Origin of the sequence: Methylobacterium aerolatum, assembly GCF_022179085.1 — a bacterium.
Classification (GTDB): domain Bacteria; phylum Pseudomonadota; class Alphaproteobacteria; order Rhizobiales; family Beijerinckiaceae; genus Methylobacterium; species Methylobacterium aerolatum.
In genome coordinates, this window is sequence record NZ_BPQE01000017.1 from 170,078 (window position 1) to 226,091 (window position 56,014).

General features: G+C 70.8%; 53 protein-coding genes (1 of these 53 only partly in view). 29 read left to right on the top strand and 24 right to left on the bottom strand.

What is annotated here, in order from left to right:
* Positions 1-380 precede the first annotated feature (380 nt).
* Positions 381-1,509, top strand: a protein-coding gene (gene prfB / locus MFF06_RS12695) for a peptide chain release factor 2 (protein ID WP_238204316.1) whose coding sequence is annotated in 2 segments (ribosomal slippage) — positions 381-449 and positions 451-1,509 — 1,128 coding nt in all. Because the reading frame shifts where the segments join, the coding sequence is not laid out codon by codon here.
* Positions 1,510-1,620: 111 nt separating this feature from the next.
* Here the strand turns inward: prfB and MFF06_RS12700 are convergent.
* The 3 genes from MFF06_RS12700 to MFF06_RS12710 all read right to left on the bottom strand — a co-directional run bounded on the left by MFF06_RS12700 (position 1,621) and on the right by MFF06_RS12710 (position 7,169).
* A complete protein-coding gene (locus MFF06_RS12700; protein WP_238204318.1) occupies positions 1,621-3,063 on the bottom strand; it encodes a lipopolysaccharide biosynthesis protein in 1,443 nt (480 codons plus the stop codon).
* A 93-nt stretch (positions 3,064-3,156) separates the two neighbouring features.
* Complete coding sequence (locus MFF06_RS12705; protein ID WP_238204320.1) at positions 3,157-6,750, bottom strand: AsmA family protein; 3,594 nt, start codon at positions 6,748-6,750, stop codon at positions 3,157-3,159.
* A gap of 152 nt (positions 6,751-6,902) precedes the next feature.
* A complete protein-coding gene (locus MFF06_RS12710) occupies positions 6,903-7,169 on the bottom strand; it encodes a hypothetical protein (protein WP_238204322.1) in 267 nt (88 codons plus the stop codon).
* A 141-nt stretch (positions 7,170-7,310) separates the two neighbouring features.
* Here MFF06_RS12710 and MFF06_RS12715 point away from each other — a divergent pair, with 141 nt between their 5' ends.
* The 7 genes from MFF06_RS12715 to MFF06_RS12750 all read left to right on the top strand — a co-directional run bounded on the left by MFF06_RS12715 (position 7,311) and on the right by MFF06_RS12750 (position 14,523).
* Positions 7,311-9,662, top strand: coding sequence for an ATP-dependent helicase (locus MFF06_RS12715; RefSeq protein WP_238204324.1), 2,352 nt, complete (start codon positions 7,311-7,313; stop codon positions 9,660-9,662).
* 563 nt (positions 9,663-10,225) lie between these two features.
* Positions 10,226-10,942 (top strand): PhoH family protein, encoded by a 717-nt coding sequence (locus MFF06_RS12720; RefSeq protein WP_238204326.1) that lies wholly within the window; start codon positions 10,226-10,228, stop codon positions 10,940-10,942.
* A gap of 133 nt (positions 10,943-11,075) precedes the next feature.
* Positions 11,076-11,345: a hypothetical protein gene (locus MFF06_RS12725; protein ID WP_238204328.1), complete on the top strand. Its 270-nt coding sequence runs from the start codon at positions 11,076-11,078 to the stop codon at positions 11,343-11,345.
* Between the two features lie 204 nt (positions 11,346-11,549).
* Positions 11,550-11,840, top strand: a complete 291-nt coding sequence (locus MFF06_RS12735; protein ID WP_238204329.1) for an accessory factor UbiK family protein — start codon at positions 11,550-11,552, stop codon at positions 11,838-11,840.
* Between the two features lie 283 nt (positions 11,841-12,123).
* Positions 12,124-12,633 carry a type III secretion system chaperone family protein gene (locus MFF06_RS12740; protein ID WP_238204330.1) on the top strand — a complete coding sequence of 170 codons (510 nt, stop codon included), beginning with the start codon at positions 12,124-12,126 and terminating at the stop codon, positions 12,631-12,633.
* A gap of 8 nt (positions 12,634-12,641) precedes the next feature.
* On the top strand, positions 12,642-13,445 hold the full coding sequence (proC, locus tag MFF06_RS12745) for a pyrroline-5-carboxylate reductase (RefSeq protein WP_238204477.1): 804 nt from the start codon (positions 12,642-12,644) through the stop codon (positions 13,443-13,445).
* 352 nt (positions 13,446-13,797) lie between these two features.
* The gene (locus MFF06_RS12750; RefSeq protein WP_238204331.1) at positions 13,798-14,523 is read left to right on the top strand and encodes a TetR/AcrR family transcriptional regulator; all 726 of its coding nucleotides are present in this window, start codon (positions 13,798-13,800) and stop codon (positions 14,521-14,523) included.
* A 180-nt stretch (positions 14,524-14,703) separates the two neighbouring features.
* Here the strand turns inward: MFF06_RS12750 and MFF06_RS12755 are convergent, their stop codons facing one another.
* Positions 14,704-15,132, bottom strand: coding sequence for a response regulator (locus MFF06_RS12755; RefSeq protein ID WP_238204332.1), 429 nt, complete (start codon positions 15,130-15,132; stop codon positions 14,704-14,706).
* 247 nt (positions 15,133-15,379) lie between these two features.
* Here MFF06_RS12755 and argJ point away from each other — a divergent pair, with 247 nt between their 5' ends.
* From argJ to MFF06_RS12770, 3 genes are read left to right on the top strand one after another with little or no spacing between them, the layout of a single operon-like run.
* A complete protein-coding gene (gene argJ / locus MFF06_RS12760) occupies positions 15,380-16,627 on the top strand; it encodes a bifunctional glutamate N-acetyltransferase/amino-acid acetyltransferase ArgJ (protein WP_238204335.1) in 1,248 nt (415 codons plus the stop codon).
* The gene (locus tag MFF06_RS12765; protein ID WP_238204337.1) at positions 16,624-17,340 is read left to right on the top strand and encodes an SIMPL domain-containing protein; all 717 of its coding nucleotides are present in this window, start codon (positions 16,624-16,626) and stop codon (positions 17,338-17,340) included. Before argJ ends, MFF06_RS12765 begins: the two co-directional genes overlap by 4 nt.
* Positions 17,341-17,345: 5 nt before the next feature.
* Positions 17,346-17,747 (top strand): (deoxy)nucleoside triphosphate pyrophosphohydrolase, encoded by a 402-nt coding sequence (locus MFF06_RS12770; RefSeq protein ID WP_238204339.1) that lies wholly within the window; start codon positions 17,346-17,348, stop codon positions 17,745-17,747.
* Between the two features lie 103 nt (positions 17,748-17,850).
* On the opposite strand, the gene MFF06_RS12775 is transcribed toward MFF06_RS12770, so the two are convergent.
* The gene (locus MFF06_RS12775) at positions 17,851-18,384 is read right to left on the bottom strand and encodes a gamma carbonic anhydrase family protein (protein ID WP_238204341.1); all 534 of its coding nucleotides are present in this window, start codon (positions 18,382-18,384) and stop codon (positions 17,851-17,853) included.
* Positions 18,385-18,415: 31 nt separating this feature from the next.
* On the bottom strand, positions 18,416-19,195 hold the full coding sequence (locus MFF06_RS12780) for an ABC transporter ATP-binding protein (protein WP_238204344.1): 780 nt from the start codon (positions 19,193-19,195) through the stop codon (positions 18,416-18,418).
* Between the two features lie 197 nt (positions 19,196-19,392).
* Between MFF06_RS12780 and MFF06_RS12785 the strand changes: the two genes are divergently transcribed.
* Positions 19,393-19,671, top strand: a complete 279-nt coding sequence (locus tag MFF06_RS12785; protein WP_238204346.1) for a hypothetical protein — start codon at positions 19,393-19,395, stop codon at positions 19,669-19,671.
* Positions 19,672-19,846: 175 nt separating this feature from the next.
* Positions 19,847-20,032, top strand: coding sequence for a hypothetical protein (locus tag MFF06_RS12790; RefSeq protein ID WP_238204348.1), 186 nt, complete (start codon positions 19,847-19,849; stop codon positions 20,030-20,032).
* Positions 20,033-20,055: 23 nt separating this feature from the next.
* Here the strand turns inward: MFF06_RS12790 and MFF06_RS12795 are convergent, their stop codons facing one another.
* The 3 genes from MFF06_RS12795 to MFF06_RS12805 form a co-directional block, all read right to left on the bottom strand.
* Entirely contained in the window at positions 20,056-20,868 is an 813-nt protein-coding gene (locus MFF06_RS12795) for an ABC transporter permease (protein WP_370876531.1), read from the bottom strand.
* A gap of 70 nt (positions 20,869-20,938) precedes the next feature.
* Positions 20,939-21,082, bottom strand: coding sequence for a hypothetical protein (locus tag MFF06_RS12800; RefSeq protein ID WP_238204351.1), 144 nt, complete (start codon positions 21,080-21,082; stop codon positions 20,939-20,941).
* 163 nt (positions 21,083-21,245) lie between these two features.
* On the bottom strand, positions 21,246-21,764 hold the full coding sequence (locus tag MFF06_RS12805; RefSeq protein WP_238204352.1) for an META domain-containing protein: 519 nt from the start codon (positions 21,762-21,764) through the stop codon (positions 21,246-21,248).
* A 253-nt stretch (positions 21,765-22,017) separates the two neighbouring features.
* Between MFF06_RS12805 and MFF06_RS12810 the strand changes: the two genes are divergently transcribed.
* The 3 genes from MFF06_RS12810 (at position 22,018) to MFF06_RS12820 (ending at position 23,955) form a co-directional block, all read left to right on the top strand.
* Complete coding sequence (locus tag MFF06_RS12810; RefSeq protein ID WP_306421662.1) at positions 22,018-22,293, top strand: helix-turn-helix domain-containing protein; 276 nt, start codon at positions 22,018-22,020, stop codon at positions 22,291-22,293.
* A gap of 76 nt (positions 22,294-22,369) precedes the next feature.
* Positions 22,370-23,107 (top strand): PIG-L deacetylase family protein, encoded by a 738-nt coding sequence (locus MFF06_RS12815; RefSeq protein WP_238204354.1) that lies wholly within the window; start codon positions 22,370-22,372, stop codon positions 23,105-23,107.
* A complete protein-coding gene (locus tag MFF06_RS12820; protein WP_238204355.1) occupies positions 23,104-23,955 on the top strand; it encodes a glycosyltransferase family 2 protein in 852 nt (283 codons plus the stop codon). Before MFF06_RS12815 ends, MFF06_RS12820 begins: the two co-directional genes overlap by 4 nt.
* 601 nt (positions 23,956-24,556) lie before the next feature.
* On the opposite strand, the gene MFF06_RS12825 is transcribed toward MFF06_RS12820, so the two are convergent.
* The 8 genes from MFF06_RS12825 to MFF06_RS12860 all read right to left on the bottom strand — a co-directional run bounded on the left by MFF06_RS12825 (position 24,557) and on the right by MFF06_RS12860 (position 35,212).
* A complete protein-coding gene (locus MFF06_RS12825; RefSeq protein ID WP_238204356.1) occupies positions 24,557-25,525 on the bottom strand; it encodes an HpcH/HpaI aldolase/citrate lyase family protein in 969 nt (322 codons plus the stop codon).
* Positions 25,526-25,734: 209 nt separating this feature from the next.
* Positions 25,735-28,488 (bottom strand): phosphoenolpyruvate carboxylase, encoded by a 2,754-nt coding sequence (locus MFF06_RS12830; RefSeq protein WP_238204357.1) that lies wholly within the window; start codon positions 28,486-28,488, stop codon positions 25,735-25,737.
* Between the two features lie 256 nt (positions 28,489-28,744).
* Complete coding sequence (gene sucD / locus MFF06_RS12835) at positions 28,745-29,635, bottom strand: succinate--CoA ligase subunit alpha (RefSeq protein WP_238204358.1); 891 nt, start codon at positions 29,633-29,635, stop codon at positions 28,745-28,747.
* A gap of 20 nt (positions 29,636-29,655) precedes the next feature.
* Positions 29,656-30,834: a malate--CoA ligase subunit beta gene (locus tag MFF06_RS12840; protein WP_238204359.1), complete on the bottom strand. Its 1,179-nt coding sequence runs from the start codon at positions 30,832-30,834 to the stop codon at positions 29,656-29,658.
* 433 nt (positions 30,835-31,267) lie between these two features.
* Positions 31,268-31,909: a methenyltetrahydrofolate cyclohydrolase gene (gene fchA, locus MFF06_RS12845; RefSeq protein WP_238204360.1), complete on the bottom strand. Its 642-nt coding sequence runs from the start codon at positions 31,907-31,909 to the stop codon at positions 31,268-31,270.
* Positions 31,909-32,769, bottom strand: a complete 861-nt coding sequence (locus MFF06_RS12850; RefSeq protein WP_238204361.1) for an NADP-dependent methylenetetrahydromethanopterin/methylenetetrahydrofolate dehydrogenase — start codon at positions 32,767-32,769, stop codon at positions 31,909-31,911. The genes fchA and MFF06_RS12850 overlap by 1 nt, the downstream gene beginning before the upstream one ends.
* A 180-nt stretch (positions 32,770-32,949) precedes the next feature.
* On the bottom strand, positions 32,950-33,894 hold the full coding sequence (locus tag MFF06_RS12855; RefSeq protein ID WP_238204362.1) for a D-2-hydroxyacid dehydrogenase: 945 nt from the start codon (positions 33,892-33,894) through the stop codon (positions 32,950-32,952).
* Positions 33,895-34,000: 106 nt separating this feature from the next.
* Complete coding sequence (locus MFF06_RS12860) at positions 34,001-35,212, bottom strand: aminotransferase class V-fold PLP-dependent enzyme (RefSeq protein WP_238204363.1); 1,212 nt, start codon at positions 35,210-35,212, stop codon at positions 34,001-34,003.
* A gap of 492 nt (positions 35,213-35,704) precedes the next feature.
* Between MFF06_RS12860 and MFF06_RS12865 the strand changes: the two genes are divergently transcribed.
* The 3 genes from MFF06_RS12865 to rnhB all read left to right on the top strand — a co-directional run bounded on the left by MFF06_RS12865 (position 35,705) and on the right by rnhB (position 38,249).
* Complete coding sequence (locus MFF06_RS12865) at positions 35,705-36,556, top strand: UDP-2,3-diacylglucosamine diphosphatase (RefSeq protein ID WP_238204373.1); 852 nt, start codon at positions 35,705-35,707, stop codon at positions 36,554-36,556.
* Positions 36,553-37,593: a glycosyltransferase family 4 protein gene (locus tag MFF06_RS12870; RefSeq protein ID WP_238204375.1), complete on the top strand. Its 1,041-nt coding sequence runs from the start codon at positions 36,553-36,555 to the stop codon at positions 37,591-37,593. Before MFF06_RS12865 ends, MFF06_RS12870 begins: the two co-directional genes overlap by 4 nt.
* A 65-nt stretch (positions 37,594-37,658) precedes the next feature.
* Complete coding sequence (gene rnhB, locus MFF06_RS12875; protein ID WP_238204377.1) at positions 37,659-38,249, top strand: ribonuclease HII; 591 nt, start codon at positions 37,659-37,661, stop codon at positions 38,247-38,249.
* A gap of 147 nt (positions 38,250-38,396) precedes the next feature.
* Here rnhB and MFF06_RS12880 read toward each other — a convergent pair whose 3' ends face one another.
* Positions 38,397-39,512: a PA0069 family radical SAM protein gene (locus MFF06_RS12880; protein ID WP_238204379.1), complete on the bottom strand. Its 1,116-nt coding sequence runs from the start codon at positions 39,510-39,512 to the stop codon at positions 38,397-38,399.
* Positions 39,513-39,637: 125 nt separating this feature from the next.
* On the opposite strand from MFF06_RS12880, the gene MFF06_RS12885 reads away from it, so the two are divergent.
* Together MFF06_RS12885 and MFF06_RS12890 are read left to right on the top strand one after the other, a co-directional pair.
* The gene (locus MFF06_RS12885; RefSeq protein WP_238204381.1) at positions 39,638-40,165 is read left to right on the top strand and encodes a hypothetical protein; all 528 of its coding nucleotides are present in this window, start codon (positions 39,638-39,640) and stop codon (positions 40,163-40,165) included.
* 300 nt (positions 40,166-40,465) lie between these two features.
* Positions 40,466-41,917: an amino acid permease gene (locus tag MFF06_RS12890; protein ID WP_238204384.1), complete on the top strand. Its 1,452-nt coding sequence runs from the start codon at positions 40,466-40,468 to the stop codon at positions 41,915-41,917.
* 225 nt (positions 41,918-42,142) lie between these two features.
* Here the strand turns inward: MFF06_RS12890 and moaB are convergent, their stop codons facing one another.
* The 3 genes from moaB to MFF06_RS12905 form a co-directional block, all read right to left on the bottom strand.
* Complete coding sequence (moaB, locus tag MFF06_RS12895) at positions 42,143-42,691, bottom strand: molybdenum cofactor biosynthesis protein B (RefSeq protein ID WP_238204388.1); 549 nt, start codon at positions 42,689-42,691, stop codon at positions 42,143-42,145.
* 180 nt (positions 42,692-42,871) lie between these two features.
* Complete coding sequence (locus MFF06_RS12900; RefSeq protein WP_238204392.1) at positions 42,872-43,420, bottom strand: GNAT family N-acetyltransferase; 549 nt, start codon at positions 43,418-43,420, stop codon at positions 42,872-42,874.
* A 128-nt stretch (positions 43,421-43,548) separates the two neighbouring features.
* Positions 43,549-44,715 carry a type III PLP-dependent enzyme gene (locus MFF06_RS12905; RefSeq protein WP_238204396.1) on the bottom strand — a complete coding sequence of 389 codons (1,167 nt, stop codon included), beginning with the start codon at positions 44,713-44,715 and terminating at the stop codon, positions 43,549-43,551.
* A gap of 714 nt (positions 44,716-45,429) precedes the next feature.
* Here MFF06_RS12905 and MFF06_RS12910 point away from each other — a divergent pair.
* On the top strand, positions 45,430-45,918 hold the full coding sequence (locus MFF06_RS12910; protein WP_238204398.1) for a GNAT family N-acetyltransferase: 489 nt from the start codon (positions 45,430-45,432) through the stop codon (positions 45,916-45,918).
* A 123-nt stretch (positions 45,919-46,041) separates the two neighbouring features.
* Here MFF06_RS12910 and MFF06_RS12915 read toward each other — a convergent pair whose 3' ends face one another.
* Positions 46,042-48,153, bottom strand: a complete 2,112-nt coding sequence (locus MFF06_RS12915) for a S9 family peptidase (protein WP_238204400.1) — start codon at positions 48,151-48,153, stop codon at positions 46,042-46,044.
* Positions 48,154-48,299: 146 nt separating this feature from the next.
* On the opposite strand from MFF06_RS12915, the gene MFF06_RS12920 reads away from it, so the two are divergent.
* The 4 genes from MFF06_RS12920 to MFF06_RS12935 all read left to right on the top strand — a co-directional run bounded on the left by MFF06_RS12920 (position 48,300) and on the right by MFF06_RS12935 (position 50,640).
* Entirely contained in the window at positions 48,300-48,464 is a 165-nt protein-coding gene (locus tag MFF06_RS12920; RefSeq protein WP_238204402.1) for a hypothetical protein, read from the top strand.
* 57 nt (positions 48,465-48,521) lie between these two features.
* Positions 48,522-48,953, top strand: coding sequence for a Ros/MucR family transcriptional regulator (locus tag MFF06_RS12925; protein ID WP_238204404.1), 432 nt, complete (start codon positions 48,522-48,524; stop codon positions 48,951-48,953).
* Positions 48,954-49,110: 157 nt separating this feature from the next.
* Positions 49,111-49,314 (top strand): hypothetical protein, encoded by a 204-nt coding sequence (locus MFF06_RS12930; RefSeq protein WP_238204406.1) that lies wholly within the window; start codon positions 49,111-49,113, stop codon positions 49,312-49,314.
* A 477-nt stretch (positions 49,315-49,791) separates the two neighbouring features.
* Positions 49,792-50,640 (top strand): DUF6456 domain-containing protein, encoded by an 849-nt coding sequence (locus MFF06_RS12935; protein ID WP_238204408.1) that lies wholly within the window; start codon positions 49,792-49,794, stop codon positions 50,638-50,640.
* Between the two features lie 16 nt (positions 50,641-50,656).
* Here MFF06_RS12935 and MFF06_RS12940 read toward each other — a convergent pair whose 3' ends face one another.
* Positions 50,657-51,079 carry a SufE family protein gene (locus tag MFF06_RS12940; protein ID WP_238204411.1) on the bottom strand — a complete coding sequence of 141 codons (423 nt, stop codon included), beginning with the start codon at positions 51,077-51,079 and terminating at the stop codon, positions 50,657-50,659.
* Positions 51,080-51,169: 90 nt separating this feature from the next.
* Positions 51,170-52,234 (bottom strand): sensor histidine kinase, encoded by a 1,065-nt coding sequence (locus MFF06_RS12945; RefSeq protein ID WP_238204412.1) that lies wholly within the window; start codon positions 52,232-52,234, stop codon positions 51,170-51,172.
* Between the two features lie 213 nt (positions 52,235-52,447).
* Here MFF06_RS12945 and MFF06_RS12950 point away from each other — a divergent pair, with 213 nt between their 5' ends.
* From MFF06_RS12950 to MFF06_RS12960, 3 genes are all read left to right on the top strand, one after another.
* On the top strand, positions 52,448-53,122 hold the full coding sequence (locus tag MFF06_RS12950) for a hypothetical protein (RefSeq protein WP_238204415.1): 675 nt from the start codon (positions 52,448-52,450) through the stop codon (positions 53,120-53,122).
* Positions 53,097-54,389 (top strand): DNA-packaging protein, encoded by a 1,293-nt coding sequence (locus MFF06_RS12955; protein ID WP_238204480.1) that lies wholly within the window; start codon positions 53,097-53,099, stop codon positions 54,387-54,389. Before MFF06_RS12950 ends, MFF06_RS12955 begins: the two co-directional genes overlap by 26 nt.
* Positions 54,390-54,897: 508 nt before the next feature.
* Positions 54,898-56,014: the 5' portion of a phage portal protein gene (locus MFF06_RS12960; RefSeq protein ID WP_238204482.1), read on the top strand. 71 nt of this gene lie beyond the right edge of the window; 1,117 of the gene's 1,188 nt are visible here — the first part of the coding sequence; its start codon is at positions 54,898-54,900; its stop codon lies off the right edge, out of view.

Genomic DNA, 56,014 nt, shown 5'->3' on the forward strand with positions numbered 1-56,014 from the left:
CCTGCCGACCGCGTGCGAAGATTTTCCTGTGATCGTGCGGAAACGCCAGGGTGGTCCAGCCCCATGCCCGGTGAGCCGCCGGGTGCCTGCGGGCGACGGCATCGCTCGATCACTGAAGGAGCACGACGATGATGTGGTTCGTACCACGCATCCGCGTGTGTGTGATGGTCCGCCGAGTGCGGAAGACCAGCTGGAACCTGATCCTCCGCGTCGAGCTCGGCTAGCTTCACACGGGCAGGGCGGCCGAGAGGCCGCCCTGCCGCTCCCTCAAGATCGCGCTCCCGCGCCGGCCCGTCAAGATCGCCGAGTCACGCCCATTTACACCGCCGGGCACCGCCGGTATCACCCCGGCCCTGACGTTCCTCTCTTCGAAACACCAGATGCGCGCCGAGATCGAGCAAGCCTCGGATGCCGCCAAGCAGTCGATAGGACTGCTGAGGAGGCATCTTTGACTGGGATACAGTCGATAAACGCCTCGCGGAGCTGAACGCCCGCTCCGAGGACCCCGACCTCTGGAACGATGCCGAGGCCGCGCAGAAGGTGATGCGCGAGCGCCAGCAGCTCGATGAATCCGTCGCGGCCATCCGCAAGCTCGAGCGCGACCTCGAGGACGGGGCGACCCTGATCGAACTCGGCGAACTGGAGGGCGACACCGCCTCCATCACCGAGGGCGAGCAGCAGATCCTCGCCGTCGAGAAGGAGGCCGCGAGCCGCCAAGTCGAGACGCTGCTCTCCGGCGAGGCCGACGGGTTCGACACCTATGTCGAAGTCCATGCCGGCGCGGGCGGCACCGAAAGCCAGGATTGGGCCAACATGCTCCAGCGCATGTATGGCCGCTGGGCGGAGCGGCGGAAGTTCAAGGTCGACATCGTCGAGTGGACCGACGGCGAAGAGGCCGGGATCAAGGGCGCTACGCTTCTGATCAAGGGCCACAACGCCTATGGCTGGCTCAAGACCGAGTCCGGCGTGCATCGCCTCGTGCGCATCTCGCCCTACGATTCCAACGCCCGCCGGCACACCAGCTTCGCCAGCGTCTGGGTCTATCCGGTGATCGACGACCGGATCGAGATCGAGATCAAGGAATCCGATTGCCGGATCGACACCTACCGGTCGTCCGGCGCGGGCGGCCAGCACGTCAACACCACCGATTCGGCGGTGCGCATCACGCACAACCCGACGGGAATCGTGGTGGCGTGCCAGCAGGAGCGGTCGCAGCACAAGAACCGGGCGACCGCCTGGAACATGCTCCGCGCCCGCCTCTACGAGGCCGAGCTGAAGAAGCGCGAGGAGAAGGCGAACGCGGAAGCCGCGGCCAAGACCGATATCGGCTGGGGCCACCAGATCCGCTCCTACGTCCTCCAGCCGTACCAGCTCGTGAAGGACCTGCGCACCGGCACCCAGTCCACCGACCCGGACGAGGTGCTCGACGGCGACCTCGACCCGTTCATGGAGGCATCCCTCGCCCAGCGGGTCTACGGCGGCGGCGAGGCGGTCGAGGACATCGATTAGGTTTCGGCCCGCCGTGATCGCGCGGGGAGATGAAGCCATCCAGGGCGGCGGGCCGTCTTCAGGACACCCGCCTCTCCGGATGGCTTGGCAGGCGCTCGCGAGGACGGAACGCTACTCCGCCGCCACCGCCCGCGAGGGCCGCAGCCGGGTCATGACCTGCCCGCGCAGACCGGCGATGTCGAAGATCCAGACCAGCGCGCCGTAGAGCCCCATCCCCGCCGGCACCAGCACCGCCAGGGCCGTGCCGGGGGGCAGGGCGCGGAAGGGGGCGAGGGCGAGGCCCATGGCGGCGCAGGCCAGCGCCGCCGCGCCGATCTGCCCCCAGGGGAAGACCAGCCGCTCGGACCCCGTGAGCACCCGCCAGCCGAGCCACAGGCAGCCGCCGGCCAGGCCGAGCGTCTGGGCGAGCGCCACGCCGATCCCCCCGAAGGCCCGGGGCAGGACGAGGAGGCCGAGGCCGTTGAGCACCAGCGCCACCAGCGCGGCGACGATCACCGGGCCGGTCCGGCGGCGGATCTGGAACCCGGGGCTCACAGCGTAGACCATCATCGCGAAGGCGAAGAGGCCCGGCATCAGCGCGAGGCTGTAGGTCTCGAAGGGGCCGCGATAGGCCTCCGGCACCACGACGGCCTGGAGGGCCGGGAGCACCGCCCAGAACCCCACGGCGCAGGGCGCCAGCAGGGCGAAAACCGTGGCCGCGTTGCCCGCCACCTGCGCCTCCGCCGCCGCCCGGCCCCGGTGCTCCTCGGCATGGACGGCGATCTGGAACAGGAGGAGGTCGAGGGCCATGCCCAGCGTCGTCAGCACCCGCGAGGTTACGTCGGCGGCCAGCGCGAAGTAGCCGGCCTCCTCGAAGCCGGCATGGCTCGCCACCGCCCCCCGGTTCACGAAGGACAGGAACTGGTAGGCGGCATTGGCCGCGATCAGCGGCAGGCCGTAGCGGGCGAAGGTGCCCCAGGTCGTGGACATCCGCGCCCGCTCGACGGCGGCGGCGGGGTCGCGCAGGGGAGACCAGAGCACGACCACGGCGAGGAACTGGCTCAGCCCCGCCGCCGCCAGCACCCATGCGGGCTGCGGCAGGAACCACGCCGCCCCGGCCATGAGCACGAGGGCGAGGGCGTTCTTCACCGCCACGAGGCCGAGGTACAGCCGCCCGTCGAAGCGGGCGCGGGCGAGGGCGGCGTGATAGTCGAACACGCCGATGCCGAGCGCCGCGAGGCCGGTGCCGCACAGGACCGCCTCGCGCCCGTCCGCCCCCTCGCCGAGGCCCAGGCCCCCGCAGACGGCGGCGGCGGCGGCGAGCAGCAGGCCGAGGCGGAGATAGGCGCGGTCGAGCCCGTGGCGGATCCAGGGTTCGTCGGTCCGCACCCGGCCGGAATAGAAGCGCGTCGCCGAAAGGCGCAGCCACTCGAACAGCAGGGTGTTGAGGACGATGGCCCCCGTCGTCGCCAGGGCGAAGCGGCCGAAATCGGCCGGGCCGAGCAGCTTGGCGATCAGCAGGCCGAGGACGAAGTTCAGGCCCGCGTTGAGGACGAAGGCGGCGATCACGGCCATGGCGGAACGCTCGTGCGGGGCGACGCCCCCGCCTGCGGGACGGGAGGGCGTCGCGATCGACAAAGGCCGTAGCGGCCGGCCGGTAAGAATCCCTTAATCGGGCGTCTTCGGGGCAGGATCCCCCGCGGCGGGGTTCGGGGCGGTGGGATCGACCATGACCGGTGCTCCCGGAACCGGGTTCGCCGGGGCCGGATCCCTCGATGGGGATTCCCTCTGGGCAGGCTCCTTCGGCGCAGGATCCTTCGGTGCCGCCTCCTTGGCGGCTTCCCGCGCCGCCGCCCTCGCCGCCTCTTTCGCGGCCTCCTTCGCAGCCTCCTCGGCGGCGGCCTTCGCGACGATGCGGGCCTTGTCCATCTCGATGCGGGCGCGGCGGCGCTGGCGCTCCAAGTCGTCGGCTTGGAGGAGGCCGATCTGGTCGAGTTCCCGCTGCAGCACGAAGGCGGCGAGCCCGTTGGTGAGCGGGCCGACATCGACGCTGCGTTCGAGGGCGCCGGGCGGTCCGCTCAGGGTGAGTTGCACGCTCGGCGGTCCCGCCTGCCATCCCGGCGGCACGGTCTCGTCGGTGAGGAGGCCCCGGGCCTCCAGGCGCCCGTCGCGGAGGGTCTTGGTCACGGTGCCCACCCAGCGGGCGGCGCCGAAATCGACGGTGAGCGGCCCGGCGCGCAACACGCCGCCGACGATGGTGGCCGGGGCGGAGGCCGGCCCCTTCGCCGTGGCCCGCCCCTTGTCCGACCCCTTATCAGATCCCTTGGCCAACTCCTCCGTCAGCAGGGATGCGAGGCGTCCCTCGCGCAGCGGGTCGTCGCCCTCCACGGTACGGGTGAGGGCCCGGCCCAGGGCCGCGGGGTCGAGGTCCGCGAGGGTGAGGCCGGTCAGCGTCAGGCGACCGCCTCCGGCGAGGTCGGCCACGAGGCCGTCTTGCGTGTCCGCGCTGGTGGCGGCCCGCCACTCGGCGGAGAACCGCCCGCCGAGGCGCGCCGTGCCCGCGAGGCCGGAGAGCGCCGCATCCTCGATCCGTCCCTCGCCGGTGATCGACAGGGTCTCGCCCCTCCGGGTGAGGGTGGCCGCGCCCGCGAGGCGTCCCCCGGCCAGGGTGCCGCTCAGGCCGCCGAGCGTCAGGCTGTCCGCGTCGAGGCCGAGGCCGAAGCGCGCCTTCGCGGCCGTGAACCCGCGTCCGAGGTCGAGAGTCGCGACGGTGACGTCGAGGCTGGCGGCGTAGCGCTCCGGGAGCGCCCCGAAGCGGGGTCCGGCCTGCGGCATCACCAGGGCGGCGGCGACCTGTGGCAGGGACAGTCGGTCGAGGCCTACCCGGCCGCGCAGCACCCCGTCCGCCCCGCGCGAGAGGCGGGCGTCGATGGCAGACCCGGCGACCTGCCCGGCGATGCCCGCGACGGGCGCGCCCGCATCCGTGCCGAAGCTCACCGTCGCCTCCGCCGGCCAGGGGCCGGGATCGAGTTGCGCGGCGCCCGCGAGGGTCAGGAAGGGGGTGAGATCGGTGGAGCGAACGAGGACGTCGCCGTCCGAGGGCCAGCTCCCGCCCGTCGGCCAGTGCAGCGGCTTACGCGTGGCGAGGGTCGTGCCCGCGACCTGCCCCGCGAGGGTGACGGCCAGGCCGGCGGACGAGGGGTCGGCGGTCAGGCGGATCTCCGCCGGCCGGTCGAGGGCGGGGATGTCGCTCCGGCCGAACCACGGGGCGGCGCTCGCGCCGGCGAGGGTGGCTTGTCCCGCCACGAGCCGCCCGTCGCGGCTGGTGGCCGACAGGTCGATGCTGCCGCCGCCCGCCCGGCCCTTGGCCTGGAGCCGCAGGCCCGACGCCTCCGCGGCTGCCCTGTCGAGGGTCACGGAGAGGTCGAGGGGCGCGTCGCGCAGGAACGCGGGCAGGCGCCGCAGGTCGCCGGTCCAGACCCGTTCGAGTAGCCCGACCAGCGGCGCCGCCACCGGCGCCGTGATCCGTCCGCCGATCCGCCCGGATCCGTCGGCGGCGAGCGTGCCGGAGAGCTTGGCGCTCGCCCCGGCGAGGTCGGCGATGTCGAGGCTCTCGACCACGAGTCCCGACCCGTTGGACTGGATCTTGGCGGCGATGGTGCCCGAGGGGGTTCCCTTGGCCGGTCCGGCCGATCCGTAGCGCACATCCTCCGCCTGGAGGGTCAGGGCGAAGTCGAAGTTGCGCAGGGCGTCGAGGGCGGTGCCGAGGGGCGGCAGGGCGGCGATGTCGAGGCCCGCCGCCCGCAGCTGCGCGTCGAACCGCCCGCGTCCGGTGCCGGACGGGGCGACGAGGCGGGCGTTGCCGGTGAGGCGGGCGGTGCCGAAGGTGGCCCGCAGGCTGCGCAAGGAGAGGTTGTCCGCGCTGGCGGACACGTCGGCGGCGAGGTCGAGGGGCCGGCCGTCGAACAGGTCGAGGAGGGGATCGTCGAAGCCGAGCCGGCGCAGGAGGCGGCCGAGTTCGTCCGAATGCGGCGCCGTCAGCGAGACGGGGCCGTTGAGTTGCAGGGGCGTGCCCTCCACCTCGCCGCTCGCCGTCAGGCTGGCGTCCCCCGGCGCCGTGACGGCGAAACGGCGCAGAAGCACCCCTCCGCCCCGCTCCAGGGTGGCGGCGAGGGACAGGTTCGACCACTCGGCGCCGCCGAAGGCCGCGCTGTCGATCGCGGTGTCGAGGTCCAGCATCACCGGCAGGCCCCAGCCGCCGCGGGGAACGCCCCGGGCGAGGAGGGCGGAGCCTTCCGGCGAGGTCAGGAAGGCGTCGAGATCGAGGCGCCGGGCCTTCAGGCTGAGCCCTGCCCGCCATCGGTGCAGGTCGAGCCGCCCCGTGCCTTCGAGGCGCAGGGGCTTGCCGCCGGGATCGACCTCCAGGCTCACCGGATCGAAGCGCACGTCGAGGCCGTTGGCGGTGAAGCTGCCGGCGAGGGTGAAGGGCAGGTAGGCCCCCGCCGCCTGGGTCGGCGGGCCGACGACGAGGCGAGCCTTGCCCTCGGCGGTGATGACGGTCGCCGCCGGGTCGGAGGGGCCGGGCGCGAGGCCGATTCTCGCATCCACCTCGAAGGCGGGGGCCGTGTCGCCCCCGCCGGAGATCTTCACCGGCAGGGCGCCCCCGGCGTCGGGCGTGCCGCTCGCCGCCCGGAACGGCACGCCGCCGCTGGTGCCTTCGATCCGCCAGGGACCGAGCAGGGACGGCGTCCCGATGCGCAGGTCGGCGGCGGAGAACCGTTCGGAGGCCGACGGGGAGGCCGACAGGCCGGAGGAGGTGGTGACGATCGCGAACTGCCCGACATGCAGGTCGTCGATAGCCAGCTTCCGGTCACGCAGTTCGGTGAACAGCCGGGGCGGCAGGCGCAGGGCGTCGTCCCCCGCGGTGGGGAGGCGCAGCTCCGCCCGGCCGATCCGCGTGTCGAAGAATCGCATCTCGCTCTGCAGCAGGGGCGGCAGGGCGATTTCGGCATCGACGGCCCGGGCCTCCAGGGACGGGCCGCCCGCCTCGCCGACGATCAGGCGCTCGAACCGCACATGCGGGGAGGGCAGCAGCCTGACCGCGATCGAGCCCTCGCTGCGCACCGGCAGGCCGAGGGAGGCGGAAACCGCGTGATCGATGTAGGAGCGCTGGGCCGACCAATCGATGAAGGGCGGAACGGCGAGGGCCGCGATCAGGACGAGGACGATCGCGCCAGCGAGCGCGGTCAGCAGATCACGCACCGTTCCCGTTCCAGACCATTCCGCGCGACGACCCGGACATCGCGCGACCCATCGCGGCCCCCCAGGGCCCGTCGCCGACCGCTATAGCATGAAGAGTCCAGCCCCGCGCGTGGCCGGCTCGCCCTGCCTGGGGATCGCGGCGCGGGGCGCCCTCAGCGCCCGACGCCGCCGCGCGGCGCGATGGCCGGCGGGGCGGGGGTCGGCGGGGCGTTCTGGCTGCGCTGCATGTCCATCCGCAGGGTGTTCATCTGGCTGGTCTGATCCTGCTGGATCGCGCGGTTGGTGCTCATGGTCGACATCGACTGGTTCGCTGCGTTGGGATTGCCCGGCTGGACCTGGGCCGAGGCCGGGGCGGCGAGGGGCAGGAGGGCGGCGAGGCCGATGGCCGTGGCGGCGAGGGTCGTGCGGGTGGGGGTCATGAGACGTGTCTCCCTGGTTCGTGTCGAGGGGGTCAGAAGGTCAAGCGCAGGCCCCCCCGTGGGTTCCGGGCGCGCCCACGGGTCGCGCTCCGGGGACGCACCGGCCTCGACGCCGTTCGCGATTTGGTCCAGGGATGGGACATGCAGAACAGCCCCAACGCCCTGCCCGCCGCGGAGGGCCCCTCCGCTTCGATCACGGCCCGCGCGATGGGCGCCCTGCGCCGGGACGCGAGCCCCTACCTCGACGGGCTCAATCCCGAGCAGCGCCTTGCCGTGGAGACCACAGAGGGGCCGATCCTCGTGCTGGCCGGGGCGGGCACCGGCAAGACGCGGGTGCTGACGACGCGCATCGCCCACCTCATCTCCACGGGCCGCGCCCGGCCCTTCGACATCCTGGCCGTGACCTTCACCAACAAGGCCGCCCGGGAGATGAAGCACCGGATCGGCGCGCTGATCGGCCCGGCCGGGGAGGGGATGCCCTGGCTCGGCACCTTCCACGCCATCGGCACCAAGATCCTGCGCCGCCACGCCGAATTGGTCGGGCTGAAGTCCGACTTCACCATCCTCGGCACGGACGACCAGTTGCGCCTGATGAAGCAGGTCCTGGCCGACCAGAACATCGACGAGAAGCGCTGGCCCGCCCGCGCCCTCAGCCACACCATCGACGGCTGGAAGAACCGCGGCCTCTCCCCCGAGCAAGTGCCGCCTGGCGAGGCCTCGGCCTTCGCCTTCGGCAAGGGCGGCACGCTCTACACCGCCTACCAGGCCCGACTCGCCACCCTCAACGCGGTGGATTTCGGCGACCTGCTGCTGCTCTGCCTCAAGCTGTGGCGGGAGAATCCGGACGTTCTCGAAAACTATCAGGATCGCTTCCGGTATATCTTGGTCGACGAGTACCAGGACACCAACGTCGCCCAGTACCTCTGGCTGAGGTTGCTGGCGCAGAAGCGGAAGAACGTCGCCTGCGTCGGCGACGACGACCAGTCGATCTACGGCTGGCGCGGGGCGGAGGTCGACAACATCCTACGCTTCGAGCACGATTTTCCCGGCGCCACCGTCGTGCGGCTGGAGCGCAACTACCGCTCCACCGGCCATATCCTCGCCGCGGCCTCCGGCCTCATCGCCAGGAACGAGAGCCGGCTCGGCAAGACGCTGCGCACCGAGGACGAGCCCGGCGAGCAGGTCACCGTCACGGGCGCCTGGGATTCGGAGGAGGAGGCGCGGCTGCTCGCCGAGTCGATCGAATCCCTGCAGGCGAAGCAGCATCCCCTGTCCGAGATCGCGGTGCTGGTTCGGATCTCGGCGCAGATGCGCGAAATCGAGGACCGCTTCGTCCAGCTCGGCCTGCCCTACCGGGTGATCGGCGGCCCGCGCTTCTACGAGCGGGCCGAGATCCGCGATGCGCTGGCCTACCTGCGCATCACCATGAACGGCAGCGACGACCTCGCCTTCGAGCGGATCATCAACACGCCCAAGCGCGGCTTGGGCGACGCCACGTTGCAGCAGCTCCACGGCTACGCCCGCGCCGAGCGGGTGCCCCTGCTCACCGCCGCACGGCGCCTGTGCGAGACCGACGAGCTGAAGCCCAAGGTCCGCTCGACCCTGCGGGCGCTCACCGAAAGCTTCTCCCGCTGGGCGCGCCTCGTGGAGAGCCAGCCCCATTCCGAGGTCGCCCAGACGATCCTGGAGGAGTCGGGCTACACGGCGATGTGGCAGAAGGAGCGCTCCGCCGATGCCGCCGGGCGCCTGGAGAACCTCAAGGAGTTCGTGCGCTCCATGGAGGAGTTCCCGGACATGGCGGCCTTCCTCGAACACGTCTCCCTCGTCATGGAGGCGAGCGAGGCCGAGGGCGCCGAGCGGGTCTCGCTCATGACCCTCCACGCCGCCAAGGGGCTGGAATTCGACACCGTGTTCCTTCCCGGCTGGGAGGACGGACTCTTTCCCAACCAGCGCGCCCTCGACGAGAGCGGCCGCGCCGGGCTGGAGGAGGAGCGCCGCCTCGCCCATGTCGGGCTGACCCGCGCCCGAAAGCGGGCCAAGCTGTCCTTCGCCGTCAACCGGCGCATCCACGGGTTGTGGTCCTCGACCATCCCCTCGCGCTTCATCGACGAGCTGCCGCCCGCCGCCGTCGACGTGGTGGAGGCCCCCGCCCATTTCTCGGCGGGCGCCTCCCGCTTCGACCGCAACCCGCAGCCCTTCGAATCGAGCTACGGCACCCCCGGCTGGCAGCGCGCGCAGGCGAATACCGGTGGGCGCGGATTTTCCGCCTCGCCCGGCCGCCGGGGCAGCGGCTCCTCGGGCCCCCGCCAGATCGAGGGCGAGCTGATCGCCAAGTCGACGGGCGCGCCCTCGGCCTTCGCCGTCGATCAGCGGGTCTTCCACACCAAGTTCGGCCCCGGGACCGTCGCCGGCGTCGACGGCAACAAGCTCACCGTTGACTTCGACAAGGCAGGCCGGAAAATGGTGCTCGATAGCTTCGTCCAGGCCGGATGAGGCCGTCCCGCCGATCGAGCCCGGACGTGTCAGGGCGGCGAGGTCGGCCGGCACCGCCCCCTCCGGGCGAGACAGGATCGAGGTCGTGCCGGATGCCGCGCCATCCCGTGATCGCCGCCTTGCCTGCTCGCTTTTCCCGTTTCTGACCACCCTGCCGTCACGGCGGGCGCAGCGAAGCCAACCAGGGCAGCGGAACGTCGTCACGCGTGGCGGGTCCCTGGATGGCGTCGCCGACGCTCGCAGCGACGTCCCGGAGGCGTGGCCGTCGCGACACGCGACCGCAGCGACTTCCCACGATCGCCCGACCATGCCCCTCGGCGTCACCCTTCGGTCACACCCGGTGATTCATCGTCGGCCGCGACCGATCGTGGTGCGTCGGTTGCTTGGTCGGCTTCGTTATCCGCCCGCGACCCGTCGCTCTCCACAGGCGACGTCGAGCGGCCCGGAACTTCGACGAGCTGCAAGAATTGGCCCGTCGAAGACAATGCAGAAGGCCTGTTTAACAAGAACACGTCGTTTCAGTGACACGTCCATGTTGGCCCGTCCCGTTGGAGTGTTGACCCATGAAGAGACGCCGCGCACGCCTTGAACTGGTTGACGACCGTAACGCCCGCCTTCATCGCACTCGCTTCGACGAGGAACGACACTTAAGTCCCATCCAGCCCCTCACCGACCGGCAGGCCGAGTATCTTGAGGCCCTGGGCAGTTCCCCGCAGGTCATCGTGCTGGGGCCCGCCGGCACCGGCAAGACCTACATCGCCGGCACCCGCGCCGCCGATCAGTTGCGGCAACGTCGCATCAGCAAGGTCGTGATCACCCGGCCGAACGTCCCCTCCGGCCGGTCGCTGGGCTTCTTCCCCGGCACCCTCGAAGAGAAGATCGCCCCCTGGGTCGCCCCCCTCACCGAGGCCATGAAGGAGCGCATGGGCGCCGGGGCCTTCGAGATCGCCCTGAAGGCCGGCGACATCGAGATCGTTCCCTTCGAGGTGATGCGCGGGCGGACCTTCAAGGACTGCCTCGTGATCCTTGACGAGGCGCAGAACACCACCACCAACGAGATCAAGATGTTCCTGACCCGCATCGGCGACGATTGCCAGGTCATCATCAACGGGGACGTCTCCCAGACCGACCTGCGCGAGACCTCGGGGCTGCGCACGGTGATCCACCTCATCAAGAGCCGGATGATGCCGATCCCGGTGGTCGAGTTCACCCGGGCGGACATCGTGCGCTCCGGCATCTGCGCCGAATGGGTCGCAGCCTTCGAGGAAACGAATCTCTGACTTGACCGTTACCAGCGGCGGGCCGGTCACGGCCCGCCGTGCCCGATGCGGCACGAGACTGCCCTCCGAACCTCCCCTCCGGGAGGATGAACCGGGCTATGAGCCCGGAAAACGGAACATTGGAGTCTCCCTCGTGAGGAAACTGACCCTGACCGTCGCGGCCCTCGCCTCGCTGTGCGGCGCTGCCCTTGTGACGCCCGCCCTCGCCGTGCCCGCCTCCCCCGCCGGAGTCGCCGCCCCCGAGGCCATGACCACGACCGTCGCGATGACCCCGATGGAGCGCCGCATGATGCACCGTCGCATGGAGCGCCGGATGATGCATCGCCGGATGGAGCGCCGCATGATGCACCGGCACATGGAGCGCCGGATGATGCAGCGCCGCATGATGCGCAACGGCATGTAAGCCGTCCGGCCCCTTCCGCGCGGAGGGGCCATCCCGGGGGCCGAACCCCGGGGCACCTCTCCGTCCTCCGGGGCGGGGAGGACGCGATGGGCGCGCGGACGGCGTTGCCCCCGCCCTCCGGGATTCTTATGTCGGGGCGCTCCGGTCACCGGGTCCGCCAGCGCCGCCGGCGCGGCCCCCGCTGCCCGAGCCGGGAGTTGCACGATGCCCCCCTCCAACCGCCTGTTCGACGATCTCGCCCGCCTGATGACCGATGCCGCCGGTGCTGCCCAGGGGGTGCGCCGGGAAGCCGAGACGGTGGTGCGCGCCCAGGCCGAGCGGCTCATCCGCGACCTCGATGTCGCCTCCCGCGAGGAGGTGGACGTGCTCCGCGACCTCGTCACCAGCCTGCGCACGCAGAACGAGGCTCTGGCCGCCCGCGTGGCCGCCCTGGAGGCGAAGGCGGGTCCGTCGGCGAGCCCCGCCGGGGCCGCGGGCCTGAGCGAGGGCGCCTGATTCCCCGGTCCAAGGTTTGTGCACAGGAAGCCGCAGCGGCGATTCCGTTTCCTGTTCACTGACCCCGCAATCGGCTTTGTGTCGCGAGTCGCGCCCGGTCTATATTGGGTCACGAACTGATTCGGGGGAGACGGAAGGATCACTGCGAGGGATTCGTAGTCGTTCCGCCGCCTTCCACCGGGATCGGGCGTCTTACTCAAGATCTCGGAAGCGTCGAGGCGCTTCCCTTCATGTCAGCACCGCGCCGGCACGGAGTCGAACCGCGCCGTTAACCTGGATCGTCATGCCGCTGCTTCACATCGACTATTACGATCCGAGTCGCAGCGAGCATCCGCTCGACGTCGTGGAGCGTCTCGCGTCGCTGCGCGACTGGATCTTCGATCGGGCCGAGACGGACGAGATGTCGGTGACCAGCCCCGGCCGCTGGACCAACTACAACGTCGCCTTCACGTGGATCGAGGATGTCGAGGCCCTGCACGTGGCCTGCGCCTTCGACCTCAAGGTGCCCGAGCGGCGGCTCCAGGAGATCCAGCGCCTGATCGGGCTCGTGAACGAGCAACTCTGGATCGGCCATTTCGATCTGTGGTCGAGCGACCACGTCGTCATGTTCCGCCACTCGCTGCTGCTGGCGGGCGGCGCCGTGCCGACCCAGCCGCAATGCGCGACCATGATGAAATGCGCGGTCGATGCCTGCGAGCGCTACTACCAAGCGTTCCAGTTCGTGCTCTGGGCCGGCAAGAGCGCCCGCGAGGCCCTCGACGCCACCCTGTTCGAGACCGAAGGCGAGGCGTGAGCGCCGGGATGCCCCCGTCGCTGACGCTGCTCGGCGCGGGCAAGATGGGCGGGGCGATGCTCCTGGGCTGGCTCGATGCCGGGCTCGATCCGGCCTCGACCACGGTGCTCGATGCCGCCCCCTCCGAGGCCGTCACCCGGCTCGCCGCCGAACGCGGCGTTTCCCTCAATCCCCCGTCGCCCACGCCGTCCGACGTGCTCGTCCTCGCGGTCAAGCCCCAGGGGCTCGACGCGGCGGCGGATGCCGTCGATCGGCTGATCGGCCCCTCGACGCTGCTGGTCTCGGTCCTCGCCGGCAAGACCGTCGCGGATCTGCGGGGCCGGCTGCCCTCGGCGGGGGCGGTCGTGCGGGCCATGCCGAACCTCCCGGCGAGCATCGGGCGGGGGGCGACGGGCGCCTTCGCCAACGCCGCCGTGAGCCCGGATCAGCGGGCCTTCGCGGAGGGGCTCCTCGCGGCGACGGGTACGGCCGTCTGGCTCGACGACGAGGCGTCGATCGACGCGGTGACGGCCGTGTCGGGGTCCGGCCCGGCCTACGTCTTCCTGATGGTCGAGGCCCTGGCCGAGGCGGGAATCGCCGCCGGCCTGCCCGCCGACACCGCCCGCCGCCTCGCCCGCGCCACGGTCACGGGGGCGGGGGCGCTCCTCGACGCCGATCCGGCCGAGGCCGCCGCCCTCCGGCAGGCCGTGACCTCGCCCGGCGGCACCACCGCCGCGGCCCTCGCCGTCCTCATGGCGGAGGACGGCCTGCCCGCCCTGATGAACCGCGCCGTCGCGGCGGCCAAGCGCCGGGCCGGGGAATTGTCGGGCTGAAGTCCGGCCCGCCGGGCAGCTCATGCCCTGGCCGGTCGGGGACCGCCGTGCGTCATCCCGCGCGCGCCCCCTGCCAGCGGGCGGTCCGCTTCCTAAATGAGGAGCAGGACAGACCCGAACAGACGACGGACCGATGAGCGAATCCAAAGGCCCGACCAAGCGGACCCGCAAGACGCCCGCCGCAGCAGCCTTGCCCGAGGCGACCTCCGCCAAGGCGACGCCGCCGCGTGAGGAAGCGCATTCGCCCAAGCTGTCGTCACCCAAAGCACCGCCAAAGGCACCGGCCAGACCCGCCTCGTCCCCGAAAGCCGCCGCAGCCTCCAAGTCGGCGTCTCCGAAGGTATCCGATTCCGTGACATCCTCTTCGACCGACCCGGCTCAGGACCGGACCGGAGCTCCGGCCGCTCCGAAGGCGTCGCCCCGCGAGGCGGCGGTGGAGGCGTTGATGCGGCTGGCCGCCGAGCAGCCCTGGAGCGACATCGAGATCGGCGACATCGCCCGCGAGGCGGATCTCAGCCTGGCGGAGTTGCGGGAACTCTTTCCCTCCAAGGGCGCGGTGCTGGGCGGGCTGGCCAGGATCATCGACCGGAAGGTGCTGGAGGGCGACGGGACCGACCTCGCCGACGAGCCGACGCGCGAGCGCCTTTTCGACGTGCTGATGCGCCGCCTCGACGCCATGACGCCCTACAAGCCGGCCCTGCGACGCATCTCCTACGCGCTGCGTGGCGATCCCTTCTCCGTGCTCGCCCTCAACGGCGTCATGCTCAATTCGCACCGCTACATGCTGGCGGCGGCGGGCATCGATACGGAGGGACCGCTGGGCCAGCTCAAGCTTCAGGGCGTCGTCATCGCTTTCGCCCGGGTGACGCAGGTCTGGCTCGACGACGAGGATCCGGCGCTCGCCCGCACCATGGCGCGGCTCGACAAGGAGATCCGCAACGGCGAGAAGTTCATGGAGCGCGCGGAGGATGTCCGGCGCCTCACCGCGCCGCTGCGCGCCATCGGCCGCTCGTTCCTCGACCGGCGTTCGCCCCCGGATCGCGACGAGGATCGTCGCGACGATCCATCGATGGCGTGACGGCGGAACGCTTCAGGGGGGCGTTCCCGGGATTTCCGGTTCGCCCCCACTGCTCCGTTTTTACGGGCGCAGAGAGCAAGCCAGGGTAGCGTGACGTCTCGGAACGTGGCGGATTCCTGTATTGCCTCGCCGCGGTCGCAACGACGAGAGCGCAGCCATCCGAAATGAGCTGGCGCCGCCTCAGTCGTACCGCCCGCTCAGGACCTCGCGGACCGTCCCGACGATCTGGCGCCCGCGGAGTTGCTCGCGCTCGATGGTGAAGGCGTCGGGGACAACGTCGCCGATGTCGTCCTCGATGGGGTCGCTCGCGAAGACGATTCGCAGGTTGGGCCGGAGATTCCGGGCCTCGACGGCGAGGCGGCTGCCGCAGAGGCTGCCCTGCAAAGAGGCATCGATGATCATCACATCGACGGGCAGCCCGAGGGCCAGCACCGTCATCGCGTCGACGCCGCGATCGCAGACGGTGGCCTGGAAGCCGGCTTGGTGCGCCTGCGCGGACGCCTCCTCGCGCCAGCTCCTCTCGTGCCCGACCACGAGCACCTGAACGCGGTAACAGCCTCCGGAGGCGGCGGAATACCGCTCGGAGGAGCCGACGTCGGTTGAGCCCATTTCCGTGAGTCCACCCGTTCGCGTTGCGTTGCGGTATGCTACGAGCAGTTGCTCGGCGGGCGCAAGGGGGAAGGCGCCAAATTGCCCCAATCCGTACCGTCCGTGCCCAACCCCGCGCCATCACTTCCGCGTGCCGCCGGATGAGGCAGTCGGCCCGGCGGTTGACGGGGCACCGGCTCGGCGGGCAACACCACCCGCGCCCGGCGCGCCGCCGGGCGTCCCGCCGGATCACGGAGCCTCCGCGTCGATGTCGTCCAAGCCGTCGCCCGTCTCGCCCCTCGCTCCGGCGAGCTACCCCGACCTCCCTCCCGTGGCCGGCGTGCGCCTCGCCACGGCGCAGGCGGGGATCCGCTATTCCGGCCGGACGGACGTGCTGTATGTCGGGCTCGAAGCCGGGACCCAGGCGGCGGGCGTGTTCACGCGCTCCAAGTGTCCCTCCGCCCCCGTCGATTGGTGCCGGGATGCCCTGGCGGGCGGGTCGGCCCGGGCGCTCGTGGTCAATTCCGGCAACGCCAACGCCTTCACCGGACGTCTCGGCCGCGAGGCCGTCGCCCTCACGGCCCGCATCGCGGCGGCTGCGGCGGGCTGCGCCGAGGGCGAGGTGTTCATCGCCTCCACGGGGGTGATCGGCGAGCCGCTGCCCGCCGAGCGGTTCGAGGGCGTGCTCGCGGATTGCGCCGGCCGCGCCAGCGACGGATCGGCGGCCTGGGCCGAAGCAGCGCGGGCGATCATGACCACCGACACCTTCCCCAAGCTCGCCACCCGCGAGGCCACGATCGGCGGCACCACCGTCCGGATCAATGGCATCGCCAAGGGCGCGGGGATGATCGCCCCGGACATGGCGACGATGCTCGCCTTCGTGTTCACCGACGCGGCCCTGCCGCAGGCGGTCCTCCAGACCCTGCTGGCGGAGGGCACGGGCCGCAGCTTCAACTGCGTCACGGTCGATGGCGACACCTCGACCTCCGACACGCTCATGCTCTTCGCCACGGGCCGGGCCGGCCACGCCCCGGTGGGGCAGGCGGGTGACCCGGCGCTCGCCGGGTTCAAGCAGGCGCTCGACGACCTCCTCATCGAACTCGCCCAACTCGTCGCCCGCGACGGCGAGGGCGCGCGCAAGTTCGTGACGGTGAGGGTCGAGGGCGCGGAGAGTGACGCCTCGGCCCACCGCATCGCGATGTCCATCGCCAACTCGCCCCTGGTGAAGACGGCGGTGGCGGGCGAGGACGCCAACTGGGGCCGGGTGGTGATGGCGGTGGGCAAGGCGGGCGAGCCCGCAGACCGCGACCGCTTGGCCATCTGGTTCGGCGACGTGCGCGTCGCCGTCGAGGGCGCCCGCGATCCCGCCTACAGCGAGGAGGCGGCGAGCGCGGTGATGCGCGAGCCGGAGGTGGAGGTGCGGGTCGATCTCGGCCTCGGCGCGGGCCGGGCCCGTGTGTGGACCTGCGATCTCACCAAGGGCTACATCGAGATTAACGGGGATTACCGCTCGTGAAGGCCCCTCTCCTTGCAGGCGCCGTCGCGCTGATGGCGGTCCCGGCGGTCGCGGACGATGCCGCCTGCCCGAGCCGGATCACCGTGGTCGGACGGGCCGCCACCGCGCAGGCACCCGATTTCGCGGAGATCGCGGTGGGGATCGAGGCCAAGGGCGCCAGCGCCTCCGCAGCCCTCGATGCAGCCTCGAAGGCCGCGGCGAGCGTCTCCACACTCGCCCGCGAGGCCAACGTCCCCGCCGCTGATATCGGTACGGCCGCCGTCACTCTGCGCCCGGCGACGCGCACCGTCGCCCGCCCCGGCGGCGGCATGACGGAGGAGCCGGACGGCTATGTCGCGAGCAACGCCGTCCGCCTGCGCCTCGGCGACATGACGCGCCTCGGCGACCTTCTGGCCCGAATGGTCCAGGGCGGGGCGAACCGCATCGACGGGATCACCTTCGGTCTGCGCGATCCGGACGGGGTGACGGCCAAACTCCAGGTCGAGGCCACGCGAGACGCGCGGGCCAAGGCCGCCGCTCTGGCGGAGGCGGCGGGGGCGAAGCTCGGGCGGCTCTGCACCCTGAGCGTCCTCGGCGCCGAGCCGACGCCGCCCTATCCCATGGGAATGCGGGCCCTTACCGCCGCCGCCCCGAAGGCCCGGCCGGTGCCGGTGGAGGCGGGGGCGATCGAGTCCGCCGCCTCCGTCACCGCCGTCTATGCCCTGGAGCCGTGAGCGCCATGCGTCTCCTGCTGGTCGTCGCGGTGGCCCTGGTGGATACCGATGGCCGCGTGCTCGTAAGCGAGCGGCCGCCGGGCAAGCAGCTCGCGGGCCTCTGGGAGTTTCCCGGCGGCAAGGTCGAGCCCGGCGAGCGCCCGGAGGAGACGCTCATCCGCGAACTCCACGAGGAACTCGGGATCGCGGTGGAGGAGCCCTGCCTCGCGCCGCTCACCTTCGCGAGCCACGCCTATCCGGAGTTTCACCTCTTGATGCCGCTCTACGTCTGCCGCCGCTGGACCGGGACGCCCCGGCCGATGGAGGGGCAAGCGCTCAAGTGGGTGCGCCCGAAGTCGCTGCGCGACATCCCGATGCCCCCGGCCGACGAGCCGCTGATTCCGTATCTGATCGATCTGCTGGGGTAGGGTCCTTCCCTCCTCCGACCCTCACCGTCCTTGCTTCGGCTCGCGCTCGCAATGACGGAGGGAGCGACGCCTTTCCGGCCGGACACCAAGGTGGCCGGCCCTCCTATTTATCGATCCGCCGCAACCCCTTCCGGTAGCGCTGGCCGTTCTCGACATAGCGCAGGGCGGATTGCCGAAGGCCCTCGATCGCCGCCGCGTCGAGGATGCGCACGGCCTTGGCCGGGGCGCCGACGATCAGGCTGTTGTCGGGGAATTCCTTGCCCTCGGTGACGAGGGCGTTGGCGCCCACGAGGCAGCCCCGGCCGATCTTGGCGCCGTTGAGGATCGTCGCGCCCATGCCGATCAGCGAGCCGTCACCCACGGTGCAGCCGTGGACGATGGCGCCGTGGCCCACCGTGACGTCCTCCCCAATGGTGAGGGGGAAGCCCGGATCGACATGCATCACCACGGCCTCCTGCACGTTGCTGCGGGCGCCGATGCGGATCGGCTCGTTGTCGCCCCGCAGGATCGCGCCGAACCAGATGCCGACGTCGAGCCCGAGGCTGACCTGGCCGATCACCTGCGCATCCGGGGCGAGCCAGAGGCGCTCCGGATCGGCGACCTGGGGCTCGTGCGCGTCGAGGGCGTAGAGGGGCATGGACAGTCTCTTCGCGGGGAGGTGGTGAACCCTACCACCAGTTCGCCTGGGTGGGGCTCGCTTCGGAGCGGGGCGACTCGGGTTTCAGGGACCGGTCGAGGGCGGCGAGGATGGCCCGCGAGGCCGCCTCGCTGCGCGGATCGGCCGGATCGCGCGGGCGGGGCAGGGCGAGGTGGACGGTGCCGTCGAGGCGGCCCGGCCGGGGCCGCATCACCACCGCCCGGTCGGCGAGCGCCACCGCCTCCCCGACATCGTGGGTCACGAGGATGACCGTCGGCTTGTGCTCGGTCCAGAGGGCGAGCAGGTGGCGGTGCAGATCCTTGCGGGTGAAGGCGTCGAGCGCCGAAAACGGTTCGTCGAGGAGGAGCACGCGCGGCTCCGCGACGAAGGCGCGGGCGATGGAAACCCGCTGCTGCTGCCCGCCCGAGAGGTCGCGGGGCCAGCGGCCGGCATGGTCGGCGAGGCCGACCCGGTCGAGGGCATGGGCCACCCGCTCCCGGCGCTCGGCCCCGCGCAGGTGCGTCAGGCCGAAGCCGACATTGGCGGCCACGTCGAGCCAGGGCAGCAGGCGCGGCTCCTGGAACACGAGGCCGACGCCCGGATGGGGGCCGCCGATGGGCTCGCCGTCCAGGCTGATCGTGCCCGCGCTCGTGCGATCCAGGCCGGCGATGAGCCGCAACAGGGTGGTCTTCCCGCAGCCGGAGCCACCGATCAGCGCCAGGATCTCGCCCGGCGGGACGCTGAGGTCCAGGCGCTCGAGGGCACGGGTCCCGTCGGCGTAGGTCTTGGTCAGGCCGGTGATGGCGAGCACGCCGCGCTCCGCAGGGGCACAAGCGGGGAGGAGGTCCCCTGTCACGGGAATGGCACAGGCGCGCGCCGCCTGCCAGATCCCGCCCGCTCCACGCGGAGACTCGCGCGGACCCGGCGTGACCGGCGCCGCAACTCCCGGTATGCGCGATCGGCCGGGCCGCCGCCGCGCGCGGGCCCGAATCTCCCGGGAGAGCGACGATGATCCGAATCGCCATGGTCCTCGCCCTCGGGTTGCTCGGTGCTGCGCCCGCCGCCTCGGCCGATCTCGGCGTGCCGCAGCCGCCCCTCGGCCGATTCCGGGCCACCTGCGAGGATCTCGGCAAGCTCTGCTTCGCGACCGCCTGCGGCCGGGATCAGATCGCGGCGTCGCTCTCCTGCCGGGCGCAATGCCCGAGCGCGGTGACGATGTCCGTGGTCCCCGACGCCTGCCCCCTGAGCCTGCTGCCGCGGGACGTCGTTCTCCGCCGCCGGGGATGAGCAATTTACATTCAACTGTCCCTGTCTTCGCACTTCCGTAGGTTGAAATAGCTCAGGGCGCACAAATATTCGCGGGACGATGCAACGAAGTCGCGACTTCGGCATTGACGGTTCGACATTACCGGCACTGAGATGATTGCCCGTCGCGGTGCGCCGCCGGGGCGGGATCACGACGATGCGTAAGACGAACCTTCATCCGCCCCGGCAGGGTCTGAACGCCAACCCCGTCCTATACGGCGTGGCGGCAGGCCTTGCCGAACTCTATCCCCTGACCGATCCGCCCAAGCCCGGCCGGGACAAGGACGAGCCGGGCAAGGAGGAAGCCCGGGATCCGCGGGAGGACCGGCGGACATCCGGCTGAGGCGGGCGCTTCCCCCGTGCCCGTCAGAGGCTGTCCCGCGCCGTGTCCTGCCAGCGCACCAGGGGTGAGGTCAGGGTCACGAGCAGGGCGTCGGCGAGCTTGCCGACCACCGCGAAGGCGATGATCGCGGCCAGGATCTGGTCCGGCTTGCCGAATTGCTGGCCATCGACCAGCAGGTAGCCGAGTCCCTCGGACGCGCCCATCAGTTCCGCCGCCACCACGAACAGGAAGCCCAGCCCCAATCCCGTGCGCAGGGCGGTGAGGGTGGCGGGCAGCACGGCGGGCAGCAGGATGCGCCGGACCTGCGCCGCCTTGGACAGGCGGAAGATGCGGCCGACCTCGACGAGCTTGCGGTCCACGGAGGCGATGGCCCCCGCCACGCCGACATAGACCGGGAAGAACACCCCGACCGCGATGAGCAGAACCTTCGGCGTCTCCAGGATCCCGAACCACAGGATGAACAGAGGCACCCAGGCCAGGGACGGCACGGCGCGCAGGGCCTGGAGGGACGGATCGATCAGGGCGCGCAGGCGCGGCAGCGTGGCCACCAGGGCGCCGGCCAGGATGCCCGCCCCGGCCCCGAGGGCGAAGCCGAGGCCGACGCGCACGAGGGTCGCCTCCACATGCATCGCCAGATCGCCCGAGGCCGCCAACGACCACAGGGTCGCGCCGATGCGGCTCGGCGGGGGCAGGAGGCGGCCCGAGACGAAGCCCGAATCGACCCCGGCCTCCCAGGCCCCCGCGAGCAGGAGGGGCGGCACGAGGCCGAGAAGCCAGCGTCCGCGCACTGGTCTCGGCTGGGTCTCTTCGGACTCGGGCAGGGGGCTCAATCGCATGTTCCGGCGCAGGGGCGTGTCTGTCCCCGCGGGGAGGTATGGGACCGGGCGGGGCCCGGACGGGGGACGGTCAGGCGGCCAGCCGGGAGAGCAGCATCAGCGTCGCCGCCACGGGGCACCCCGCCGCGATCCACAGGGCCAGGGGGTGGAACCCGCTCGGGCCGGCGAGCCGCGCCGGGGCCACGGTCGCCGGTGCCGAAGCCGCAGGGGCCATGCCCCGTCCGTGCCCCTCGACCTGTCCAGACCCGAATCCGACCGGCATGACGGCCCCCTTCTCACAGGGGACAGACAATACCCGAAGCTCTGAAGGCCGCCTGAAGCCGGGTGGCCTTTTCCCAACGTCATGAACAGATTCTTGATCGGTCCCGGCACGCGCCTCAGAGGGCGCGGTCGAAGCGAAGCTCGCCGTTCGGGCTCTTGAGGACGAGCTGCGGACCCACGAGGTCCCACACGGCCGCCGTGCGCAGGGCGATCAGGAAAGCCTGCTCGCTCGCGGCCTGGGCCTTGTCGCAGGCCTTCTTGGTGAGGGCGAGCGGACCCACGGCGATGTGCTGCTCCTTGAGGGGGAAGGCCGTCGCCGCGAAGGTGTTGCAGCCGCCGTAGCCACGGGCGCGGTACTGCTTGTCGATGATGAAGCTCGGCCGGTCGGCGCCGCCGAAGGGCTTGCCGTTGAGGCTCACCGCCGTCCAGGTGGAGTCGAGGGGGAAGTTCTTCTCGGCGCCCCGGGCGCCCGGCACGTATTGCGGCGCCTTCTGCTCCTCGCCGCCGGGCCGGCGATAGCCCTTGCCGAATCCGGTCATCGGGCCACCGCCCATCTGGGCCTGCGCCTGCGAGGAAACCGTGACGGCTCCGGCCGTTACGGCGCAGGCGAGCGTGGCGATCAGCACCGCTCTCATCGTTCTGTCCCCTCGTCGCGCCGCGGCGCTTGTCGCTGGCCGGAAGGCCTCCTGAGCCTTCCAGGGTCGCCCCGAGCGCCAGGGCGCCGGGCTCACGGCGTGACCGATGCCGTCGAATTTCAGCACAATTATGATCACGGCCGGGGCAATCCGGAAACGTTGCCGTTCGTTAGCCGTTGTGGATTAACCAGACACGGAGGATCGCGTGACGGGATCGGACGAAGGGGTGCAGAGCGGAGCGGCCGCGCCGGCCATGAGCCCGGCCCAGGCGCGGGCGGCGCGGGGCCTCCTCGGCTGGTCCGAGGCCGACCTCGCCCGCCGTTCGGGCTGCGACGAGGGTCTCGTCCGCGATTTCGAGGCCGGTTACGGCGATCCGCCCTCGGGGCAGATCGAGGCCCTGCGCAGCGCCCTCACGGGGGCGGGCATCGTGTTTAGCGAACCGCCCCAGCAGGGCGTGACGCTCAGCGAGGCCCACGGCGTCGATGAGGGGACCCGCCTGACAAACCTGACCACCGAGAACGATCGCTAGCACGCGCTCACACGCCGTTCAGCCGGCCCGCCCGATAGCGTGGCTCCCACCACCGAGTGCGGGAGTTCCCTTCGCCATGCGCGCCGACGCTTTCCTTGCCGCGGCCGACCTGTTGCCCCTGGCCGACCTCGCGACCCTTGCCGGCGAGGGCGGGTTGGTGGTCGTTGCCCCCCACCCCGACGACGAGAGCCTCGGCTGCGGCGGCCTCATCGCCGCCGCCCGCGCGGCCGGCCGGGACGTGCGGCTCGTGGTGGTGAGCGACGGCTGCGGCTCGCACACCCATTCGGAGCTCTACCCGCCGGCGCGGCTCCGGGACCTGCGCGAGGACGAGACCCGCCGGGCCGTGACGGTGCTCGGGATGGATCCCGGCGCCGTCACCTTCCTGCGCCTGCCCGATGCCCACGTGCCGAGCGAGGGCCGCCGGGCCGAGGACGCCGCCGCCGCCATCGTCGAGGCGGCAAGCGCCTGCCGGGCCAGCGCGGTCTTCGTGACGTGGCGGCACGATCCCCATTGCGACCACAAGGCCGCCGCCGCCATCGTCGCCCTGGCGCGGAAGAACCTGCCGGCGGTGCGGATCTACGAATATCCCGTCTGGGGCTGGACCCTGCCGCCGGAGACCGAGGTCGGCGCCGCGCCGGAGGGGCTGCGCCTCGACGTATCGGCCTTCCGCGCCACCAAGGCCAAGGCGGTGGGCGCCCACGAATCGCAGACGAGCGACCTCATCCACGACGACCCCACCGGCTTCCGCCTGGAACCGGAGATGATCGATCGCCTCTGCGGTCCCTTCGAGCGCTTCGTGGCGATCCGGGGATGAGCGTCGCGGTCGTCACCCTGAACAAGGGGCGGGGCGCGCATCTCGCGCGGCTCCTCGAAGGGCTGGCGCGGGGACAGGCGCCGGATCGCTGCATCGTCGTGGAGATGGGCGGGGACGACCGGCCGTTGCCCGCCTTGCCCTTCCCCGTGGAGCGCGTCCCCTTCGCGAGCGCCGGGTTGCCGCTCGCCGCCGCCCGCAACGCGGGCCGCCGGGCGGCCGGCGAGGCCGGGACGCTGATCTTCCTCGATGTCGATTGCATCCCCTCGGCCGACCTCGTGACGGGCCTTGCGGCGGCGGTCGCGGAACGGGACGGGCTGGTCTGCTGCGCCGTGCGCTACCTGCCCGCCGGCGCGGTGCGGGACGGCTGGCGGGAGGCCGACCTCGACCGGGTGGGACACCTGCACCCGGTGCGGCACTTCCCCGAGACGGGGATCATTCCCTCGCCGCAGCCCGGCCTGTTCTGGTCGCTCGCCTTCGCCGTGCGGGCCGCGACCTACGACCGGCTCGGCGGGTTCGACGAGAGCTTTTCCGGCTACGGCGCCGAGGACACGGACCTCGCCTTCCGGGCGGAGGCGCTGGGCGTGCCGACCCTCTTCCTCGGCGGCCCCCGGGCCTTCCACCAGCACCATCCCGGCTACGACCCGCCGCTGCAGCATTTTCGCGATATCGCGAAGAACGCGGCGCGCTTCCACGCCCGCCACGGGATCTGGCCGATGGACGGCTGGCTCGACGGATTCGCGCGGCTGGGGCTGATTGCGCCCGACTGGCGGGACGGGATCAGGCCGCTGCGGGACCCCACGCCGGAGGAGGTCGCGGCAGCGCGGTTGCCGGACGACCGGCCGTTTTAGGTCGAGGCTCGTCTACGCGAGTGCAGCGAAGCCATCCGGAAATCCGTCCCGTCCTAAGAGTCTGGCCGGACAGTCAGCTCTTTTCCCACCCCCCCTCATCCTGAGGTGCCGGAGCGCAGCGAAGGCCTCGAAGGAGACATCCAGGGATCGCGCAGCCTTCTGGAGGCCTCCTTCGAGGCGGCTTCGCTGCACCTCAGGATGAGGGGGGGTGGGATAAGAGTCAGCTACTTTCCGGCCAGACACTAAGGTGTCTCTCCGCCCTGAAAGGTTACACTGCGCTCGCAAAGACGGTGGTGGCTGGGAGCCATGGTTCTTGGCGGAGCGAATGACTTCGCTTATCATTCGGGAGTGGAGCCGGTTCCTGGCGATTACCCGTTAGGGTTTAGCCACGTCAGAGCGAAAACGTGAACGGCGAGGCGGAGCTGAACTCTCCACTCCGCCGTTTCCATTCCTGACGATCGACAAAGCGATAACCATTCGCTTCACTCCCGGCCGCAACCGACCGCGTGCGGCCGTCACGGGCGGGCTGGTGAGGCCCGAGAGAGTTTTCCTATCAAGGGACTGCGAGGAGGTGCAACTGCGGTCGCGCCTCCTCTCTTCCTCACTTCATCGCGTCGGCCTTCTCGATCAGCGCCTCGGCCATGCGGATCGAGGCGATGTCGATGAGGCGGCCATCCAGCGAGACGGCGCCGCGCCCGGCCTTGGCGGCCTCCTGCATCGCTTCGAGGATGCGGCGGGCCTTGGTCACTTCCGCCTCGGAGGGGGTGAACACCTCGTTGGCGAGGTCGATCTGGCTCGGGTGGATCGCCCACTTGCCCTCGAAGCCCAGCGCCGAGCAGCGACGGGCCGCCGAGCGGTAGCCGTCGGGATCGGAGAAGTCGCCGAAGGGGCCGTCGATCGGGCGCAGGCCGTAGGCGCGGCAGGCCACCAGCATCCGGTTCTGGGCGAAGAGCCACGGGTCCTGCCAGTGGGTCTGGCGGTTGCCGGACTCGTCCTTGTCGGTCAGCACCGAGAAGTCGGGGTTCACGCCGCCGATCACGGTGGAGCGGGCGCGGGTCGAGGCGGCGTAGTCGGCCACGCCGAAGGACATCGCCTCCAGACGCTTGGAGGATTGCGCGATCGCCTCCACGTTGGCCATGCCCAGCGCGGTCTCGATCAGCACCTCGAAGCCGATCTTCTTCTCGCGCTTCTTGGCCTGCTCGATCTGGGTGGTGAGCACGTCGATGGCGTAGACGTCGGCCGGCACGCCGACCTTGGGGATCAGGATCATGTCGAGGCGCGGGCAGGCCTCCACGATGTCCACCACGTCCCGGTACATGTAGTGGGTGTCGAGACCGTTGATGCGGATCATCATGGTCTTGTTGCCCCAATCCAGGTCGTTCAACGCCTGGATGATGTTCTTGCGGGCCTGCTCCTTGTCGTCGGGCGCCACGGCGTCCTCGAGGTCGAGGAAGATCACGTCGGCGGCCGAGGAGGCCGACTTCTCCATGAAGGTCGGGTTCGAGCCGGGAACCGCGAGTTCCGAGCGGTGCAGGCGCGCCTTGGCCTGCTGGATCAGGGTGAAGCTCATATCGGTATTCCTCCTTCGGGTGGTCTGTTCCCGCGCGGGTGGGGTTGGGGCGCGCCGGGGGGTGAACTGGTGTTCCTGGCGGTTTCAGACAGGGCTCAATCCGTCATTGCGAGCAGAGCGAAGCAATCCAGGGATGCGATACGTTCGGGAATGTCCCGCTGCCCTGGATCGCTTCGCTCACGCTCGCAACGATGTGGGCTGAAGGGGTCTCACCCCGTCGCCCCGAAGCCCACGGCGATGCAGTTGATCGACAGGAGGAGGGCCGACTTCACGGCCTCCTTCCGGTCCTCGTCCGTCTCGCTGCGGAAGCGGGCCAAGAGTTCGACCTGCTCACGGGACACTTGATTGATCGTCGGCAACCGGCCCTTCAGCCGGTCGCGGAACAGGGGGAAGCGCTCGGCGAGTTCCGAGCCGCCGCTCACGCGCAGCACCATCTCCCGCGTCAGGGCGTACTCGGCCTCGATGGCGGAAAAGATCCGGTCGCGGATGCCCGCATCCGGCACGAGGCCGGCATAGGCGCGGGCGATGTCGAGATCGACCATCAGCAGGGTCTTCTCCACCTCGTCCAGCACGAGGCGCAGCACCCGCGAGTCGGCGAAGAGCCGCTTCAGGGTCGCCTCGCCCTCCCGGCCCCGGACGTCGAGGAAGCTCGCGAGCCCCGAGCCGACGCCGTACCAGCCGGTGATGACGTGCCGGTTCTGCGACCACGCGAACACCCAGGGGATCGCCCGCAGGTCGGAGAGCGAGCGGGCGCCGAAGCGCCGGGCGGGGCGGGAGCCGATGTTGAGCAGCGCGATCTCGTCGAGCGGGCTCGCGGCCTGGAAGTAATCGACGAGGCCCTCCGTGTTGAGCAGGTTGACGTAGGCCGCCCGCGAGGCGCCCGCCAGCGCCTCCAGGGCGTCGTCGTGGCCCGCGACGCTGCCGTTGCCGGTGCCGTCGCCCGCCAGCGCGTGCTCGAAGACCGAGGCCGCGAGCAGCTCCATCTGGTAGGCGGCGGTGCCCCGGTTGGCGTATTTGAACGAGACGACCTCGCCCTGCTCGGTGATGCGGAAGCGCCCCCGGATCGAGCCCGGCGGCTGGGCGGCGATGCCGCGATGGGTCGGCACGCCGCCCCGGCTCACCGAGCCGCCGCGCCCGTGGAAGAAGGCGATCGGCACGCCCAGTTCCTGGCCGAGCCGGGTGAGCTTGCTCTGGGCCTTGTAGAGCTCCCAGTTCGCCGCGACGAAGCCGCCGTCCTTGTTCGAATCGGAATAGCCGATCATCACCTCCTGCACCCCGCCCTGCCAGCGGGTGGAGCGGCGCACCACCGGCACGCCGAGCAGGTCACGCATGATGGCGGGCGCGGCGCGCAGGTCGTCGATGGTCTCGAACAGGGGGACGATCGGCAGGGCGCAGATCTCGGTCCCCGAGGCGTCGAGGAACACCCCCGCCTCCTTGGCCAGCAGGTAGGCGCCGAGGATGTCCGGCACCGAGCGGGTCATGGACAGGACGAAGGCGCCGAAGGCCTCCCGGTCGAGGTTCTCGCGCATCTCCGCGACGAGGGCGAAGGTGGCCAGCGTCTCGCGGGCGGCGTCGGGCAGGTTCTCGAAGGACCGCTCCGGGTTCCGCGGCCGCGCGAGGCCGGCCTCCAGCCACGTCCGCCACTGGGGGCTATCGAGGGCGGGGGGCTCGCCGTCGCCGTTCTCCTGCTTCCACAGGGCGCGGAGCGTGTCGGTGGTGCGGGTGGTGTTCTCGCGTAGGTCGAGGCGCACCGTGGAGAATCGGAAGATCTCCACCATCCGCCGCACCGGGCGCACGAGGTCCCGGGCCAGCGCCTCGCACTGCGCGTCGGCGAGGCCGCGTTCCAGCACCCGCAGATCCTCGATCAGCCCATCGGCGCTGGGATAGTCGGGGCCTGACGGATGCTCGCCCTCGTTGCGCGCGATCGTCGCCTCGATCTTGCGCAACACGCAGGTGAGGTACTGGCGGTAGGGCTCGCCGGGGTTGCGCCGCTCGATCGCCCGCGCCTGCCCGCTCTCGGCGAGTTGCGCGCTCAGCGCCTCGCGGAAGCCCGGCGGCACCGGCAGGGTCCGTTCGGTGAGGGAGAGGGTGCGGCCGAGTTCGCGCACGCCGTCTTGGTAGCGGCTGAGCGAGGCCAGCGCGTTGCGCTGCAGGGTCGTGCGGGTGACGGCCGCGGTCACGAAGGGATTGCCGTCGCGGTCGCCGCCGATCCACGAGCCGAACTGGAAGAAGGGCGGGACCGTGAACGCCGTGTCCGGGTAGGTCTCGCGGAGCGATTCCTCCAGGGATTCCAGCGTTTCGGGCAACATCTCGAACAGGGACTCGTCGAAGAAGTGCAGCCCCCAGGCGACCTCCCGCTCGACGGTCGCCTTCTCCAGGTGCAACTCGCCGGTCATCCACACGAGCTCGATCTGGTCGCGCAGCTCGTTCATCAGGCCGTTGCGCTCACGGTCGGTCCAGCGCGGCATCTCGAGCTCGCGGAGCACGAGGTAGATCCGGCGGAACTTCTCTAGCACCGTCACCCGCTTCCCCTCGGTGGGATGGGCGGTGATGGTCGGGCGGATGCGCAGGTCCTTGAGCAGGGCCTGGATCCGGTCGGGCGCGATGCCCCGGGCGCGGGCCTCGGCGAAGACCTTGGCGAAGGAGCCGCCGAGCGCCGCGCGCCCCTCCGTCCGCTCCGTGTGGCGGCGGCGGCGCATGGCGGCGTTCTGCTCGGCGATGGAGATGAGCTGGAACCAGATGCCCTGCACCTGGAGGGCGCGCGCCAGCATCTCCGGCGAGAAGCGCGAGATGTCCGCCGTGCCGTGCAACACGGTCTCCAACTCGGGATCATGCCGCCGGGCGACGTCGAGCAGCGCCTGGAACAGGATGTCGAGGGCGCCCTCCGAGGAGGTGCCGGTGATGACCGGCGGCGCGAAGCCCGTGACCGGGGCGGAGGGTGTGGCGTGGAGCGTGGTGGGCATAGGGGAGCCCTTCTTTCCTTGTCGGTCGTCTCTGAGTTCGCTGCCTGTTTCCAGACGGTGAGCGTGATCCCTGCCCCGACCTCATCCTGAGGTGCGGCGACAGCCGCCTCGAAGGAGGGATCCAGAGATCGCCGCGCAGTCTGGAGGCCCCCTTCGAGGCCCGCTGAAGCGGGCACCTCAGGCTGAGGCCGACGGCGGGAGGCGGCTCGTCGTCCAGCCCCATCCTCCCCCCATGGAGGGGGGAGGGGAGAAGCCGCTACGCCGCCCGGGCGAGCACGTCGGCCACCGTCTGGCCGAAGGAGCCGGGATCGGGCGCGACGGTGAGGCCGTAGCTCTTCATGATCTCGGCCTTCTCGGCGGCGCTGTCGCCGGTCGCCGAGATGATCGCCCCCGCATGGCCCATGCGGCGGCCCTTCGGGGCGGTGAGCCCGGCGACGAAGCCGATCACCGGCTTCGACATGTTGTCCCGGATCCAGGCCGAGGCCTCGGCCTCCTGCGGACCGCCGATCTCGCCGATCATCAGCACCGCGTCGGTCTCCGGATCGGTCTCGAACAGGGCGAGGTGATCGAGGAAGGACGAGCCGTTGATCGGGTCGCCGCCGATGCCCACGGAGGTGGAGATGCCGAGGCCGAGTTCCTTGAGCTGCGAGGCGGCCTCGTAGCCCAGGGTGCCGGACCGGGAGATCACGCCGACATTGCCCTTCAGGTAGATGTGGCCGGGCATGATGCCGAGCATCGACTTGCCGGGCGAGATGATGCCCGCGCAGTTCGGGCCCACCACCATCGTCCGCTTCTCCTTCGGGTAGCGGTAGAGGTAGCGCTTCACCCGCATCATGTCCTGGGCGGGGATGCCGTCGGTGATGGAGCAGACGAGGCGCAGGCCCGCATCCGCCGCCTCCATGATCGCGTCCGCCGCGAAGGGCGGGGCGACGAAGGTGATCGAGGTGGTGGCCCCGGTGGCCTCCACGGCCTCCTTGACCGTGTTGAACACCGGCAGGCCGAGATGGGTCTTGCCGCCCTTGCCCGGGGTGACGCCGGCCACGACGTTCGAGCCGTAATCCAGCATCTCCTTGGCGTGGAAGGTGCCCTTGTCGCCGGTGATGCCCTGGACGAGGATCGGGGTGGTTTCGTCGATGAGGATGCTCATGGGCTGATTCCCCCCCTGGCTCAGCGGCTGTTCTTGGCGGCGTTGCAGGCCTCGACCGCCTTGCGGGCGGCCTCGGTCAGCGTGTCCGCGGTGATGAGGTCGAGCCCGCTCTCGGCCAGGATCTTGCGCCCGGCCTCGACGTTCGTGCCGGCGAGGCGCACCACGAGCGGCACGTCGATCTTCACCTCGCGGGCCGCCTTGACCACGCCCTCTGCCACCCAGTCGCAGCGGTTGATGCCGGCGAAGATGTTGACGAGGATCGCCTTCACGTTGCGGTCGGAGAGCACCAGCCGGAAGGCCGTGGCCACGCGCTCGGGGCTCGCGCCGCCGCCGACGTCCAGAAAGTTTGCCGGGTCGCCGCCCGCGTGCTTGATCATGTCCATGGTGGCCATGGCGAGCCCGGCGCCGTTGACGATGCAGCCGATCTCGCCCTCCAGGCCAATGTAGCTGAGGTTGTGCTCGGCGGCCTGGGCCTCGCGGGGATCGCCCTGCGAGGGGTCGTGCATGTCGGCGATGCCGGGACGGCGGAACAGGGCGTTGTCGTCGAAGGACATCTTGGCGTCGAGCGCCAGCACCCGGTCGTCCTTGGTGACGACGAGCGGGTTGATCTCCAGCATCGTGCCGTCGCAATCGCGGAACGCCCGGTAGGCGTTCATGATCGTCTTCACGGCGGCGGCAACCTGCTTGATATTGAGGCCGAGCTTGAAGGCGATCTCGCGCGCCTGGAACTGCTGCAGGCCGACGGCGGGCTCGACCACCACCTGGATCAGGGCCTCGGGCTCCTCGGCGGCGATCTGCTCGATCTCCATGCCGCCGCGCTGGCTGGCGATGACGCGCACGCGCTCCGCCTTCCGGTCGAGGACGAAGCCGAGATACAACTCGCGCTCGAAGGGGTCGGCGGTTTCGACGTAGACGCGCTGGACCGGCTTGCCCTCGGGGCCGGTCTGGTGGGTCACGAGGCGCTTGCCGAGCAGTTCCTTGGCGGAGTCGCGCACCTCGTTGTAGGTGCGGCAGAGCTTGATGCCGCCTGCCTTGCCCCGGGCGCCGGCGTGGATCTGCGCCTTCACCGCCCAGAACGAGCCGCCGAGTTCGGTGGCCGCATACACCGCTTGGTCGGGGCTGAAGGCGATCGCACCCTTCGGCACGGCGACGCCGAAGCTCGCCAGCAGCTCCTTCGCTTGATATTCGTGGACGTCCATCCGGCGCCTCCTCGGAGTCTTCTTCCCGACCCTCAACGCCGTTCATTTTACTGGGATTGAAGATCTGCGCCCGTCAAACTTTTTTGCTCACCGTCTGAGCGAGGCTTTCTCGCGGTCGCAACACGAATCGAATTCATTGCTGCGGTGCGAGATGCTTGAAACGACGAAAGCCGGACACGTGAAGCGCCCGGCTTTGATTTCGAGTCTCCGAGGAAAGACCAGTTGGCCCCGCCCATGCCGACGCGCGAGTCGCTCCCCCCTCTGCGGGGGAGGGTGGCCCCCGTCAGGGGGTCGGGATAGGGGAGCGACGGTGCAAGACCTAGCGCCACCCTCAGCACACGCTCCGCCTCGTCCTGACGCCGGGTTCCCCTCTCCCGACCCCGGCTGACGCCGGCGCCACCCTCCCCCGCAGAGGGGGGAGGGAAGGGGGATGTCAGTTCACCTTGGCCTTCACCACCTCGTACACCTTCTCCGACAGAGGCCCGGCCTCGGCGAGGATCTGCTCCAGTTCGTCCAGGCGCTCCTGCGCGAAGTCCCGGTCGTCCAGGCCCTTGGCGTTGACGTAGACGTTGAGCGCCGCGCTGCGCAGGCCGGCATAGGCCGAGAGCACCGCGACGCCCGCATCCGACACCACGTTGAGGTTGCCCTTGTCCGCCGTCACCGCCGCGAGGTCGATCACCGCCTTGCAGGCCCGCACGCAGGACAACGGCACGTCGCACGCCTCCTTCAGCGCCGCCTGGATGGCCGTGTTGCGGGCGTCCTTCTCCTCGTCGGTGCCCTTCGGCAGGCCGTAGGCGCCCATCACCGCGTCGAAGGCGGCGACGTCCTGGGCGATCATGCCGGTGAGGCCGGCGCGCAGGCCCTCGGAGCGGGCCAGCACGTCCTTCAACTCGGCCTCGACCTCGACATACTTCTTCTTGCCGATGGTCAGGTTGCACACCATCGAGACCAGGGCCGCGCCCATGGCCCCGGAGATGGCTGCCGCGCCGCCGCCGCCGGGGGTGGGGGCGGCGCTGGCGAGTTCCGTCAGGAACGTCTGGATCGAGTCGTTCTCCGGCTGAGTCTTGTCGCCCATCATGCCATCTCCTTGGCGAGCGCGTAGATCTCCTCGGCGTCGAACACCTTGTCGGTGCTCTCGAACAGCTTGCCGATGCAGGCCCGGTGCAGCTTGAGCTTCAGCCCGCCGATGCCGAGGGCGCCGAAGGCCGACTTGCCGTGGCGCTCCTTGCCCTTGTCCATGGCGTCGAGGCCGCCGATGCCCGTCGGGGGCTGGGCGTTGTAGTCGGCCAGGAACTGCACGGCCGAGTCCTCGGCCCAGGCCGATTCCGGCAGCAGTTCGACGCCGATGGCGCCGGCGGAGAAGATCAGGTTCTTGCCCTTGGCCAGCGCGATGCGGGAGGCCTCGTCCGGCGTCGCGGCGGCCTTCACGTTCACCTTGAAGCGCTTGTTGATGGCGTCCGCGGCGGCTTGCGTCTTGTCGAGCGCCCGGCCGGCGATCGTCACGTCGGCGCCTTCGCCCGCCAGCAGCGCGGCCGAGCGCATGCCCACCGGGCCGGTGCCCGCCAGGACCACGGCGGTCTTGCCCTGGAGCGAACCGGCGGCCTTGGCCACCAGGGCGACGCCCGCGGCGGCGGTGGTGTTCGAGCCGTTCGAATCGAGCATGCAGGAGACGCGGAACGGGCCGAAGAACCGCTTCTTCACCGCCTCGAACACCGCCTCGCCGTCGGCCATGGAGCCGCCGCCGACGAAGATCGCGGTCGACTTCTTCTCGGAGCCGCCACGGGTGTAGATCGTCCCGTCGACATAGGCGCCGACATTGTCCGGCGTGACGTTGCCGTAGCCGGTGATGTGGTCGGCCCCACCATCGTAGCCCACCACCACGTCGAAGACGCTCGGGGCAACATCGGTGTCGAACTGGAACAGCAGCTTTTTCATCGTGTCTCGCGGCCTTCAGAAAACAATCGCGGGTCTCTCCTCCCCCTTGTGGGGAGGAGCCGGAGGTGGGGGTGGTGCCGGAGGTGTCGCAGCGGTGCCTTCTGCACCACCCCCACCCCTAGCCCCTCCCCACAAGGGGGAGGGGGAGTGCCGGGGCGGGCGGGACGAAGGCGCCCGGCGTCACCCCTCGACCACGTTCTGCGGCTTGCCCGCCACGAACGCGTCGACGTTGTCGACGAGCTGGTCGGCGAGGATCTGCATCGCCTCCTTGCTCGCCCAGGCGACGTGGGGCGTGACGATGAGGTTCGGCAGGTCGGCCTCGCAGAGGATGTTGCCGTCGCGGGGCGGCTCCTGCGCCACCACGTCGAAGCCGGCGCCGGCGATGGTGCCGTCCTTGAGGGCCGCGAGGAGCGCCGCCTCGTCCACCAGGCCGCCGCGGGCGGTGTTGATGAGGATGGCGCGCTTCTTCATCCGCTTGAGTTCGGCGGCGCCGATCAGGCCCTTCGTCTCCGGCGTCAGCGGGACGTGCAGGGTGATGACGTCGGATTGCGTGAGCACCGTCTCGAAATCCGAGAGGCCCTCCTGCGGGAAGGTGTCGTAGGCGAGCACCTTCATGCCCAGCGCCTCGGCCCGCTTGGCGATGGACTTGCCCAGCGCCCCGTAGCCGATGATGCCGAGCGTCGAGCCCGCGATGTCGTAGATCGGGTAGTCGAAGTAGCAGAACTGGGCCGACTTCGCCCAATCGCCCCGCTTCACCGAATTCGCGTACGGCACGATCGCCCGGCGCAGGGCGAACATCAGGCCGATCACGTGCTCGGGCACGGTGTTGAAGGCGTAGTTGCGGATGTTGACGACGGTGACCCCTTGAGCCTTCGCCTGGGCCTTGTCGACCACGTCCGTGCCGGTGGCGGCCACCGCGATGAGCTTGAGGTCCGGGAGCTGCTTCAGCACCTCGGCGCGCATCGGTACCTTGTTGATGAGGGCGATCTCGGCGCCCTGCAGCCGCGCGACCGTGTCCTCCGGCGTCCAGGTCGATTCATGCTCGACGTACTCGTTCTCGAAGCTGAAGGGCTTCAGCGTCGCATCGAGCGATTCCCGGTCGAGGAATACGATCTTTTTCGCCATGGGTCGTCGGCTCCCTCTCCGGCGGCCGGGCGGCGGCCGGCTCTGTCTCGGTGCTGTTTTCTTATGGGGACCCGGCGGGAGGATCGAGCCCCCCGCCGGCCGTGAGTTACGCCTTGTGCAGCTTGTTCTCGCGCAGGTAGCTCGACGCGGCGGCCACGCCGGAGCCGGGCGTGACCTTCACGCCGCAATCGATCATCGCCATCTCCGCGCCCGCGATGGCGCCGAGCAGCGACAGCTCGTTGAGGTCGCCGAGGTGGCCGATGCGGAACACCTTGCCCGCCACCTTCGACAGACCGGCGCCAAGGGACAGGTTGTAGCGGTCATAGGCGTGGAGAATGATCTTGGCGGCGTCCACGCCCTCCGGCACGACGATGGCCGTGACGGTGTCCGAGTTCCACTTCGGCTCCTTGGCGCAGGTCTTGAGGCCCCAGGCCGCGACGGCCTGGCGGGTCGCCTCGGCGAGCACGTGGTGGCGGTGGTAGATGTTCTCCATCCCCTCCTCCTTCATCACGGTCAGCGCCTCCTTGAGACCGTAGAGGAGCGGCAGGGCCGGGGTGTAGGGGAAGTAGCCGCCCTTGTTGGCGTTCATCTGGTCGGCCCAGGCGAAGTAGACGTGGCCGAGGCGGTCGTTGGCGCCGCCCTGGCCGCCCTCGGCGATCTTGAGCGCCTTCTGGCTGACGCAGAGCAGGCCGAGGCCGGCGGGCAGCATGAAGCCCTTCTGCGACCCCGCCACCGCGCAATCGACCTTCCACTCGTCCATCTTGAACGGCAGCGAGCCGATGGAGGAGATGCCGTCCACGAAGAGCAGGGCCGGGTGGCCGGCGGCGTCCATCGCCTTGCGCACCGCGCCGATGTCGCTGGTGACGCCGGTGGCGGTCTCGTTGTGGACGATCATCACGGCCTTGATGGCGTGGTCCTTGTCGGCCCGCAGGGCGTCCTCGATCTTCTGCGGATCGGCGCCGGTGCCCCACTCCTCGTCCTGGACGATCACGTCGAGGCCGAGGCGCTGGGCCATGTCGACCCACAGGTGGCTGAACTGGCCGAAGCGGGCCGCCACCACCTTGTCACCCCGGCAGAGGGTGTTGGTGAGGGCCGATTCCCAGATGCCCGTGCCCGAGGACGGGAACAGGATGATCGTGCCGTCCTTGGAGCCGTAGACCATCTTGGCGTCTTCGAAGAGCGGCTTGGCCAACTCGGGGAAGCTCGGCGAGCGATGGTCCTCGGACTGCACCGACATCGCCCGGATCACCCGGTCGGGGATCGTGGTCGGACCGGGGATGAAGAGGTGGTTGCGACCGGGGCGCCGGGTTGCGGCCATGATGTCTCCTCCAAGGTGGTTTCGCGCGCGGGTTCCGGCCCGGCGCAGATCTGTGGCGCGTGGCGGAGCGGGAACACTTTGGGGAATTGGCGGGAGCCGTCCGGCCGCCGGAGGCGGACGGGTGACTGCCCTGGGCCATGGGCGCTGCGGAGCGGCAGGCGGCTGTGCCGCTCGCGTCGCGGCGCGCAACGTCGCGCCGGTCGCCTCCGATGTACCGTCCAAGCCGTGCGGCGGACATCGTGCCCGCCGCGTTCCCTTCCGCGCTCGCCCCACCGCCGACCCGGCCAGGGCCGACGGATTGAGTGCATTATGGGATGCCGCCGGGGGAAAGCAAAACCGGAAAATCTTCGGAAAGCCGCCAAAAAAATTTGCCGGGCCCACGCAACCTTCGCGGATGCCGCCCGGAGGAACAACCCGGCGCGGCGCCGCCAGCGTCATCAAACTGAGATCGGATCGCGCTCTGGATCCCGGCGAAACCACCGGGAGACCACCGTGGCAGAGGACGACGAAAGGCCGATCCGCGTCCGCACGCTGTTCCTGTCCGATCTGCATCTCGGCACGCGCGGGTGCCAGGCCGGGATGCTGCTCGACTTCCTCAGGGACTACGACGCGGACACGATCTATCTCGTCGGCGACATCGTCGATGGCTGGCAGCTGAAATCCGGCTGGTACTGGCCGCAGGCCCACAACGACGTGGTGCAGAAGCTCCTGCGCAAGGTTCGCAAGGGTACCCACGTCGTCTACCTGCCCGGCAATCACGACGAGTTCCTGCGCGACTACGTGGGCACCACCTTCGGCGGCATCGAGATCGCCGACACGGCGATCCACGAGGCGGCGGACGGGCGCCGCTATCTCGTGATCCACGGCGACCAGTTCGACATGGTGATGCGCCACCAGCGCTGGCTCGCCCACCTGGGCGACGGTGCCTACACCCTCGCCCTGTGGCTCAACACCCTCGTGAATCGCGGCCGCCGCCGCCTCGGCCTGTCCTACTGGTCGCTCTCGGCCTGGGCCAAGCTGAAGGTGAAGAACGCCGTGAGCTTCATCGGCAAGTTCGAGGAGATCCTCTCCGAGGAGGCCCGCCGCCGGGGCGCCTCGGGCGTGATCTGTGGCCACATCCACCACGCGGCGGACCGGCCGATCGGCGACCTGCGCTACCTCAACACCGGGGACTGGGTCGAATCCTGCACCGGCATCGTCGAGCATTACGACGGCCGCATCGAGGTGCTGCACTACCCCTCGATCCTCCGGGCGAAGCAGGCCGCCGCCGAGGCGCAGGGGGTCGCCGCCGAGGATGAGGCCCCGCAGCAGGACCTCGCCCCCGGACGGAGAGCCGTCGCTTGAGGCTGATGATCGCGAGCGACGCGTGGCACCCGCAGGTGAACGGCGTGGTGCGCTCCCTGGAGCAGATGGTGCGGCGCGCGCCCGCGCACGGCTTCCAGGCCTCGGTGCTGAGCCCGTCGGAATTCCCTTCCATGCCGCTGCCGGGTTACCGCGAGATCCGCCTCGCCTGCCCGGTGCCGGGGCGGCTCGCCGCCCTGTGGGACGCGATGGCGCCGACCCATGTCCACATCGCCACCGAGGGGCCGGTGGGCTTCGCCGTGCGGCGGCGCTGCCTCGCGCGGCGGCTGCCCTTCACCACGAGCTACCACACCCGATTCCCGGAATATCTCGCCGCCCGGGCACCCGTGCCGGAGGCGTGGTCCTACGCCTATCTGCGCCGGTTCCACGGGGCCGCCCACGGCACGATGGTGAGCACGCCGAGCCTCGAGGGTGAACTCGCCGGGCGTGGGTTCGGCCATCTGATGCGCTGGACGCGGGGCGTCGACACGGACCTGTTCCGCCCGGCCGTTCCCGGCGCGCCCGAACCGGCCGAGCTCGCCGTGCTGCCGCGGCCGTTCTTCCTGTTCGTCGGACGCCTCGCCATCGAGAAGAACGTGGCCGCCTTCCTCGCCCTCGACCTGCCGGGCACCAAGGTGGTCGTCGGCGACGGGCCGGACCGTGCCCGGCTGGAGGCGATGGCGCCGGAGGCCCGCTTCCTCGGCACGCGCACGGGGGCGGCGCTCGCGGCGATCTATGCCGCCTGCGACGCCTTCGTTTTCCCGAGCCTCACCGACACCTTCGGCATCGTCCTCCTCGAAGCCCTGGCCAGCGGCCTGCCGGTGGCGGCCCTGCCCGTGACCGGCCCCCTCGACGTGATCGGCGGGACCGCCGTCGGCGTGCTCGATCACGACCTGCGCGCGGCGGCGCTCGGCGCCCTTGCCCTGTCGCGCGACGCCTGCCGGGCGGAGGCCCTGCGCCGGGGCTGGGACGAGAGCGCCCGGCAGTTCTACGGCAACATCCTCGCCGCCCGCCGCCGGGCCGAGCCCGAGGCGGCGTGACACCCGCGTCACGCGGCGCGCCATGACGAGGGTGACGCCGGCCGCCGGGGATGCGAGATGGCGCCATGCCTCCCTTCGATCCCGCCCGCGCCGCCGCCTACCCCATCGTCATCGGCTGTGACGAGGTCGGGCGCGGGGCGCTGAGCGGGCCGGTGGTGGTGGCCGCCGTCTGGTTCGATCCCGCCTTGCTGCCGCCGGAGGTGCTCGGCGCCCTCGACGACAGCAAGAAGCTCCCGGAACCGGTGCGGAACCGGCTGGCGCCGCTGATCCGCGCCCATGCCCGCGTGGCCCTCGCGGCGGGATCGCCCGCGCTGATCGACCGGATCAACATCCGCGCCGCCACCCTCGACGCGATGGGCCGGGCGGTGCGCAAGCTCGGGATCGACGCGCCGGTCTTCGTCGATGGCCGGGACGCCCTGCCGGGGCTGCCCGGCCGGGCGGTGATCGGCGGCGAGCGGCTCGTGCCGCAGATCGCCGCCGCCTCCATCGTCGCGAAGGTGATGCGCGACGCCTTCATGCGCCGGCTGGCCAAGCACCACCCCGGCTACGGCTGGGAGCGCAATGTCGGCTACGGCACCGCCCTCCACCGCGCCGGCCTCGCGACGCTGGGCCGGAGCGTGCATCACCGGGTGAGTTTCACGAGGACGTTCGGGTGACCGCCTCGGCCGTCGGTGCGAGCGCAGCGAAGCCATCAGGGATGCGCCCCGTCCGGAGGCGCCCCGCTGCCCTGGATGGCTTCGCTTGCGCTCGCAAAGACGATGGAGCCATCGGTAGCGCCCTCTCACGGATCGGGCAGCAAACTCCTAGAAAAGGTCCAGCTGCGCCCCCGGCCGCCGGAAATCCTGGCAATTCAACGCCATCCGCCCGAACGCGAAGCCGAGGCGGCGCCCGGCGAGGCGGACCCGCTGGCGGATCATCTCGGCATAGGGGCCCTCGCCCTTGAAGCGGTGGCCGAAGCGCGAGTCGTTCTCCTGACCCCGGCGCGCCTGACGCAGCAAGGCGAAGGCGCGCTCCTTCTTGGCGGGGTGATGCTCGTCGAACCAATCGGCCACAAGGTCCTTCACCTCGCCCGGCAGGCGCAGGAGGGCATGGCCGATCCGGCTCGCCCCGTGGGCGCGGGCGGCCTCCAGCAGGGCCTCGATCTCGTGGTCCGTGAGGCCGGGGATGATCGGCGAGATGTTGACCATCACCGGCACGCCGGCCTCCGTCAGGGTGCGCATCGCCGCCAGCCGCCGGTCCGGGCGCGGGGCGCGCGGGTCGAGACGCCGCGACAGGCGCGGGTCGAGGGTCGGCAGCGACACGGCGACGAGGACGAGGTTGCGCGCGGCCATCGGCGCCAGGATGTCGAGGTCCCGCAGGACGAGGTCGGACTTCGTGGTGATGCCGACCGGGTGACGGGCTTGCGCCAGCACCTCTAATACCGCCCGGGTGAGGCGGTGCTCCCGCTCGATCGGTTGGTACGGGTCCGTCGCCGTGCCGAGGGCGAGGGTGTCCGGCCGGTAGCCCGGCGCCGCCAGCTCGCGCGCCAGCAGCCGGGCGGCGTCGGGCTTCGTGACCAGGCGCGATTCGAAGTCGAGCCCCGGCGAGAGGCCGAGATAGGCGTGGGTCGGCCGTGCGTAGCAGTAGATGCAGCCGTGCTCGCAGCCGCGATAAGGGTTCAGCGAGCGGTCGAAGGGGATATCGGGGGAGGTGTTGCGGGCGATGACGGAGGCGCTCCGCTCCGCCCGGACCTCCGTGCGCAGGGGCGAGGGCGCGTCGGCCTCCCAGCCGTCGTCGAAGGCGTCCCGACGCGCGGCCTCGAAACGCCCGACCGGGTTCGCCGTCGCCCCGCGGCCCCGCCGCGCCTCCGGCCGGGGCGTGGCCGTGGCGAGGCGGCGGCCCTCATCCCGGTCCGGTCCCTGATCGTTCGCGATGGCCATGCCCGCTCCTCACGCGCCCGGAACATAGCACGAACATGAAAGCTCCTCTGCCGAAAATGCAGGCAAACCGAGCGGCGTGACCCCAACCGCTGCCACAAGCAGTTGTCCTTGCGCGAAAATCGGTTATGGGCGCCGCCATGCTCTCCGCCGTGACCTATCTGGCTGATCCGGCCGACCCGGACGCGATCGACCGGCTGGCCGATACCCTCGGCGTGCTGGTGTCGGGCGTGGCCGCCGGGCTCGTGGGCGATGCGGTGATCGTGGCGCCCGGCGAGACGGCGGCGGTGGAGACGGTCGCGGAGGCGACGGGCGCCGCCCTCGTTCCCTTCGTGGGCGGCAATCCCTTCGTCCTCGGTGCCGCCCGAGCGCGGCGCGACTGGATCCTGTGCTTGGAGGCGGGGGACATGCCCGGCGATGGCTGGATCCGCACCCTCGACCGCTTCGTCGGGATGGCGCGGCCCGAGACCGGCCTCGGCCGTATGCGCCGGGCGGCTCCGCTCGGCCTCCGGCTCGCCGCCGGCCTCGAGGAATACCTCGGCGCCCGGACCGTGCGGGCCGGCGACGTGGTGCGGCGGGAGATCCTCCTCGGCAATCCCGGTTCGGCCGGCCGCCTCCGGGTCCGTCCGCTGAACGGCCGCATCGACCGCTCCTGACGGTCGCGGCGTGAGGATTCCTGGGAGCCCGACCGACCCGAGTGTCTGGCCGGACAGGTCTTCGCCCCCTCCGTCGTCGCGTTCGCTCTCACTGAGGAGAAGGGCTTCATGGGCCGCCGGGACCTTTCCGGCCGGGCTCCGGGGATCTCCCCGGCCAGGCCCGGAGAACAAGTCACAGGGTGCGGCCACCGGTTTTAAGACAATTTTCGCCGCCGACTCTGGCGTGCGGGCATGAACGATGCTCAGTTGCCGGCAATAGGGTGTTGCCATCTGTGGCAGCGCCGCGCGGGGAGCACGCCGATGGAAGCCTCGGGCCTGATGGCGCGGAAGTCCGTCGATGACATCGTCTCCGGCGGGGAGGCCGAGGCGCAGGGCCTGTCGAAGTCCCTCGGTGCGCTGTCCATCGTCGCGATGGGCATCGGCGCCATCATCGGAGCGGGCATCTTCGTCCTCACCGGCACGGCCGCCGCGCAATATGCGGGGCCCGGCATCATGCTCTCCTTCGTGCTCGGCGGCATCGCCTGCGCCTTCGTCGGGCTGTGCTACTCCGAGCTGTCGGCGCTGATCCCCGTCGCCGGGTCGAGCTACACCTACACCTACGCGACGCTCGGCGAATTCTTCGCGTGGTTGATCGGCTGGGACCTCATCCTCGAATACGCCATGGGCGCGGCGACCGTGGCGGTGGGCTGGTCGGGCTACATGACGAGCATCCTCAAGGATGTCGGCCTCGTCATCCCTCCCCAGTTCGCCCACGCGCCGGGCACCGCCATCGAGGGCGGCGGCACCGCCCTGTTCAACCTGCCGGCCGTGGTGATCGTGGCCGCGATCACCCTGCTCCTGATGCGCGGCACGAAGGAATCGGCGTGGCTCAACAACCTGATGGTCGCCGTGAAGCTCGCGGTGGTGCTGTCCTTCATCGGGCTCGGCTGGCGCTACACCAACAGCGCGAACTGGTCCCCGATCATCCCGGAGAACGACGGGACCTTCGGCCATTACGGCTATAGCGGGATCCTGCGCGGGGCGGGCGTGGTGTTCTTCGCCTATATCGGGTTCGATGCGGTTTCGACCGCCGCCCAGGAGGCCAAGCGGCCGCAGAAAGACATGCCCATCGGCATCCTCGGGTCGCTCGCCGTGTGCACCGTCCTCTACGTGCTGGTGGCGGCGGTGCTCACCGGCCTCGTGCCCTACAAGGACCTGAACGTCCCGGACCCGATCGCCAAGGGCGTCGACGTCATCGGGATCGGCTGGTTCGGGGCGCTCATCAAGCTCGGTGCCCTCAGCGGCCTGACGACGGTGATCCTCGTGCTGCTCTACGGCCAGAGCCGGATCTTCTACACCATGTCCTCGGACGGGCTGCTGCCAAAACTCTTCTCCCACGTCCACCCGACCTACCAGACCCCCCACCGCAGCCAGGCGCTGATCGGCGTCCTCGTGGCGCTCGTGGCAGCCCTGGTGCCCATCGACATCCTCGGCGAGATGGTGAGCATCGGCACGCTTGCCGCCTTCTGTCTCGTCTGCGGGGCGGTGATCCACCTGCGCCGCACCGAGAAGAGGATGAAGCGCCCGTTCAAGGTGCCCGCCGTGCCGCTGGTGCCGATCCTCGGCATCCTCTCCTGCCTGCTGCTGATGGCGGGCCTGCCGCTCGACACGTGGCTGCGGCTGGTGATCTGGATGGCGATCGGGCTGGTGGTCTACTTCTTCTACGGTCGCAAGCATTCGGTGCTGCGCCGGAAGAACGGGACGGCGGGGTGAACAGGGATAGTCGGCTCTGGCCCTCATTCTGAGAGCTTGGCCGGAAAGGGCACGACGGTCTTTCAGCCCCACCTCGTCATTGCGAGCGCAGCGAAGCAACCCAGGGATCCGTCACCTCTGGAAGCGTCCCGCTGCCCTGGATTGCTTCGCTACGCTCGCAATGACGGTGAGTGGGACGCTCGGTCGTGACCTTTTCGGCTAGACTCTGAGGTGGAGGGATGGGGGTCAGCCGGCGCCCCGCCGCAGATGTTCATCCAGGCGCGGCATGATTTCCACAAAGTTGCAGGGCCGGTGCCGGTAGTCGAGCTGCTGGCCGAGGATGCCGTCCCAGGCGTCCCGGCAGGCGCCGGGGGAGCCGGGCAGCACGAAGACGTAGGTCGCCTTCACCACCCCGGCCGTGGCCCGGGATTGCAGGGTCGAGGTCCCGATCTTGTCGTAGGAGATGCGGTGGAACACCGCCGAGAAGCCGTCCATCCGCTTCTCGAACAGGGGCTCCAGGGCCTCGGGCGTCACGTCACGGCCGGTGAAGCCGGTGCCGCCGGTGGTGAGCACCACGTCCACCGCCGGATCATCGAGCCACGAACCCACCTGCTCGCGGATGCGCCCCACGTCGTCGGGGACGATCGCCCGCGCGGCGAGGCGGTGCCCGGCCTCGGTCAGGCGCCCGGCGAGGGTGTCGCCGGAGCGGTCATCGGCGAGCGTGCGCGTGTCGGAGACGGTGAGCACCGCGATTCCCAAGGGGATGAAGCGGCGGGCGTCGGGAGTGTCGGACATGGAGAGAATATGGCGCCGTGGCGCCTGCCGAACCACCCCTTTCCCAAAGCTCCGCCCGTCATTGCGAGCATCGCGAAGCAATCCAGGGATGCGGGCCGCCTCAGAACGTGGCGCCGGCCCTGGATTGCTTCGCTTCGCTCGCAAAGACGAACCGTGTGTCAGGGCGTGGTGGCGGCCGGATCAGGCCGCCTGTCGTCGCGCCACCGCTCCGGCGGCGGGCACGGCCACCGGCTCGGGCAGGCCCGTCGGCCGCACGACGCCCTCCGCCCCGGTGAGGGCGCCTGCGCGCAGTTCGAGGCCGAGGAACCGGTCGCGCTCGAAGGGGCCCGGCATGGCGAGCCCGGCGGCGAGGTCGCCGGAAAAGCCGAAGCGGGTGTAGTAGGGCGCATCGCCCACGAGCAGGATCGCCCCGTGGCCGAGGGATTCCGCCCGGCCGATGGCGGCCTGCATCAGCACCGAGCCGAGGCCCTGGCCCTGCACGGACGGATCGACGGCGAGCGGCCCCAGCAGCAGCGCGGCGCGGCCCTCGCCCGCCTCGACGTGCCACAGGCGCAGGGTGCCGACGAGGCGGCCGCGCCGGGTCGCCGCGAAGGCGAGGCCGCGCGCGGGCAGGCGTCCCTCGCGCACGCGCTCCGAGGTCTTGGCGCGACGGTTGCCGGGGAAGCAGACGTCGAGCAGGCGCTCGCGCGCCGGCACGTCGTGGGGAAATTCCGCGCGGATCTCGATCATGACCGTGCCCTCCCAGGGCCGAAAGCGGGAGCAGCGACAATCCTCGCGGGCCGGCCCGAAGGCCGCCCGTCCGGCATTCATGGATGGTGCGCCCCGGATCCTGAACGGACCCGGACCGACGCGCGGTGTCAGATCACGATCTGCTGCAGCGGCGGGAAGCCGTTGAAGGCCACCGCGGCATAGGTCGTGGTGTAGGCGCCGGTTCCCTCGATCAACACCTTGTCACCGATCGAGAGCGAGACCGGCAGCGGATAGGGCTGCCGCTCGTAGAGCACGTCCACCGAATCGCAGGTCGGGCCGGCGATCACGCAGGGCTCGGTCCGCTCACCGTCGTGGCGGGTGCGGATCGGGTAGCGGATCGCCTCGTCCATCGTCTCGGCGAGGCCGCCGAACTTACCGATGTCGAGGTAGACCCATCGCACCTCGTCCTCCTCGGCCGACTTCTTCGAGACGAGCACCACTTCCGCCTCGATCATCCCGGCATTGCCGACCATGCCGCGGCCCGGCTCGATGATCGTCTCCGGGATGCGGTTGCCGAAGTGCTTGGTGAGCGCGCGGAAGATCGCGTCGCCGTAGCTCTCCACGCCCGGGACGGCCTTGAGGTACCGGGTGGGGAAGCCGCCGCCGAGGTTGACCATCGACAGGAAGATGCCCCGCTCGGCGCACTCGCGGAAGATCGTCGCGGCCGAGGCCAGCGCCCCGTCCCACGCCTCGGTGTTGCCCTGCTGCGAGCCGACATGGAACGACACGCCGTAGGCGGCCAGGCCCTGGCGGTGGGCGTGCTCCAGCACGTCGGTCGCCATCTCCGGCACGCAGCCGAACTTGCGCGACAGCGGCCAGTCGGCGCCCGCGCCGTCGCAGAGGATGCGGCAGAACACCTGCACCGCGCCCTCCTCCAGGCCGGCGGCGGTCGCCGCGCGGGCGATCTTCTCCACCTCGGCCTCGCAATCCACCGCGAAGAGGCGGATGCCCCGGGCCAGCGCCCGGCTGATGCAGCGCTCCTTCTTGATGGTGTTGCCGAAGGAGATCCGGTCCGGCGTGGCGCCGGCGGCGAGCACCATCTCGATCTCGGCCACCGAGGCCGTGTCGAAGCAGGAGCCCATCTCGGCGAGCAGGCGCAGCACCTCCGGCGCCGGGTTCGCCTTCACGGCGTAGAAGACCCGGGTGTCCGGCAGGGAGCGGGCGAAGGCGGTGTAGTTGTCGCGCACGACATCGAGGTCGAGGACCATCACCGGGCCCTCGTCCTGGCCGAGGTCGCGGCGCACGCGCAGGAAGTCGCGGATCCGGTCGGTCATGGTTGGCTCCCACCACGGCTCGAGGGCGCCCTCTGCCGGGGCGCGTGATCGAAATCAGGCGGCCTCGCGAGCCGCCGGCGTCAGGGGGCGATGCGACGCGCGGTCCGGCGTGCTTTGGAGACACGTCGATCCGAGCGGGCGCAGAGCACCCGGAAGCTGCCGTGGATTGGAAGGGAGAATCCCCACCGCACGCCGGGCAAAGAGAAACAAGCCTCTTCGGTGCCGACCTTTGGAGGGTCGGCGAGACCAAAAAAGCCCGTTCGTCGTTGCTTTAAGCTGCGTCCCCCGTGGAGAGCGGGGTTCGCCGGTTTCGCCTCCGGCTGCCGGTTGTTGTCGGGGTCCGGTGTCGCCACCTGGATTGCCGGAAGCAGGGGATCCACCCCCACGACCATCGATCCTAAGACCCCTGGCGGCTGTCCGGCAGTTGACCGGATACCCACCAACCGACACGCGGCCACAGGCACGTGCGAATTTGGGCGAGGCCGACATAAGGGCGGTTTCCGACGGCGGCAAGGGCCAATCGCGGCCTGTCCCCGTTTTCCCCGCGATCCTTCCCCGCTGTTGCAACTCTGCCGCGGGTGCGACGGGCCCGCGCCACGCCTTCCCCGCCGGCGGGCCTTTCCAAGCGGCGCGGATCGAGGCATCTCCCACGCGGGGTCGGCAACGGGTTCGGGCGATGACGCGATCGAGGCAATCGAGCATGGCGGCGGGCGCGTGAGCGCCCCGGCCCGCCCGGACCACCCCGCCCGCCCGGAGCCGACGATCCGTCCGGCCAGCCTCGGCGACCTCGACGCGCTGGTCGCCCTCGAACACGCCGCCTTCGCCACCGACCGGGCGGAGCGCCGGGCGATCCGCCACGCGATCCGCTCCGCCACCATGGACGTGCTGGTCGCCCTGATCGACGGGGACATCCTCGTCGGCGCGGCGGTGCTGGAGCGGCGCCGGGCGAGCCGGATCGCGCGCCTCGCCTCCATCGCGGTGGCCCCGAACCGGGGCGGCCTCGGCCTCGGCGGACTCCTCCTGGAGGCGGCGGAGGGCACCGCCCGCGCCCACGGCTGCGAGCGGCTGCGCCTCGAAGTGCGCGGCGACAACGGCGCCGGCATCCGCCTCTACGAGCGGCGCGGCTACACCCGCTTCGCGATCCGTCCCGACTACTACGAGGACGGCATGGAGGCGTGGCGCTACGAGCGCTCGCTGGCCTGACAGTCAGGTGACCAGGGGGCGAGCCCTCTGGCGGGTGCAGGGCAGCGCCCTGCAATCACCCGGGGGCTTTGCCCGGAAACGCCCACTCGGACCCCACCAAAGGACTTGTCCTTTGGAAGCACCTTACGCCTTGCCCACGGCTGCCAGGGCGAAGGCGTAGATAAGCGCGACCTCCTCCAGGCGGTCGAACCGGCCGGCGGCGCCGCCATGGCCCGCCTCCATATTGATCTTGAGAAGGATAGGCCCCCCGCCGGTCATGGTCGCACGCAGGCGGGCCACCCATTTCGCGGGCTCCCAGTAGGTGACGCGCGGGTCGGTGAGCCCGCCGAGCGCCAGGATCGCCGGGTAATCCTGCGCCCGTACGTTGTCGTAGGGCGAGTAGGCCAGGATCGTCTCGAAGGCCGCGAGGCTCTCGGCGGGGTTGCCCCATTCGGGCCATTCCGGCGGGGTCAGCGGCAGTTCCGCGTCGAGCATCGTGTTGAGCACGTCGACGAAGGGCACGTCGGCGACGATGCCGGCGAACAGCTCCGGGGCGATGTTGGCCACGGCCCCCATCAGCATCCCCCCCGCCGAGCCGCCGTGGGCGACGATGCGCTTCGGCGCCGTGTAGCCCGCCTCCACCAGGGTGCGCCCGCAGGCGACGAAATCGGTGAAGGTGTTCGGCTTCTTTTCGCGCTTGCCGTCGAGGTACCAGCGCCAGCCCTTCTCGGTGCCGCCGCGGACGTGGGCGATGGCGTAGACGAAGCCCCGGTCCACCAGGGACAGAAGGTTGGTGCGGAAGGCCGCCGGCATCAGCGTGCCGTAGCTGCCGTAGCCGTAGAGGAGGAGCGGCGCAGAGCCGTCGAGGGGCTGGTCCTTCCGGTGCAGCAGGGAGATCGGCACCTGCTCGCCGTCGGGCGCCGTGGCGAACAGGCGCCGGGTCACGTAGGCCGCCGGATCGTGCCCGCTCGGCACCTCCTGGCGCTTGCGCAAGCTGCGCTCCCGGCTGCGGCAATCGTAGTCCCAGGTCTCGGCCGGGGTCGTCATCGAGGAGTAGACGAAGCGGATCCGCGCCGTGTCGAACTCGGAGCCGGGCTGGAGGCCGAGGGAATAGGCCTCCTCGTCGAAGGCGACGATGTGCTCCTCGCCCGTCGTCAGATCGCGCACCACGATCCGGGGCTTGGCGTTCTCGATCTCCAGCCGGACCATGTGCCCCGCCAGCACATGGACGTGGCGGATCATGATGCCCGCCCGGTGGGGCACGAGGTCCCGCCAGTTCGCCCGGCCGGGGTCGGCGAGGGGCGCGGTGACGATCTTGAAGTCCTCGGCGCCGTCCGCGTTGGTGCGGATGAACAGGCTCTCGCCGTGGTCGTCGACCGAATAGATCAGCAGGGGCGAGCGGGGCTCGATCAGCAGGGCGGCCGCGCCGGGCTCGGCCCTGTCGATCAGCCGGATCTCCGACGTCTCGTGGTCGCTCGCCGTGATCGCCAGGAAACGGCCGGACTGCGTCTCGCCGATATGCACGAAGTAGCCGGCATCGGGCTCGGTATAGACCGTCTCGTCCTGCGACTGCGGCTCCCCGAGGCGGTGGAACATCACGTTGGCGGGCCGGTGGTTGGCGTCGAGGGCGACGTACCAGAAGCCGCGCCCGTCGGCGGTCCAGACCGCCTCTCCCGAGGTCGCCTCCACGAGATCCGTGCCGTCCTGGCCCGTGGCGAGGTCCCTCACCCGGATCGCATGCAGTTCCGAGCCCTTGGTGTCGGCGCCCCAGGCCAGCAAACGGTGATCGTCCGAATGGGCGGCGGAGGCGATCTCGAAGAAGGGCAGGCCCTCGCCCTCCCGGTCGCCGTCGATCAGGATGACCTCGTCCGCCTCTGCCCCCAGGGGCGCCGAGGCGGTCACCGGGCGGCGGCAGACGAGGGGGTGCTGACCCCCGTCCCTGTGGCGGGTGTAGTAGGCGAAATCGCCGTCCGGCTCCGGCACGCCGCTGTCGTCCTCGCGGATCCGCGCGCGCATCTCGGCCACGAGGCGGCGGCGCAGGTCGGCGGTGTCGGCGAGGGCCGCCTCGGTGTGGGCGTTCTCGGCCTTGAGATAGGCGGCGATGTCGGCGGGCAGGGCCGCGGGGTCCTTGAGGACCGTCTGCCAGTTCTCCGCCTTCAGCCACGCGTAGTCATCCCGCACGAGCCGCCCGTGGACGGTGAGTTCCGACGGGCGGATCTCGGCGACGGGCGCCCCCTCGATGGTCTGCTTCAACATGCACGCTCCGATGCCGGCGATTGCGGGCTTGGTGTGCCGTCTGGCGCGCGGCGAGGCAAGGGGCGTTTCGCGCCATGCGTGTAAGCAACCCAAAGTAGATATCTTGTAGAAATTGCAGCTATAGGATCAATAGAGGCCACGATGACGTGAGCGATACCAATCAATTTGGCGCAGGAATGGATCAATATCTTGCAGTGACCGCTTATTCCGACTATAGCAATCACGGCATGCCCGACGCGGGCATGTTGATGGTCGATCGCAACGCTTCCAGGACACGGATGTGTGAGCTGATTTCGTTCGGATATTTCTAAGAAGATCTCAAGGATCTTCGTCAAATCAAAAACTTCAAATTTCGGGGGTTAAGCGAGATGTCGAAATCGGAAAATTCATTGGGCTGCGTGGGGATGACTGTTGATATCGTCTCCGCCTACATCAGCAAGACCACGGTCGCGCCGGCCGAATTGCTGAGCCTCATCGAGAGCACGCACAGCGCCCTGGTCGGCGTGGCGACCGGCAAGCCCGTGGCGAAGGCGCCCGCCGGCCCGCTCCAGCCGGCCGTTCCGGTCAAGAAGTCGGTCACGCCGGACTACATCATCTGCCTCGAGGATGGCCGGAGCTTCAAATCCCTGAAGCGGCACCTGCGCGCGAAGTACAATCTCAGCGCCGAGCAGTACCGCGCCAAGTGGGGCCTGCCCGCCGATTATCCGATGGTCGCGCCGAACTATGCCCGCGCGCGCTCGGACCTCGCCAAGGCGATCGGCCTCGGCCAGCCGCGCGAGGGTGTGCTCCAGGCGGCTTAGGCACCCCGCACTCCCCGCCGCCCGCACCCCCTTGCGCCCCCTGGCGCACCGTTCGGGCGGCGGCCGGAGCTGCGTGGCGGCACGGTTTGCGCCGATCCGTGTTGAACAGGGCGATGACCCGGCGCATCCGCGCCCGGCGATCGCGCGAGGTGACCCGATGGCGCAACATCCCGAACCCGACGAGGACAAGCCGGTCGATCTCGCGCGGGTGAACGACCTCCTGGCGGACTGGGCCGCCCGCTCCGCCACCACCAGCGGCCCGCTCCTCGACCGGTTCGAGGCCATGGGCTACGCCGTGCGCGGCAAGTCCGAGGACGAGATCGCCGAGGTTCTCCGCCATCCGCCGAAGCGCCCGCGGTAGGGCCTTTTCCGCGATGTCCGGATCGCGTCCGCTCCACCGTCCTTGCGAACGTAAGCGAACCAGTCCGGGCGGCCGCCTTATCTCAAGACGGCCCCCGCCATGGATGGCGGGGCTGCGCTCGCGATGGCGAGCGAGCGCGGTCTCCGAGTTCGACCCAGGTTGCGCGGGTGCTCCGGTGCCCTCACCTCGTTCGGGCGAGCGAGCCAACGGCCATCGTCCCTGCGTTGCGATTTTGAACTCGGCCGACGCCGCCGTTTGGCTCGACGCCCGGGGACGCCGGTGTCGGCTTCCGCGGATCACCCGCGATGGCGGTCGTCTCCGCGTCGGACCGGGGCGGCCCGGTCGCCTTACTGCCACCCCGGGGTCCACTCGGCTGCAAACCCGAGGTGTCGATCTGACAGAATATAATCTTGACATAGGATCAGATGCGGGTCATGGTCGGTGCCGCTCCACGTCGACCGTGAAATGGAACATATCATGAACAAAGCCCCGAGTTCCAAGCCCGACGCGGCGGGTTATCCCCGGCGGCGTGGGCCGGAGCCGCAGCCCCTCCAGAGGGAGGCCGCCCGGCTGCTCGCGGCCCTCGGGGAGGCGGGCGCCCATGCACTGCGCGATCCCGCGAACGACGAGGCGTGGATCGTCCGCCGCAGCGGGCACGGGGTGTCCCTCGGGGGCGGGCGTTTCGGCGCCGGGGCGGGGGCGGAACTCGTCGCCGCGGATCTCGCTGCGGAGGAGAACGGGCGCCTCGTCGTTACGGCACCCGGCCGCGCGCGCCTGCGGCGGGAGGCCGGCGGGGAGGTCGACGCGTTCCGCGCCCAGCACCTCGATCCTGTGAAGGGTCGGGGAGGGAGCGAGCCGCCCCTGCGCGACGGCGCCGAGAGCCCCCTCGCCTGGATGGCCCGCCGCCGCGACCGGGACGGGCGTCCAATGATCGACCCCGTGGAGTTCGAGGCGGGCGAGCGCCTGCGCCGCGACATCACCCAGGCGCTGATGCTGCCCCGGATGGGCATGGAATGGAGCGGGCAGCGGGTGGATGGCGGGGGCGCCCGCGATCCGGCGGCTGGCTCCGACACCGCCATCGCGGCGCGTCAGCGCGTCCGGGCCGCCCTGGCGGCGGTGGGCACCGACCTGTCGAGCCTGCTCCTCGACTTCTGCGGCTTCCTGAAGGGCCTGGAGCGGATCGAGGCGGAGCGCCGCTGGCCCGCCCGGTCCGCGAAGGTGGTGGTCCGCATCGCCCTCGGGCGGCTGGCAGAGCACTACGGCCTGGAGCGCGAGGCGACGGGGCCGGAGACGGCGCGGATGCGCCTGTGGCGGCTGTCGGCCTGAGGGGCCGGGGGACCGCTCAGGCGGCGAGCCGCACCGCGTCGCGGTGGATCCGCTCGACCATGGCCCGGACGCCGTTCGAGCGCTTCGACGTGACGTGGGAGCCGAAATGGAGCTGCCGGAACAGGTCGAGGCCGTCGATCCCGGCGGCCTCCTTCGGCGACTTGCCGGTGTAAAGGGCGACCATCAGCGCCACGAAGCCGCGCACGATGACCGAGTCGCTGAAGCCCTGGAGCCTGAGGCGCGGCGCCCCGCCTTCCTCCTCCACGCCGGTATCGATCCAGACCTGACTCTCGCAGCCATGGACGCGGTTCGCATCCGTGCGGAGCGGTTCCGGCAGCGGAGGCAGGGCCCGGCCGAGTTCGATGAGGTATTCGAGGCGCATGTCCTCGTCCTCGACGATCTCGAAGTTGTCGATGATGGTGGCGATGGGCGGAAGCATGGGTGGAGGGCCTCAAGACAGGCCGACCGTATAGACCCGGTCGGCGGCGGCGGCGACCCGTCTCGGTGTCGCCGGTGGGGGAGCCGGGCGTCAGGCGCCGATGCCCCCGCTCGGATGGGGAAGCTGCAGGCGGAGGGGGCTCGCCTCCGTCGCCTCGCCGGAGGCGGCGATCTCGGCCTGGGAGGCGTAGGCCGCGATCAGGCGCGGGCCGAGCTTCGGCACGTTCTGCCGGCCGGGTTCGGCCACGTCCCGGACATTCGAGACGACCGTCACGGTCATCGGCATGGCGGGTTCGGCGTCGATGGTCAGGGCGATCGCGCAGGCGACCGTCTCGGCGGTGGCATCGAGGCATTCCGCCACGATCTCGGCGACGATCATGCCCAGCGCATTGGCGGTGCGCGGCTCCACCAGCCCGTTGCCAGACCCCTCCACCCGCACCCCGATCCGACCCGCCCGGCGCAACTGGCCGAGGCCGGAGGCGAGGCGGCGCAGGTAGTCGCGCAGGTCGATCGAGGCGATGTGGGGCGCCTCGTGGAGGTGCTGCTGCACCAGGGCGATGGCGCGCACCCGCTGCCCCAGGGCCTCGAAGCTGCCCCGGCAGGCCTCCGGGGCCGCCCGGCCGTAGAGGCCGATCAGGCTCACCATCACCTGAAGGTTGTTGCGCACGCGGTGGTACACTTCCGCGAGCAGGGCCTCCTTCTCCGCCAGGGCGTGCTCGATGTGCTCCTCCGCATACTTGCGGTCGGTGATGTCGAAGCAGGAGCCGAGGTAGCCGAGGAAGCGCCCGTCCTCCACCAGGGGGCGGGCGGTGTCGAGGAGCCAGCGGTACTCCCCGTCGTGCCGGCGAAGCCGGAACTCCACCGTAAACGGCTCTCGCGCTTCGAAGGCGGCGGCCACGATCCGGGCATGGCGCTCGAAATCCTCCGGATGCAGGCCCGCCCGCCAACCGAGGGCGAGTTCCTCCTCCAGCGACCGGCCGGTGAAGTCCAGCCAGCACTCGTTGTGGTGGACGGCACGGCCGGTCTGATCGGAGCGCCACAGCATGAGCGGCACCACGTCGGCGAACTGGCGGAAGCTGGCGCTCAGGACAGCCGCACCGGCATGGTTCGTCACCTGCGCGTCGTCACGGCCAGCCGATGGTGGGTTTTCGCCCATGCTCTACTCATTCGCACGATCGGGTTGGGGTGGCCGAAGGAGATGCGCCGGTCAACGTGCCGCGCGAAGGCACGTTCCGGCTTTCTTGGGTCCGTCAACGGAACGCAAGGACGCGCCCCAGAAAAAATGCATAAGAAAAGATTTTTATCGTTGACAGCGTCACGCTGGTCCGGTAGACAAAAGGCACGCTCAAGAAGTGTGAGGGGCGCGGCGATGCATCGATCCATCGGCTGCGCCGACGCGGTGCGGCGGGAGGCGGAGGCGCTCCTGCGGGATTCCCCCCTGACCGTCCACGAGGTCGCTGGCCGGCTCGGCATCTCCTGGCAGCAGGTGAGCGCCTGGAGCCGCAGGGCGGGCCTGCGCCCGTCCCGGGCCACCCGGCAGACGGTGCGGGCCATGCTCCCAGGGCGGCAGGCGGCCATCCGCGCCCTGCTCGCCGTTCCGGGCGTCGACATCGCGGACGTGGCCGAGGCCGCCGGGTTCGCGCGATCCTCGGCACCCGTATTCCTGACGATCCGCGCGCCGGGCCACAGTAAGGCGGCATGTCCGCCGTCCCGGCCGGATGGGACCGGCGAGGCGCCCGATCCGCAACGGCTGCGCGCCCGGCTCCACGCGCATATCGGTCGGCAGATCGCGGCCTTGGATGCCGCCCTCGACGCCGCCGCCGGCGATCCGCGGGGAGGCATCGATTCCGCCAGGATCCTGCGGGATCTCGGCGGCCTGAAGAAGTTGCTCGACGACCTCGCCGGCGAGGCCGGACGGGGCGGGAACCGGGAGGAGGCGGCCCGTGACGCTTGCGACCCTCCCCCACCCCCCGATCCCGACGCGCTCCGGGCGGAGATCGCGCGACGCTTTGAGCGCTTTGTCGGCCACGGGACAGCTGGCTGACTTCCTCGCGACCCTGCCGCCCGAGACCCTGCGGGCCCTGGATCGGGACTGGCTGCACCGGGCCCGGCCCGACCAGCTGCCGCCTGACGGGGATTGGATCACCTGGGCGATGATCGGCGGTCGCGGCTGCGGCAAGACGCGGGCGGGCGCGGAATGGGTCGATGCCCTGGCCCGGGGCGATCCGGCCTTCACGCCGGAGCCCGTCGGCCGCATCGCCCTGGTGGGCGAGACGTACCACGACGTCCGCGACGTGATGGTCGAGGGCGAATCCGGCCTGCTCAACCTGCCGCACCGGTCCCGTGCCCGCCCCGTCTGGCTGCCGAGCCGCCGGCGCCTTGTGTGGGAGAACGGCGCGGTGGCGCAGGTCTTCTCCGCCGAGGAGGCCGATTCCCTGCGCGGCCCCCAGTTCGGTGCCGCATGGTGCGACGAGGTCGCGAAGTGGCGCGGGGCGGAGGCCGCCTTCGACATGCTGCAATTTGGCCTGCGCCTCGGCGCGCGACCGCGCAGTCTCGTCACCACCACGCCCCGCCCGGTGCCGTTGATCCGGCGGCTGCTCGCCGATCCGCGCACCGTCGTCACCCGCGCTCGCACTCATGACAACGCCGAAAACCTCGCGCCCGATTTCCTGTCGGCGGTGGTCGGGCGCTACGCCGGCACGCGCCTCGGGCGGCAGGAACTCGACGGTGAACTCGTCGCCGACCGGCCGGACGCGCTCTGGACGCGGGAGACCCTGGAAGCGGGCCGGATCGCGACCGCCCCCGACCTGTCGCGGATCGTCGTCGCCGTCGATCCGCCCGCCACCTCCGGGGCGCGCTCGGACGCGTGCGGGATCGTCGCGGCCGGGCGGCGGGGCGGGGAGGGCTACGTGCTGGCGGATGCGAGCCTGCCGCGCGCGACGCCCCGCGCCTGGGCCGAGACCGCCCTGGGCCTCTACCACCGGCTAGAGGCCGACGCCCTGATCGTCGAGGTGAACCAGGGGGGCGAGATGGCGACTGCGGTCCTCAACCAGAGCGATCCGTCGGTGCCGGTGGTGCCGGTGCGGGCGAGCCGGGGCAAGTACCTCCGGGCCGAGCCGGTCTCGCTGCTCTATGCGAGGGGACTCGTCCACCATGTCGGCGCATACCCCGCCCTGGAGGACGAGCTGTGCGATTTCGGGCCGGACGGCCTTTCGGGCGGCGCCTCGCCGGACCGGCTCGACGCCCTCGTCTGGGCGCTGACGCACCTCCTCCTCGACGGGCGCACCGAGCCGAGGATCCGCCGGCTCTAGTGCATCGATCCAGACGCAGGCGTCAGCCGAGCCTGGAAAAATCGCTGCAAAAACAATTCGCCAGTGCAGGCCAGCATGAACGGAGCGAGTGCGTCACTGCACGAGCGCCGGAGCCGACCGAGGCGGTTCACGAAGCCGCGCCCGCAAGGACGACCGGGGCTCTAAAGGACGGTCCCCCGGTCCGGGTGCGGGAGGGACAGTAGTAACCGAACATTCCCGTCGCCTTCCGCCCGGATGAGGGCATGGATGGCCTTGCCGCCGAGTGTGATCCCCTATTGGGCACGGCGATGAAAAGATCACCAGAAGACAAAAGCGGCGCACCCCACTCCGAGGGTACGCCGCCAGGCGGTTCGTGGTCTCCGAAACGAACGACAATCCCTCTACAAGACAATCGTCCTCATCGCTGTATCCCGAAAACAACGCTTGTGCGGCATTGTGACGATGTGCCGGCAAAGCGGATCCGGGGGCGCGGCGATGGCCCGTTCCCCTCCGGCCAAAGGCAGACGTGATGCCCTCCCTCCTCGACCGGTTCGCCCGCGCCGCGGGTTTTGCGCGCACGCCCCACCTCGCCCAACAGCCCGCCACCACGCCGCCCGCCACCAAGTCGGTTTCCGGCGGGTTCGCCCTCTACGCGGAGGGCCGCGCCACCTGGACATCCTGCGATCCGGCCTCCCTCGCCCGGGTCGGTTACCAGCGCAATCCGGTGGTCTACCGGTCGGTGCGGCTCGTGGCCGAGGCGACCGCGAGCCTGCCGCTCACGGCGGTGGCGGGGGAGGGGAGGGGCCTTCTGGCGCTCCTCGCCCGGCCCAACCTGCGGGAGAGCGGGACGGCCTTCCTGGAGACGATCTATGCCGACCTCCTGCTCACGGGCTCGGCCTACGTGCAGGCGGTGACCGCCGAGGGTCGTGTGGTCGGCCTGCAGAGCCTGCGGCCCGACCGGATGCGGAGGGTGCCGGGCCCCGACGGCTGGCCCGCCGCCTACGTCTACACCGTCGCCGGACGCGCGCAGCGCTTCGACCAGGGCGAGGGGCCCGTCCCGCCGATCCTCGCCCTCGCGCTGTTCCATCCGAGCGACGACCACGGCGGCCTGCCGCCGATCGAGGCGGCCGCGAGCGCCCTCGACATCCACAATGCGGCGGCCGCCTGGAACAAGGCACTCCTCGACAACGCCGCCCGGCCCTCGGGCGCCCTCGTCTTCGCCGGGGCGTCCCTGTCGGAGGCGCAGTTCGACCGGCTGAAGGGTGAGTTGGAAACCAACTACCAGGGCGCCGGCAATGCGGGCCGGCCGTTGCTGCTCGAGGGCGGGCTGGACTGGAAGCCGCTGGCCCTCTCGCCGCGCGACATGGATTTCGTGGAGGCCAAGAACGCGGCGGCCCGCGACATCGCCCTGGCCTTCGGCGTGCCGCCCCTGATCCTCGGCCTGCCCGGCGACAGCACCCACGCCAACTACGCCGAGGCCAACCGCGCCCTGTACCGCCAGACGCTGATCCCGCTGGCCCGCCGCACGGGCCAAGCCCTCGCGCACTGGCTGGAGCCGGTCTTCGGCATGGTCGAGATCGAGCCCGACCTCGACCGCATCGAGGCCCTGGCCTCGGAGCGGGAATCCCTTTGGCGCCGGGTCCAGG

Coding starts and splice junctions, on each gene's coding strand:
- MFF06_RS12880 (WP_238204379.1), bottom strand. CDS start 39,512: ATGGCCATCGCGAACGATCAGGGACCGGACCGGGATGAGGGCCGCCGC.
- MFF06_RS12830 (WP_238204357.1), bottom strand. CDS start 28,488: ATGCCCACCACGCTCCACGCCACACCCTCCGCCCCGGTCACGGGCTTC.
- sucD (WP_238204358.1), bottom strand. CDS start 29,635: ATGAGCATCCTCATCGACGAAACCACCCCGATCCTCGTCCAGGGCATC.
- MFF06_RS12950 (WP_238204415.1), top strand. CDS start 52,448: ATGCATCGATCCATCGGCTGCGCCGACGCGGTGCGGCGGGAGGCGGAG.
- MFF06_RS12940 (WP_238204411.1), bottom strand. CDS start 51,079: ATGCTTCCGCCCATCGCCACCATCATCGACAACTTCGAGATCGTCGAG.
- MFF06_RS12945 (WP_238204412.1), bottom strand. CDS start 52,234: ATGGGCGAAAACCCACCATCGGCTGGCCGTGACGACGCGCAGGTGACG.
- MFF06_RS12700 (WP_238204318.1), bottom strand. CDS start 3,063: ATGGCCGTGATCGCCGCCTTCGTCCTCAACGCGGGCCTGAACTTCGTC.
- moaB (WP_238204388.1), bottom strand. CDS start 42,691: ATGTCCGACACTCCCGACGCCCGCCGCTTCATCCCCTTGGGAATCGCG.
- MFF06_RS12860 (WP_238204363.1), bottom strand. CDS start 35,212: ATGGCCGCAACCCGGCGCCCCGGTCGCAACCACCTCTTCATCCCCGGT.
- MFF06_RS12805 (WP_238204352.1), bottom strand. CDS start 21,764: ATGAGAGCGGTGCTGATCGCCACGCTCGCCTGCGCCGTAACGGCCGGA.
- MFF06_RS12715 (WP_238204324.1), top strand. CDS start 7,311: ATGCAGAACAGCCCCAACGCCCTGCCCGCCGCGGAGGGCCCCTCCGCT.
- MFF06_RS12810 (WP_306421662.1), top strand. CDS start 22,018: ATGAGCCCGGCCCAGGCGCGGGCGGCGCGGGGCCTCCTCGGCTGGTCC.
- MFF06_RS12850 (WP_238204361.1), bottom strand. CDS start 32,769: ATGAAAAAGCTGCTGTTCCAGTTCGACACCGATGTTGCCCCGAGCGTC.
- MFF06_RS12720 (WP_238204326.1), top strand. CDS start 10,226: ATGAAGAGACGCCGCGCACGCCTTGAACTGGTTGACGACCGTAACGCC.
- MFF06_RS12785 (WP_238204346.1), top strand. CDS start 19,393: ATGATCCGAATCGCCATGGTCCTCGCCCTCGGGTTGCTCGGTGCTGCG.
- MFF06_RS12915 (WP_238204400.1), bottom strand. CDS start 48,153: ATGTTGAAGCAGACCATCGAGGGGGCGCCCGTCGCCGAGATCCGCCCG.
- argJ (WP_238204335.1), top strand. CDS start 15,380: ATGTCGTCCAAGCCGTCGCCCGTCTCGCCCCTCGCTCCGGCGAGCTAC.
- MFF06_RS12790 (WP_238204348.1), top strand. CDS start 19,847: ATGCGTAAGACGAACCTTCATCCGCCCCGGCAGGGTCTGAACGCCAAC.
- MFF06_RS12930 (WP_238204406.1), top strand. CDS start 49,111: ATGGCGCAACATCCCGAACCCGACGAGGACAAGCCGGTCGATCTCGCG.
- MFF06_RS12855 (WP_238204362.1), bottom strand. CDS start 33,894: ATGGCGAAAAAGATCGTATTCCTCGACCGGGAATCGCTCGATGCGACG.
- MFF06_RS12815 (WP_238204354.1), top strand. CDS start 22,370: ATGCGCGCCGACGCTTTCCTTGCCGCGGCCGACCTGTTGCCCCTGGCC.
- MFF06_RS12885 (WP_238204381.1), top strand. CDS start 39,638: ATGGGCGCCGCCATGCTCTCCGCCGTGACCTATCTGGCTGATCCGGCC.
- MFF06_RS12825 (WP_238204356.1), bottom strand. CDS start 25,525: ATGAGCTTCACCCTGATCCAGCAGGCCAAGGCGCGCCTGCACCGCTCG.
- MFF06_RS12795 (WP_370876531.1), bottom strand. CDS start 20,868: ATGCGATTGAGCCCCCTGCCCGAGTCCGAAGAGACCCAGCCGAGACCA.
- proC (WP_238204477.1), top strand. CDS start 12,642: ATGCCCCCGTCGCTGACGCTGCTCGGCGCGGGCAAGATGGGCGGGGCG.
- MFF06_RS12820 (WP_238204355.1), top strand. CDS start 23,104: ATGAGCGTCGCGGTCGTCACCCTGAACAAGGGGCGGGGCGCGCATCTC.
- MFF06_RS12890 (WP_238204384.1), top strand. CDS start 40,466: ATGGAAGCCTCGGGCCTGATGGCGCGGAAGTCCGTCGATGACATCGTC.
- MFF06_RS12740 (WP_238204330.1), top strand. CDS start 12,124: ATGCCGCTGCTTCACATCGACTATTACGATCCGAGTCGCAGCGAGCAT.
- MFF06_RS12800 (WP_238204351.1), bottom strand. CDS start 21,082: ATGGCCCCTGCGGCTTCGGCACCGGCGACCGTGGCCCCGGCGCGGCTC.
- MFF06_RS12755 (WP_238204332.1), bottom strand. CDS start 15,132: ATGGGCTCAACCGACGTCGGCTCCTCCGAGCGGTATTCCGCCGCCTCC.
- MFF06_RS12735 (WP_238204329.1), top strand. CDS start 11,550: ATGCCCCCCTCCAACCGCCTGTTCGACGATCTCGCCCGCCTGATGACC.
- MFF06_RS12900 (WP_238204392.1), bottom strand. CDS start 43,420: ATGATCGAGATCCGCGCGGAATTTCCCCACGACGTGCCGGCGCGCGAG.
- MFF06_RS12840 (WP_238204359.1), bottom strand. CDS start 30,834: ATGGACGTCCACGAATATCAAGCGAAGGAGCTGCTGGCGAGCTTCGGC.
- MFF06_RS12770 (WP_238204339.1), top strand. CDS start 17,346: ATGCGTCTCCTGCTGGTCGTCGCGGTGGCCCTGGTGGATACCGATGGC.
- MFF06_RS12775 (WP_238204341.1), bottom strand. CDS start 18,384: ATGCCCCTCTACGCCCTCGACGCGCACGAGCCCCAGGTCGCCGATCCG.
- fchA (WP_238204360.1), bottom strand. CDS start 31,909: ATGGGCGACAAGACTCAGCCGGAGAACGACTCGATCCAGACGTTCCTG.
- MFF06_RS12925 (WP_238204404.1), top strand. CDS start 48,522: ATGTCGAAATCGGAAAATTCATTGGGCTGCGTGGGGATGACTGTTGAT.
- MFF06_RS12935 (WP_238204408.1), top strand. CDS start 49,792: ATGAACAAAGCCCCGAGTTCCAAGCCCGACGCGGCGGGTTATCCCCGG.
- rnhB (WP_238204377.1), top strand. CDS start 37,659: ATGCCTCCCTTCGATCCCGCCCGCGCCGCCGCCTACCCCATCGTCATC.
- MFF06_RS12905 (WP_238204396.1), bottom strand. CDS start 44,715: ATGACCGACCGGATCCGCGACTTCCTGCGCGTGCGCCGCGACCTCGGC.
- MFF06_RS12710 (WP_238204322.1), bottom strand. CDS start 7,169: ATGACCCCCACCCGCACGACCCTCGCCGCCACGGCCATCGGCCTCGCC.